This window comes from Microbacterium sp. UBA3486 (genome assembly GCF_002377845.1).
In the GTDB taxonomy this organism is placed as follows: Bacteria; Actinomycetota; Actinomycetes; order Actinomycetales; family Microbacteriaceae; genus Microbacterium; species Microbacterium maritypicum_A.
This window is the reverse complement of sequence record NZ_DFQP01000116.1, coordinates 1-46,776: the sequence shown is the minus strand read 5'-3', so window position 1 is coordinate 46,776 and position 46,776 is coordinate 1. Positions and strand designations below refer to the sequence as shown.

35 protein-coding genes are annotated in these 46,776 nt (G+C 68.2%); 14 read left to right on the top strand and 21 right to left on the bottom strand.

The window, feature by feature from the left end:
• The coding region (locus tag B2869_RS18315) for a bifunctional proline dehydrogenase/L-glutamate gamma-semialdehyde dehydrogenase (protein WP_292769698.1) at positions 1–2,598 on the bottom strand (2,598 nt) is incomplete at its 3' end.
• 147 nt (positions 2,599–2,745) lie between these two features.
• Between B2869_RS18315 and B2869_RS18310 the strand changes: the two genes are divergently transcribed.
• From B2869_RS18310 to B2869_RS18300, 3 genes are all read left to right on the top strand, one after another.
• Positions 2,746–3,654: a LysR family transcriptional regulator gene (locus B2869_RS18310; protein WP_292769695.1), complete on the top strand. Its 909-nt coding sequence runs from the start codon at positions 2,746–2,748 to the stop codon at positions 3,652–3,654.
• 140 nt (positions 3,655–3,794) lie between these two features.
• Complete coding sequence (locus B2869_RS18305; protein ID WP_021201734.1) at positions 3,795–4,382, top strand: nitroreductase family protein; 588 nt, start codon at positions 3,795–3,797, stop codon at positions 4,380–4,382.
• Positions 4,383–4,453: 71 nt separating this feature from the next.
• Entirely contained in the window at positions 4,454–6,730 is a 2,277-nt protein-coding gene (locus B2869_RS18300) for an ATP-binding cassette domain-containing protein (RefSeq protein ID WP_292769689.1), read from the top strand.
• 101 nt (positions 6,731–6,831) lie between these two features.
• On the opposite strand, the gene B2869_RS18295 is transcribed toward B2869_RS18300, so the two are convergent.
• Together B2869_RS18295 and coaBC are read right to left on the bottom strand one after the other, a co-directional pair.
• Complete coding sequence (locus B2869_RS18295; RefSeq protein WP_021201732.1) at positions 6,832–9,042, bottom strand: ATP-dependent Clp protease ATP-binding subunit; 2,211 nt, start codon at positions 9,040–9,042, stop codon at positions 6,832–6,834.
• 149 nt (positions 9,043–9,191) lie between these two features.
• A complete protein-coding gene (gene coaBC / locus B2869_RS18290) occupies positions 9,192–10,391 on the bottom strand; it encodes a bifunctional phosphopantothenoylcysteine decarboxylase/phosphopantothenate--cysteine ligase CoaBC (RefSeq protein WP_292769684.1) in 1,200 nt (399 codons plus the stop codon).
• A 67-nt stretch (positions 10,392–10,458) separates the two neighbouring features.
• Between coaBC and B2869_RS18285 the strand changes: the two genes are divergently transcribed.
• Positions 10,459–11,160, top strand: coding sequence for an NRDE family protein (locus B2869_RS18285; protein WP_029259321.1), 702 nt, complete (start codon positions 10,459–10,461; stop codon positions 11,158–11,160).
• Between the two features lie 39 nt (positions 11,161–11,199).
• On the opposite strand, the gene B2869_RS18280 is transcribed toward B2869_RS18285, so the two are convergent.
• Complete coding sequence (locus B2869_RS18280) at positions 11,200–12,174, bottom strand: GlxA family transcriptional regulator (RefSeq protein ID WP_292769679.1); 975 nt, start codon at positions 12,172–12,174, stop codon at positions 11,200–11,202.
• 84 nt (positions 12,175–12,258) lie between these two features.
• Here B2869_RS18280 and B2869_RS18275 point away from each other — a divergent pair, with 84 nt between their 5' ends.
• Positions 12,259–12,420 carry a hypothetical protein gene (locus B2869_RS18275; protein WP_168441017.1) on the top strand — a complete coding sequence of 54 codons (162 nt, stop codon included), beginning with the start codon at positions 12,259–12,261 and terminating at the stop codon, positions 12,418–12,420.
• Between the two features lie 43 nt (positions 12,421–12,463).
• The gene (locus tag B2869_RS18270) at positions 12,464–13,054 is read left to right on the top strand and encodes a hypothetical protein (protein ID WP_029259323.1); all 591 of its coding nucleotides are present in this window, start codon (positions 12,464–12,466) and stop codon (positions 13,052–13,054) included.
• Positions 13,055–13,102: 48 nt separating this feature from the next.
• Here the strand turns inward: B2869_RS18270 and B2869_RS18265 are convergent, their stop codons facing one another.
• On the bottom strand, positions 13,103–14,332 hold the full coding sequence (locus tag B2869_RS18265; protein WP_292769673.1) for a glycosyltransferase: 1,230 nt from the start codon (positions 14,330–14,332) through the stop codon (positions 13,103–13,105).
• A gap of 5 nt (positions 14,333–14,337) precedes the next feature.
• Positions 14,338–15,570: a glycosyltransferase gene (locus B2869_RS18260; protein WP_292769670.1), complete on the bottom strand. Its 1,233-nt coding sequence runs from the start codon at positions 15,568–15,570 to the stop codon at positions 14,338–14,340.
• 125 nt (positions 15,571–15,695) lie between these two features.
• On the opposite strand from B2869_RS18260, the gene B2869_RS18255 reads away from it, so the two are divergent.
• A complete protein-coding gene (locus tag B2869_RS18255) occupies positions 15,696–16,283 on the top strand; it encodes a hypothetical protein (RefSeq protein WP_029259326.1) in 588 nt (195 codons plus the stop codon).
• 67 nt (positions 16,284–16,350) lie between these two features.
• Here the strand turns inward: B2869_RS18255 and B2869_RS18250 are convergent, their stop codons facing one another.
• The 3 genes from B2869_RS18250 to B2869_RS18240 form a co-directional block, all read right to left on the bottom strand.
• Complete coding sequence (locus B2869_RS18250) at positions 16,351–16,761, bottom strand: MmcQ/YjbR family DNA-binding protein (protein ID WP_292769666.1); 411 nt, start codon at positions 16,759–16,761, stop codon at positions 16,351–16,353.
• A 110-nt stretch (positions 16,762–16,871) separates the two neighbouring features.
• On the bottom strand, positions 16,872–19,892 hold the full coding sequence (locus tag B2869_RS18245) for an alpha-mannosidase (RefSeq protein ID WP_292769663.1): 3,021 nt from the start codon (positions 19,890–19,892) through the stop codon (positions 16,872–16,874).
• The gene (locus tag B2869_RS18240; RefSeq protein WP_292769660.1) at positions 19,885–21,492 is read right to left on the bottom strand and encodes a family 20 glycosylhydrolase; all 1,608 of its coding nucleotides are present in this window, start codon (positions 21,490–21,492) and stop codon (positions 19,885–19,887) included. Before B2869_RS18240 ends, B2869_RS18245 begins: the two co-directional genes overlap by 8 nt.
• Positions 21,493–21,651: 159 nt before the next feature.
• Between B2869_RS18240 and B2869_RS18235 the strand changes: the two genes are divergently transcribed.
• Positions 21,652–22,683 (top strand): LacI family DNA-binding transcriptional regulator, encoded by a 1,032-nt coding sequence (locus B2869_RS18235; RefSeq protein ID WP_021201719.1) that lies wholly within the window; start codon positions 21,652–21,654, stop codon positions 22,681–22,683.
• Positions 22,684–22,690: 7 nt separating this feature from the next.
• Here B2869_RS18235 and B2869_RS18230 read toward each other — a convergent pair whose 3' ends face one another.
• Positions 22,691–24,001, bottom strand: a complete 1,311-nt coding sequence (locus B2869_RS18230) for a glycoside hydrolase 5 family protein (protein WP_292769656.1) — start codon at positions 23,999–24,001, stop codon at positions 22,691–22,693.
• Between the two features lie 231 nt (positions 24,002–24,232).
• On the opposite strand from B2869_RS18230, the gene B2869_RS18225 reads away from it, so the two are divergent.
• Genes B2869_RS18225 through B2869_RS18210 form a run of 4 tightly spaced genes read left to right on the top strand, consistent with a single transcriptional unit; the run spans position 24,233 to position 30,623 of the window.
• Positions 24,233–25,534: an ABC transporter substrate-binding protein gene (locus B2869_RS18225; protein ID WP_292769653.1), complete on the top strand. Its 1,302-nt coding sequence runs from the start codon at positions 24,233–24,235 to the stop codon at positions 25,532–25,534.
• A gap of 3 nt (positions 25,535–25,537) precedes the next feature.
• The gene (locus B2869_RS18220; protein ID WP_021201716.1) at positions 25,538–26,464 is read left to right on the top strand and encodes a carbohydrate ABC transporter permease; all 927 of its coding nucleotides are present in this window, start codon (positions 25,538–25,540) and stop codon (positions 26,462–26,464) included.
• A complete protein-coding gene (locus B2869_RS18215; protein ID WP_136024635.1) occupies positions 26,461–27,396 on the top strand; it encodes a carbohydrate ABC transporter permease in 936 nt (311 codons plus the stop codon). Before B2869_RS18220 ends, B2869_RS18215 begins: the two co-directional genes overlap by 4 nt.
• Positions 27,393–30,623 (top strand): GH92 family glycosyl hydrolase, encoded by a 3,231-nt coding sequence (locus B2869_RS18210; protein ID WP_292769648.1) that lies wholly within the window; start codon positions 27,393–27,395, stop codon positions 30,621–30,623. Before B2869_RS18215 ends, B2869_RS18210 begins: the two co-directional genes overlap by 4 nt.
• Positions 30,624–30,666: 43 nt before the next feature.
• Here the strand turns inward: B2869_RS18210 and B2869_RS18205 are convergent, their stop codons facing one another.
• On the bottom strand, positions 30,667–31,593 hold the full coding sequence (locus B2869_RS18205) for an endo-beta-N-acetylglucosaminidase H (protein ID WP_292769645.1): 927 nt from the start codon (positions 31,591–31,593) through the stop codon (positions 30,667–30,669).
• Here B2869_RS18205 and B2869_RS18200 point away from each other — a divergent pair.
• Entirely contained in the window at positions 31,581–31,916 is a 336-nt protein-coding gene (locus B2869_RS18200; RefSeq protein ID WP_292769642.1) for a hypothetical protein, read from the top strand. The genes B2869_RS18205 and B2869_RS18200 overlap by 13 nt on opposite strands.
• A 14-nt stretch (positions 31,917–31,930) precedes the next feature.
• Here the strand turns inward: B2869_RS18200 and B2869_RS18195 are convergent, their stop codons facing one another.
• From B2869_RS18195 to B2869_RS18180, 4 genes are all read right to left on the bottom strand, one after another.
• Positions 31,931–33,565 carry a fucose isomerase gene (locus B2869_RS18195; protein WP_292769640.1) on the bottom strand — a complete coding sequence of 545 codons (1,635 nt, stop codon included), beginning with the start codon at positions 33,563–33,565 and terminating at the stop codon, positions 31,931–31,933.
• Positions 33,562–36,129, bottom strand: a complete 2,568-nt coding sequence (locus tag B2869_RS18190) for a GH116 family glycosyl-hydrolase (RefSeq protein WP_292769638.1) — start codon at positions 36,127–36,129, stop codon at positions 33,562–33,564. The genes B2869_RS18195 and B2869_RS18190 overlap by 4 nt, the downstream gene beginning before the upstream one ends.
• Positions 36,126–37,619 (bottom strand): FGGY-family carbohydrate kinase, encoded by a 1,494-nt coding sequence (locus B2869_RS18185; RefSeq protein ID WP_292769635.1) that lies wholly within the window; start codon positions 37,617–37,619, stop codon positions 36,126–36,128. The genes B2869_RS18190 and B2869_RS18185 overlap by 4 nt, the downstream gene beginning before the upstream one ends.
• A 408-nt stretch (positions 37,620–38,027) precedes the next feature.
• Positions 38,028–39,011, bottom strand: coding sequence for a LacI family DNA-binding transcriptional regulator (locus tag B2869_RS18180; protein ID WP_292769632.1), 984 nt, complete (start codon positions 39,009–39,011; stop codon positions 38,028–38,030).
• A gap of 101 nt (positions 39,012–39,112) precedes the next feature.
• On the opposite strand from B2869_RS18180, the gene B2869_RS18175 reads away from it, so the two are divergent.
• The gene (locus B2869_RS18175) at positions 39,113–40,246 is read left to right on the top strand and encodes a glycoside hydrolase family 172 protein (RefSeq protein WP_292769629.1); all 1,134 of its coding nucleotides are present in this window, start codon (positions 39,113–39,115) and stop codon (positions 40,244–40,246) included.
• A 12-nt stretch (positions 40,247–40,258) separates the two neighbouring features.
• On the opposite strand, the gene B2869_RS18170 is transcribed toward B2869_RS18175, so the two are convergent.
• The 6 genes from B2869_RS18170 to B2869_RS18145 all read right to left on the bottom strand — a co-directional run bounded on the left by B2869_RS18170 (position 40,259) and on the right by B2869_RS18145 (position 46,540).
• Positions 40,259–40,699, bottom strand: a complete 441-nt coding sequence (locus B2869_RS18170) for a DoxX family protein (protein ID WP_292769626.1) — start codon at positions 40,697–40,699, stop codon at positions 40,259–40,261.
• A gap of 119 nt (positions 40,700–40,818) precedes the next feature.
• On the bottom strand, positions 40,819–41,919 hold the full coding sequence (locus B2869_RS18165) for a DUF4185 domain-containing protein (protein WP_292769623.1): 1,101 nt from the start codon (positions 41,917–41,919) through the stop codon (positions 40,819–40,821).
• Positions 41,920–41,976: 57 nt separating this feature from the next.
• The gene (locus B2869_RS18160) at positions 41,977–42,870 is read right to left on the bottom strand and encodes a carbohydrate ABC transporter permease (RefSeq protein WP_292769620.1); all 894 of its coding nucleotides are present in this window, start codon (positions 42,868–42,870) and stop codon (positions 41,977–41,979) included.
• Positions 42,870–43,796 (bottom strand): carbohydrate ABC transporter permease, encoded by a 927-nt coding sequence (locus B2869_RS18155; RefSeq protein ID WP_292769617.1) that lies wholly within the window; start codon positions 43,794–43,796, stop codon positions 42,870–42,872. The genes B2869_RS18160 and B2869_RS18155 overlap by 1 nt, the downstream gene beginning before the upstream one ends.
• 72 nt (positions 43,797–43,868) lie before the next feature.
• On the bottom strand, positions 43,869–45,236 hold the full coding sequence (locus B2869_RS18150; protein ID WP_292769615.1) for an ABC transporter substrate-binding protein: 1,368 nt from the start codon (positions 45,234–45,236) through the stop codon (positions 43,869–43,871).
• Positions 45,237–45,391: 155 nt separating this feature from the next.
• Entirely contained in the window at positions 45,392–46,540 is a 1,149-nt protein-coding gene (locus B2869_RS18145; protein ID WP_292769612.1) for a DUF4185 domain-containing protein, read from the bottom strand.
• Between the last annotated feature and the right edge of the window lie 236 nt (positions 46,541–46,776).

Sequence of the window (46,776 nt, the reverse complement as noted above, 5' to 3'; positions counted from 1 at the left end):
GCCGAGCACCGGCCCGAAGAACTCGGTGAGGTGGAAGTACGAGCCCTCGCGCACGCCGGTCTTCACACCGGGCGTCCACTGCTTTCCCTCGTCGTCGAGCTTGCGCGGCTCGACCAGCCAGCGCTCGCCCTTCTCGAGCTTCGTGAGCGCGGTGAGCAGCTTGCCGCTCGCCGGCTCGATGATCGGGCCCATCTGGGTGGCGGGGTCATCGGGCAGGCCGACGCGCATCGAGGTCACGGCATCCACCAGCTGACGCTCGAACCGCTTCGAGTCGGCGACGGATCCGACGAGGATCGCCAGCGACGCTGCGGAGCACTTCTGCCCCGCGTGGCCGAACGCGCTGCGAGCCACGTCGGCGGCCGCCAGGTCGAGGTCTGCCGAGGGCGTCACGATGATCGCGTTCTTGCCGCTGGTCTCGGCGAGCAGCGGCAGGTCGGCGCGGAACGAGCGGAACAGCTGCGCGGTCTCGTACGCCCCCGTGAGGATCACGCGATCCACCGCAGGACCGGCCACGAGGCGCGTACCGAGGTCGCGCGAAGCGAGGTCGACGAGCGCGAGCAGGTCGCGCGGCACACCGGCGGCCCACAGCGCCTCGACCATCACCGCGCCGCAGCGCTGCGTGAGCTTCGCGGGTTTGATGATGACGGCCGAACCCGAGGCCAGACCCGCGAGCACCCCACCCGCGGGGATGGCGACGGGGAAGTTCCACGGCGGCGTGACCACGGTGACCTTCGACGGCACGAAGTCGGCGCCAGAGACGGTCTCGAGGTCCTTCGCGCGCTCGGCGTAGTAGTGCGCGAAGTCGATGGCCTCGCTGATCTCGGGGTCGGCCTCGGCGATGGTCTTGCCCGCCTCGTGGGCCATGATCTCGATGAGCTGACCACGGCGCGCGGCGAGCTCGTCTCCCGCGCGATGCAGCACGGCAGCGCGATCAGCGGCAGGGAGCGCTGCCCACTTCTCGGCGGCGGCGGTCGCTGCGGAGAAGATGCCGTCGAGCTCGGCATCCGTCTCGACCTTGGCGATCGCGATGGTGTCGAGGCCGAGCGTCGAGCCCACCGAGCGGCTCAGGATCTCGCGGCCCCATGCGCGGTTCGCGGCGATGGCCGGATCGGTGTCGGCCTGGTTCTCGAAGCCGGTGGTGGTTCCGGAGGGCGCCTCGGCGTCGGAATCCAGAACCGTACGGTCCTGCACGCGGTGGGGACCGGGGACGAATCCCGCCTCATCGGTCGCGAGCGCGGCCAGCGAGCGCTCGAAGCGCTCCCGCTCGCGGGTGAGCAGCGTCGGGTTCGAGGCCAGCTCGAACACGGCCGACATGAAGTTCTCGGGGCTGGCGTTCTCTTCGAGGCGGCGCACCAGGTACGCGATCGCGACGTCGAACTCGGCCGGGTTCACGACCGGCGTGTACAGCAGCAGGCGGCCGACGTCCTTGCGGACGGCCTCGGCCTGCCCGGTCGCCATGCCCAGCAGCATCTCGTACTCGACGAGCGGATCGGCGCCGGACGGGTCGGCGACCCCACGCGCCTGGGCGAGCAGCCAGGTGTAGGCGATGTCGAACAGGTTGTGGCCGGCGATGCCGATGCGAACGGCGTCCAGTCGCTCCGGGGTCATGGCCCAGTCGAGCACCCGCTTGTAGTTGGTGTCGGAGTCCTGCTTGGTTCCGTAGGTGGCGAGCGGCCAGCCGTGGATCGCCGCGTCGACCTCTTCCATCGCCAGGTTCGCGCCCTTGACGACGCGCACCTTGATCGGCGCTCCGCCCTTGGCACGGCGGGCGGCGGCCCACTCCTGCAGGTGCTGCATGGCACCGAGGGCGTCGGGCAGGTAAGCCTGCAGCACGATGCCGGCTTCGAGGTTCTCGAGCCCCGGCTGGTCGAGGATGCTCGTGAAGGCCGCGATCGTCAGGTCGAGGTCGCGGTACTCCTCCATGTCGAGGTTGATGAACTTGGCCTTGCCCTTCGCCTCGGCCTTCGCCGCGAGCTCGTAGAGCGGGGTCAGCTTCTCGACGACATCGGCCACGGCCTCGTCGAACGACCACATCGACAGCTGGCTCACGACGCTGGAGACCTTGATCGACACGTAGTCGACGTCGTCGCGGGCGAGGAAGTCGCGGGTGCCCTGCAAGCGGTGTCCCGCTTCGCGCTCGCCGAGCACGGCCTCGCCGAGCAGGTTGAGGTTGAGCCGGTTGCCACTCTTGCGCAGCTTCGCGATCGCGGGGCCGAGCTTGGAGGGCGTGGCGTCGAGCACGAGGTGCCCGACCATGGCGCGCAGCACGCGACGCGAGATCGGCACGACCACGCCGGGGAGCTTCGGCGCCCAGAAGCCGCCCGTCTTGATCGCGGCGCGCAGGTAGCCGGGCAGCAGCGACGGGGTGATGTCGCTCAGCTCGGCGAGCTTACGGCCGGCGACGCGCAGGTCTTCCGGACGCATCACGCCGTCGACGAAGCCGACCGTGAACGCGAGTCCGTTCGGGTCCTTGAGCACCTCGGACAGGCGCTGGGCGGCGGGCTCGACGGGGTGGGTCTCGCTCTCGACGAGCCAGCGCTTCACCAGGGCGGCGACGTCTTCGGTGCGGGGGGTGGTGGTGTCGGCGGCGACAGGCATCGGTGGGACCTTCCAAGAGAGCGCACACCGGGATTTCGTGTGCGGGCTGGTTCATTGTCCTGCCGCTCGGTAGGCTCCGTCTATCAACCGATTTGCGTGGATTCTGTTCACTCAAGCTGAACAATATCCGCAGAGCAAGGGACCACTGTGCTGGACGTCAACAGACTGCGGATGCTCGTGGAGCTCTCGCGCCGCGGAACGCTGTCGGCAGTGGCCGACGCCCTCTCGTACAGCAAGGCCTCGGTGTCGCAGCAGCTGAGCGCCCTGGAGCGGGATGTGGGTGTGCCGCTGCTGCGACGCGTGGGGCGTGGAGTGCAGTTCACGCCCCAGGGGAACGTGCTCGTCGCGGAGGCCATCGGCATCCTCGATCAGCTCGAGCACGCCGAGGTCGCCGTGGCCGAATCGCTCACCGAGGTGACCGGGACCGTTGGCATCGCGGTGTTCCAGTCGACGGCGCACTCCCTGCTCCCGCGGGCTCTCGAGGCTCTCAAGGACCGACATCCGGCCCTGCGCGTCGAGGTCACCGAGTGCGATCCGGAGACCGGGCTGGTCGGGGTGTCCAGCCGCGACTTCGACCTGATCCTCGCCGAGCAGTACCCGGGGCACACTCGACCGATCCACGCCGACCTCGACCGGGTGATGCTCGCGCACGATGCGATCGCGCTCGCCCGACGGCCCGGAGCACCACGGCATGCGGATGCGCTCGCCGAGCTCTGGTCGACGCGCGAGGAGCCCTGGGTGCTCGAACCCGCCGGCACCGCCTCCCGCGCCTGGGCCGAGCAGCTCTGCCGCACCGCGGGGTTCGAGCCCGACGTGCGCTTCGAGATCGCCGACCTCACCGCGCACGTGCGGCTGATCCATGCCGGGCTCGCGGTCGGATTGCTGCCGGAGCTCGTCTGGGCGGGCGACACCCCGACCGTCGATCTGGCACCCCTCCCCCACGAACCGCGGCGCGAGATCTTCTCCTCGGCACGGCGGGGGTCGGCCGATGCCCCCTCGATCCGCGCGGTGCGCAGTGCGCTGGCCGACGCGGCGTCGCACAATCTCCCGGTCTGAATGCATGACCTCCCTCTCCGACCGAACGCCGTCCGGCGCCGACACGGAGGAATCCCCGGGAATATGCATGCACATGCATCTGTTGGCACCCGTGTACCCGGACGAAGGAGTCCGATCCCCTCCTTCCGAAAGGCACCTCTGTGAGCACTCCCGTCATCGACCGCACCGCACCGACCGAGCACCCCGTCCTCGACGTCCTCGCCGGCCGCTGGAGCCCCCGCGCCTTCGACGCGCAGAGCTCGATCGACGAGGCCAAGCTCGCCACCGCTCTCGAGGCCGCCCGCTGGACGCCGTCCGCCAACAACACGCAGCCCTGGCGCTTCATCGTCGCCCGTCGCGGCACCGCGCTGCACGCGCAGGTCGTCGACGCCCTGATGGGCTTCAACCAGGCCTGGGCGGGCAACGCGGCCGTTCTCGTCGTCGCGATCGCCGAGACGGCCACGGCCGACGGCACCCCGATCACGCATGCCCTCTACGACCTCGGCCAGGCGGTCGCGCACTTCTCGGTGCAGGCACATCACGACGGCCTGGTCGTGCACCAGATGAGCGGCTTCGATCCCGAGGTCGTCCGCGAGTTCGCCGACCTCGAGGAGCGCTTCGTGCCCTTCACGGTCTTCGCCGTCGGCGAGTTCGGCGACATCGAGGCTCTGCCCGAGGTGCTGCAGGAGCGCGAGGTCGCTCCGCGCGTACGTCGCCCGATCGCCGAGACGGTCATCCTCAGCGCCTGACCTCCGCGCTCTCGACACCTCTGCACCGACGGGGCCTCCGGATTGTCCGGGGGCCCCGTTAGCGTGTGCGGATGGACCTCCTCCGCATCACCGGCGCGCGGACGAACAATCTCCGCGACGTCTCCGTCGACGTTCCCAAGAAGCTGCTGACCGTCTTCACCGGCGTCTCGGGTTCGGGCAAGTCGTCCCTCGTGCTCGACACGATCGCCGCCGAGGCGCAGCGACTCGTCAACGACTCCTATTCGACCTTCATCCGTGCCCGGCTGCCGCAGATGCCCGCACCCGACGTGCAGGCCATGGACGGGCTGACCTTCACGGTCCTGATCGACCAGCGCCGGTTCACGGGCAACGCGCGCTCGACCGTGGCGACCGCGACCGACCTGGCATCGCTGGTGCGCCTGGTCTTCTCACGCGTCGGCGAGCCCTCCGCCGGCTACTCCCCCGCCTACTCGTTCAACGACCCGTCCGGCATGTGCCCGACCTGCGAAGGCCTCGGCACGGTGTACGACATCGACATCGACGCGCTTATCGACCCCGAGAAGAACATCGACGAGGGACCGGTCCGGTTCAGCCTGTTCCGCCCCGGGGTGTACCGGTGGAAGCGCTTCGCGTACTGCGGACTGTTCGACCGCCAGAAGCCGCTCAAGGACTACACGGCCGAGGAGATGGACCAGTTCCTCTACGCCGACAAGCTCAAGCTCGACGACCCCGATCCGCGGTTCCCGCAGAGCGCCCGGTTCGACGGGGTGATCACGCGCATGCGCGATGTGTTCCTGAAGCAGCGCCCGGTGAAGATGTCGGCCTCGGTGCGCGAGGAGCTCGACCGGCTCGTGACACATCACACATGCCCGGACTGCCACGGTGCGCGGGTGAACGCGGCAGCGCGGGAGAGCCTGATCGAGGGACGCTCGATCGTGGACTGGATGCGCATGCCCGTGTCCGACCTGCATGCCCTGCTCGACGAGTTCGACGATCCCCGCGTCGCCCCGGCCGTCGACGGTGTCCGCCACGTGCTCGATGCCCTGCTCTCGGTGGGCCTCGGCTACCTCACGCTCGACCGCGAATCGGCGACGCTGTCCGGCGGCGAGGCCCAGCGCGTCAAGATCGTGCGCCACCTCGGCAGCGCCCTCACCGACGTCACCTACGTGTTCGACGAGCCCAGCACCGGATTGCACCCCGCCGACATCCAGCGGCTGGTGGCCCTGCTGCAGCGGCTGCGCGACGCCGGCAACACCATCCTCGTGGTCGAGCATCATCCGCAGGTGATCGCGGTCGCCGATCACGTCGTCGACCTCGGGCCGGGGGCGGGCTCCGGCGGCGGCATCGTGCAGTTCGAGGGCACCCCCGCAGCGCTCCGCGCCGCCGACACCCTCACGGGGCGTGTGCTCGCCGAGCCGCTGACGATCCGTGCGACGACGCGGACTCCCTCGGGCCGCGTCGCCGTGCGGAATGCGCGCGCGCACAACCTCCGCGGGTTCGACGTCGACATCCCGCTCGGCGTGCTCACCGCCGTCACAGGGGTCGCGGGGTCGGGCAAGAGTTCCTTCGCGACCGCCGAGCTGCCGCGCCAGCACCCGGAGTTCACGGTCGTCGGGCAGGACCCGCTGCGGGGCGGAGCGCGGTCGACGACGCTGAGCATGCTGCGTATCGCCGACACGGTGCGCGAGGTGTTCGCAAGCTCCTCAGGGCTCGATGCCTCCTGGTTCAGCTTCAACTCCCGTGGGGCGTGCCCCACCTGCCGCGGCCGTGGACACATCACGACCGAGCTCGCATTCCTCGACGACGTCTCCCTCCCGTGCGATGCCTGCGGAGGGCTGCGTTTCAATGAGACCGCGCTCGGCGTGCAGGTCGACGGCTCCTCGATCGCCGACGTGCTGGCGTCGACGCCGGCCGAGGTCAGCGCGCTCTTCTCCGACCACCCGGACGTGGTCGACGCGCTGGACTGGGTGCAGCGCACCGGCCTGAGCTACATCCCGGTCGGACGCTCGCTCGACACCCTCTCCGGCGGCGAGAAGCAACGGCTGCTGCTGGCCCGGCACCTCAGCGAGCCGCAACGCGATCGCGCCGACCGCATCATCCTCGACGAGCCGACCTCAGGGCTGCATCCGACCGACGTCGACACCGTCAACGCCCTCTTCGACGACCTGCTCGACGAGGGGGCGACGCTGGTCGTGGTCGAGCACAATCTGCGCGTGGTCGCCCGCGCCGACCACGTCGTCGACATCGGTCCGGGTGCCGGTTCCGATGGCGGTCAGCTGATCTTCACCGGCACTCCGGCAGAGATCTCGGGCGACGAGGACTCCCTCACCGGTCGGGCGCTCGCGGCAGCGTCTCGCCCGCACCCCTGAAGCAGGGCGCATCAGACGGGCAGAGGGGCCCGTGGATCATCCACGAGCCCCTCTGCTGTGCGTCTCAGCTCAGCCCTTGAGCAGCTCAGTCCTCGAGCAGCTCAGTCCTCGAGCAGTTCGGCCTCGATCACGTCGTCTTCCTCCGGCTCGGGGTCGGGCGTCGTCGAGGTGAGCACGAGGCCCGCCCCGTCGGCGGCCACGTCGACCCGCACGGTGTCGCCGTCGTGCACGTTGCCCGAGAGCAGCGCGGTGGCGAGCTTGTTCTGCACCTCGCTCTGGATGAGGCGGCGCAGCGGTCGCGCACCGAACATGGGGTCGTACCCGCGCTCGGCGAGCCAGGCCCGCGCATCGGGGGTGACGGCGAGTGTGAGGCGACGGTCGCGCAGCCGGTCGTGCAGCTGGTCGACCGAGAGCTCCACGATCTGGGCGAGGTCGTCTTCGCTCAGGGCCGAGAACATCACGATGTCGTCGAGTCGGTTCAGGAATTCCGGACGGAATGCCTGCCGCACGAGGGCCATGACCTGATCGCGCTTCTCATCGGGTGCGAGCACCGGGTCGATGAGGATCGGCGATCCCAGGTTCGACGTGAGGATCAGGATCACATTCGAGAAGTCGACCGTGCGCCCCTGACCGTCGGTCAGGCGACCGTCGTCGAGCACCTGCAGCAGCACGTCGAACACCTCGGGGTGCGCCTTCTCGACCTCGTCGAGCAGGATCACGCTGTACGGGCGACGTCGCACGGCCTCGGTCAGCTGACCGCCCTGCTCGTATCCGATGTATCCGGGAGGGGCGCCGACGAGTCGCGAGACCGAGTGCTTCTCGCCGTACTCCGACATGTCGATGCGCACCATGGCGTGCTCGTCGTCGAAGAGGAACTCGGCCAGCGCCTTGGCCAGCTCGGTCTTTCCGACACCGGTGGGGCCGAGGAACAGGAACGATCCGGTCGGCCGGCCGGGGTCGCTGATACCCGCACGCGAACGGCGCACGGCATCCGATACGGCCTTCACGGCGTCCTTCTGACCGATCAGGCGCTTGCCGAGCTCCTGCTCCAAGTGCAGCAGCTTCTCGCTCTCGCCCTGCAGCAGACGCCCGACAGGGATACCCGTCCACGCGGCGATCACGGCGGCGATGTCCTCGTCGGTGACCTGTTCGTTGACCATGCGGGGTTCCGCCGGCGTCGCGGCCTCGGCCTGCTCGGCCTCGGCGATGTCGCGCTCCAGACGCTTGATGGTCTCGTACTCCAGCTTCGAGGCCTTCGTGTAGTCGGCGTTGCGCATGGCGAGGTCACGCTGGGTGATCGCGTCGTCGAGCTGCTTCTTCAGCTCACCGACCCGGTTCAGCCCCTGCCGCTCTCGCGCCCACCGGGCCTCGAGCTCGGCGAGCTGCTTCTCCATGCCGACGAGTTGCTCGCGCAGGGCACTCAGACGCTCCTTGGAGGCGGCGTCCTTCTCCCGCTTGAGCGCGAGCTCTTCGAGCTTCATGCGGTCGACCTGGCGCTTGAGCTGATCGATCTCGACCGGAGACGAGTCGATCTCCATCTTCAGCCGCGACATCGACTCGTCGATCAGGTCGATCGCCTTGTCCGGAAGCTGGCGCGCGGGAAGATAGCGGCTCGAGAGCGCGGCGGCGGCGACGAGGGCGCTGTCGGAGATCGTGACCCCGTGGTGGGCCTCGTAGCGACCCTTGAGTCCACGGAGGATCGCGATCGTGTCCTCGACCGAGGGCTCTCCGACGTAGACCTGCTGGAAGCGGCGCTCGAGTGCGGCGTCCTTCTCGATGAACTCGCGATACTCGTTGAGAGTGGTCGCGCCGATCAGGCGCAGTTCACCGCGGGCCAGCATGGGCTTGAGCATGTTGGAGGCCGCGACCGACCCCTCGCCACCGCCGGCACCCATCAGCACGTGCAGCTCGTCGATGAACGTGATGACCTGTCCGTCGGACTCGGTGATCTCCTTGAGCACCTGCTTCAGCCGCTCCTCGAACTGCCCGCGGTACATGGCGCCGGCCACGAGGGCGGAGATGTCGAGGGTGACCAGCTCCTTGTCCTTGAGGGACTCGGCGACATCGCCCGCGACGATGCGCTGGGCGAGTCCTTCGACGACGGCGGTCTTGCCGACGCCCGGCTCACCGATCAGCACGGGGTTGTTCTTCGTGCGGCGGGTGAGCACCTGACTGACGCGACGGATCTCGCTGTCTCGTCCGATCACGGGGTCGAGCTTGCCCTCGCGGGCGCGGTCGGTCAGGTTGATGCCGAACTGCTCGAGGGCGGACTGCTGCTCTTGGTTCTGGTTGCCGGTCTGCGGGGTGGTCATGCGCTCCTCCTTGGAGATGCTCCTTCTGGTCGTCTCCCGCCTGCCGGATCGGGAGGCGGGATCAAAGTTGAGTTGTGTTGACTCAAGTTTAGCACTCGCCGAGATTCTCCTCCAGTCCGTTCCCCCGCCCGCCGTCGCCGATCCTGCGCTCAGCGCTCGCGCCGGACGGCATCCCAGATCGCCGCCGCGACGGCGCGCTTGGACCCCGATGCCACCCCGGCGTCGACACCACCCGGCCCGAGGATGTGCACCGCGTTCTCGGCGGACTCGAACCCGCGCTCCCAGCCCACCTCGTTCACCACCAGCAGGTCGACGCCCTTGCGCTGCTGCTTGCCGCGCGCGCGGGCGAGCAGTTCGGCTTCGTCCTCCGGGGTCTCCGCGGCGAAACCGACGACGAGCTGCCCCGGTCGGCGTGACGAGGCGAGAGCCGCGACGATGTCCTCGTTCTCGACCAGCTCGATGGCCGGTATCCCGCCGCCCTCCTTGGTGAGCTTGCGTTCCGACACCTCGACCGGGCGGTAGTCCGCGACCGCCGCGGCCATGACGACCACGTCGGCGTCGGCGGATTCCCGCTTCATCGCCGCGGAGAGCTCCGCCGCCGCGCCGACCGGCACGATGCGGATCGACGGATGCCGCACCTCGGCGAGCACATCGCTCGAGATGTTGGCCGAGACCAGGATGACCTCGGCGCCGCGCGCGGCGGCTTCGGCCGCGAGAGCCGCGCCTTGCCGACCACTGGAGCGGTTGCCCAGGAAGCGCACGGGGTCGATCGGCTCCCGCGTGCCGCCGGCCGACACCACGACCCGCACCCCGGCGAGGTCACCGGGGGCCAGCAGCGCCTGCGCCGCGGCGAAGATGTCCTCCGGCTCCGACATGCGGCCGGGTCCACTGTCACCGCCGGCGAGCTCTCCGTCGGCCGGGCCGACGATGTGGACGCCGCGCTCACGCAGCGTGGCGATGTTCGCCTGTGTCGCGCGATTCCGCCACATCTCCGCGTGCATCGCCGGAGCGAGCAGCACCGGGGCCTCGGTGGCGAGCAGCGTGGTGCCCAGCAGGTCGTCGGCGAGGCCCGCGGTGATCTTCGCGAGGGAGTTCGCGGTCGCGGGTGCCACGATCACCAGCTCGGCGGCTTGGCCGAGAGCCACGTGCCGCACCTTCGCCACATCATCATGCACGCTCGTGGTGACCGGGTGCCGACTGATCGCCTCCCATGTGGGCAATCCCACGAAGCGCAACGCATCCTCGGTGGGCACCACGGTCACGTCGTGCCCACCCTTCGTGAGCAGGCGCACGAGGTGCACCGTCTTGTACGCGGCGATGCCGCCCGTGACTCCGACGACGATGTTCACGTCTCGATTCTGCCCCAGCATCCGCCGCCATGGGCCGACACCTCATCCCCGACCTAGACTGGGGTCCGTGTGCACGGTCGTGATCGATGTCGAGAATGCCGGATCCGCACGTCTTCTCGCGGTCCGCGATGAAGACCCGCTACGCGCATGGGACTCGCTCGGAGCCTGGTGGCCGGAGGACTACCCCGGCGTGGTCGGGATCCGCGATCGCCGCGCCGGTGGCGCCTGGCTCGCCGCGAACCCCGCCGAACGTCGACTCGCCGTGCTGCTGAACCGCGCCGACGTGGGCGACCTTCCCGATGCGCGCGCCGTCTCTCGTGGCGCTCTCGCGCTGGAATCGGTGGGGGGCCGCTCCCCCGTCGCCCCGCTGGCCATGCACGGCTTCAACCTGCTCGAGGTGCGCCCCGAGGGTGCACGGGTGCTGTCGTGGGACGGTGTCGAGCTGCGCGAGACGACCATCGATCCCGGCACGCACATGATCGCGCATGACGACCTCGACGACGCGACGACCCCGCGCATCGAGGCCTGGCTGCCGGAGTTCCGCGCCCTGGGACCGACGGCTGACAGCGACGACTGGACGACGGAGTGGACCGCGCTGCTCGCCTCCTCGACCGCGCTGCCCGCGGAGGATGACCGGGCGATCATCCGCGACAACCGTCCGCATGGCTACCCCACGCAGTCGCTGCTGTACTGCATCGCCACGGTGACCCCCGGCGGCGTCGAGGTGAACGACGTCACGCTCCCCTCGCCGGCCCACTGGACTGAGTAGCGGACCGAGTAGCGGACCGGCCGAGGAGCCGATACCCGCTCAGGCGGCGGGAACCGCCGACTCCTCGGTACAGGAGAACCGCGCGCGATAGGCCGTGGGGGTGAGGCCGAGCACCCGGGCGAAGTTCTGCCGCAGCACGGCCGCCGAGCCGAACCCGCATTCGTCGGCGATGTGCTCGAGCGGCAGGTCGGTGCGCTCCAGCATCCGCTGTGCATGGATGATGCGCTGACGCGCCAACCAGGCCGCGGGTGTCGCGCCGTACTCGGCCTTGAACCGACGGGCGAAGGTGCGCGGTGACATCAGGGCCTTGGCCGCCAGCTGATCGACGCCGAGGTCGTCACGCAGGTGCTCGACCGCCCAGTCGGCGACGGCCGCGAGCGAGTCGGTGGGAGCCACGGGGATCGGGCGATCGATGAACTGCGCCTGCCCGCCGTCGCGCTGCGGCGGCACGACCATGCGGCGGGCGATGCGGTTGGTGAGCTCCGCTCCCACCTCCTGCCGCAGCAGGTGCAGGCACGCGTCGATCCCGGCGGCCGTGCCCGCGCTCGTGATGATCTTGCCGTCCTGCACGAACAGCACGTCGGGGTCGATGTCGATCTGCGGGTACATGTCGGCCATGACGTGCGCGTACATCCAGTGCGTGGTGGCGCGCCGACCGTCGAGCACTCCTGCGGCGGCGAGGATGAACGACCCGCTGCACACGCTCATCACCCAGGCGTCGCGTGCCACCGCGTGACGGGCGAGGTCGAGCAGGAGCGGATCGATGTCGCCCCACCTCTCCCGAGGGAGCGGGCAGAACACGACGAGGTCGGCGTCGTAGGCGAAGGTCAGATCGTGCTCGACGTTGACCGAGAAGCCGATCTTCGAGGTCACGACACCGGCACGGGGGGCGACGATGCGGAAGTCGAAGTTCGGCACGCCGTCGTCGGCGCGGTCGAGGCCGAATGCCTCGCAGGCCACGCCGAACTCGAAGGGCGCGAACCCGTCCTGGATGACGCAGGCGACCGTCTTCATACTCACTCCTGTTGGCAGTTTTCCGACGTTCATAGTCTATTCTGCCACTCGTGGCTGTTCGACATCGAACGTAGCGTTTCTGCCATGGTACTCCTCATCGCACTCCTCCTCCTCGCTGCGTGGGCCACCGTCGCCACCATCATCGAACTGCGCCGGGACGGCTACCGACGCACCCCCACCGATTGGACGCGCGTCGCCGGCCGCGACGTCGGCCACCAGGCCGAGTCCGGGCACGTCTATCGCTGATCGCCTGCCGCCGATCCTCGCAGCGGCGGCTACGCTCGTCGTCATGAGCGAGCCTCAGCAGCCTCCCGTCCCGACCGCGCATCTGCCCGCCGCACCGCAGTATCCGGCCGCAGCGCAGTATCCGGCCACGCCGCAGCGCTCGACCCCGCCGCCTCCGTCTCCTGCACCCGCGCCCGACGGCTCACCTCCCTCCTCGACGGCTTCCTCGACGCCCTATCCACCGTCGTCTCCGACGGCGTATCCGGCGCCCACTCCCGGATGGCAGGCGTACGCACCGGCGCATCCCGCGTTCCCCGGCCAGGCGATACCCCCGGCGCAGGCCCGCACCGGCAACCCGCTCGCGGTCGCGGCGTTCGTGATCGCGGTGGCCACTCTCGCGGTCAACCTGTTCAGCTCCGTCGCCCGGCCGTTCGTCTACGGCGGTGATGGCGGATTCGCGTTCATGCTCGCGTTCGACAACGGCATCGGAATCCTCAGCTTCTTCGCCTACGTCGTCGCCCTCGTGCTGGGGTTGATCGCGGTGCGCCGGCCCACGAATCGGCTGCTCACGGGCATCGCCGTCGGCATCGCGGGGGCCGGTGCCATCGGGATCGCCGTCACCGGACTGACGATCGCCCTGTACCAGTACCTCTGAGACGGCGCCTACCTCTGAGCCAGGGCCTACCTCTGAGCCAGCGCCGGTTCAGCTGTCGGCGCGAACCCTCCGGTAGACCTCGACCATCGCCGCCGTGCGCGACGACTGCCGGAAGGCTTCGGCCACTTCGGGGAGCGGGGTGGGTGCGGTGCCCGCGGCGATATCGGATGCGGCCTGCCGCAGCGTCTCGGCGAGTGCTGCCGTGCGCTGGGCTTCGAGGTCTCGTCCGCTCGCCGACTCCTCGGCATCCGGAACGGCCCAGAGTCCGCCGCCGAGCTCCGCCGCGATGTCGGGGTCGCAGATCACCGACGGGGTTCCGAGCGTCGCCGCCTCGAACGGGGTCATGCCCTGGGTCTCGAAGCCGATCGACGTCTGCACGAGGGCATCGGCCGCGGCGATCCGCGCCAGCGTCTGCGGGTAGGTCAACCGGCCGGCGAATCGGATGCCCCCACGCCCGCGCACGATCTTCTCTGCCGCGGAACGCTGCGCTCCGCCGCCGATGATCTCGAGATCGGCATCGATGCCGGAGGCGATGAACGCTTCCAGGAACGGGAGCAGTCGCTTCTCGGGGCTCATCCGGCCGAGCCACACGAAGCGCGGGCGTCCCGGCGTGCGGTCTGCGGGCCCGGCGTTGAGCGTCTGCGCGCGGAGGTCGTCGTCGATGCCGTTCCAGATCACGTCCACGTGCGGGAAGACATCGTGCTGTTCGAGGCGGCGGGCGAAGTGCGTCGAGGGCGCGGTGACGGCGGATGCTCCGGCGGCGAGTCCTCGCAGGAACGCCCAGCCGTCGGTGCCGGGCACGGGGACTCCGATGCCGCGCATCGCGATCCGGCGCCAGATGTTCAGCGCCGCCAGCACCGGCCCGTGCAGCGGGGTGACGGCGGCGATGCCGACGTCGACGCGGTTGTGCATGGTGTGCACGACCGGGATGCCGTGGCGCTGCGCGTAACGGTGCCCGATGAACGCGCCCCAGAAGTCGGCCTGCACGTGCACCAGATCCACCGCGGGACGATGGGTCATGGCTTTGTCGAGGAAGCGGTCGCTCCCACGCCCCGGCCAGCTCATCGCGTACTCGCGATCCGTCGTGATCGGCATCGACGGCAGGTCGATGTACGCGCCGCTGTGCGAGCCGGATGAATGGCGCGACCCGTGCATCTTCGGGGCGACCACCGTGACGATGTGACCGGCACGCTCGAGGAACTCCCGCTGGAGCCGCATCGACACCTGCGCACCGCCGAGCGAGTCGAGGTGCTGGTCGCCGAAGAAGACGATGTGCATGCGTGCTACTCCGGCAGCGGCTCGTCGCGATACAGCGCCTCGAAGGTGTCGAGGGTGCGGTTGATGTCGTGGATGGTGACGCCGTCGAGCGATGCCTGCTGCATCCGCTGGTATTCCGCGGGCTCCGCCGTGAGCACGTCGGTGAGGCGCGCGGCGAGCGCATCGACGTTCCCCGGCTCGAACAGGTATCCGTTCTCACCGTGGTGCACGAGGTGCGGAAGGGCGACGGCGTCCGCGGCGACGATCGGCAGAGCCGAGGCCATGGCCTCCATCGTCGCGATGGACTGCAGCTCGGCGATCGAGGCGATCACGAACAGGCTCGCGCGCGACAGCAGGGCACGGAGCTCTTCATCGCTCGTCCGTCCGTGGAAGGTCACACGGTCGGCGAGTCCGAGCTGCGCGGTCAGATGCTCCAGCTGCTTGCGCTGATCGCCGCCGCCCACGATGTCGAACGTCGTCTCCAGTGCCGGGTCGAGTTTCGTCATCGCCTTGAGGATGACCTCGACCTGCTTCTCGGCGGTGAGCCTGCCGACGAAGATGATCCGGTTCTCGTCGCGCGGGGCGATCACCGGCGTGTACTGCGTGCGGTCGATGCCGCAGCTGACCGGGATCACACCCTTCACCTCGACGGTCTTCTCGAGGAAGTCGGCGGCGCGACGGGTGGGAGTGGTGATCGCGCGGGTCATGTCGAAGGTGCGCTTCGCATCGGCCCAGGCGAACTTGAGGACCAGGTCGTCGATGAACTTCGGCATGGTCGTGTGGTCGAGGATGTTCTCGGCCATGACGTGGTTCGTGGCGATGACCGGGATCCCGCGCTCGTGCGCGATGTACGCGAGACCGCGGCCGATCACGATGTGCGACTGGATGTGCACGACGTCGGGCTGCACATGGTCGAGGACCTTGCGGGCGTAGTGCTTCGAGCGCCACGGCCACACGAAGCGCAGCCAGTCGTGCGGCGCCCAGCGCAACGACGGCAGACGGTGCAGCGTCATCGGCTCGCCCTCGATCACCTCGGTGTGCGGCTGCGCACGGCGATAGGCCTGGTTGGGGGCGACGACATGCACGTCGTGGCCGCGCTGCACGAGGCCGGCGGCGAGACGCTCGGCGAACCGGGCGGCGCCGTTGATGTCGGGCGCGAACGTGTCGCAGCCGATCACGATCTTCAATGGTCGGGGCGCGGGTTCGGCGGCGGGGCCGCTCGACGGATCGATCGGATCGTCGGAGGAGGTCACAGACATGCTGCCTTACGATGTGGCGGCCAAGGGAAAGCCCTGGTCGGGCGCTGGCCACTCTACCCGAGGGCCCTGTTCGCGCGGCCGAGGCGTACCGGGCATCCCTCAGGTGCAGCCGCTACCGTGGAGCCATGCGACTGACTGCCGACGCCGATCCCCAGCTGTGGATTCCCGTGACGGACTCGCTCGGCTGGAAGGGCCGCCGCCACCGCAAGGCCGCGATCCGGATGCTGCTCGGTCAGGTCAATGCGGCCGTGGGGGCGACGGAGCGGCCGGGCTCGAAGTTCGGCGCGTGGGCGATGAGCCAGGCGGCGCCGATGCTCATGAAGCGGGCAGACGGACGCGTGCTGGTGTGGACATGGAAGGCCGAGCCGGAGCTTGTCGTGGCGATGGCGACCGCACAGGTCCTGACGCCGGATGTGCGCATCGCGCGGGCCTCGATGCCGATGGACTACGACGACACGGAGTCGTTCCCCACCCGGCTCGGCGTGGGCGAGAAGCTGCTGGTACCGATGCCGCCGTCGCCGGCGTCGCCGCCGTTCGCGACGTACACCTGGGACACCGGGACCCACCTGGTGACCCTGACAGCGGTGTGCAGCGACAAGGAGCGGTTCGGCACGCTGATCGGCGCGCTCGACGATCTGGCGCGCAGCCTCCGCATCGCGGACGACCTCACCGGCGGCGAATCGCCCGACGTGCTGCGCCTCGATCCGGCCTGAGCGCGCTCCCGGCTCTGCGTTCAGGCCGATCCCGTCACGTCTGAGGTGATGCTCCCGTTCTCGCGCATCACTCCAGCCCGCGCTCCGCGAGCCACTTCTTCGCGACGCGGGAGGGCGCCCGCGCCAGCCACGCATCCGTGACGATCTCCGTCAGCCGATCGCGATCGATGCCGTCGAGACGCAGGAGAAGTCCGGGGTATCCGTCGAAGTGGGGGATGGTGAAGAGCACGTCGGGTTCTGCGGCGAGCAGCGCATCCTTCTCCTCGAGGTCGGCGACGCGCACCGCGAGCACCGTTCCCGCCGGCCAGTCACGTCCGAGCTCCGCCAGCTGCCGCAGGTCGGTCGCGCTCGGGCCGCGGAGCCACGCGAACTGCCCGCTCTTCAGCCGCCACGCCGCCTCGCCGGTGTGGCCGCTCACCGATTCCTCGGCTTCCGGGAGGGCGAGGGCGATCGCCCGCACGTCGTCAATGTTCGCCATCACGCCATCGTCCTCCCGGGCACCGGTCGCCACAACCGGCAGGCACGCGAGATCAGGCACTTCCGCGGACATTCCGCCTGATCCCGCGCTTCCGCCTGATCACACTTCGCTCAGCGCACGATGCGCAGCGTCCGCACCTCGAACGGGCGCAGCCGCAGCTCGCCACCGATCCGCGCCTCGTCGATGTCGTCCTCGATCAGACTCACCTCGCGCAGCTCTCGGTGTGCGAACCCGACCGACAGCTCACCGACCGCGCGACGGCCGAGCGCCTCGTACACACGCACGATCACATCACCCGAGCCGTCGTCCGCCAGCTTGACGGCCGACACGACGATCCCCTCGCCCTGCACGGAGACGAGCGGTTCGACCTCCCGCTCACCGCGCACGATCGACGGGAGGGTGTTGATCCGGATGCCCTCGGCCGTGGCGATCGCGGCATCCGCACCGATCACGAAGCCGACCTCGATCTCGTGGACGCCGTGGTCGGTGTCGGGGTCGGGGAACCGCGGCGCCCGCAGCAACGAGAGCCGCACCGTCGTGGTCACGGCATCGTCCGAGACCTCGCGCGACGTGTCGTAGCCGTAGATGGAGTCGTTCACGAGGGCGGCGCCGAAGTCCTGCTCGCGTACGAGCACGAATCGGTGCATCGACGTCTCGAACTTCGCGGCCTCCCAGCTGGTGTTGGTGTGCGTCACGCGCGACTGGAACCCGAACTGGGTCTCGGCCTCGGTGTGCGCGGCCTGGATGTCGAGCGGGAAGGCGAGCTTGAGCAGCTTCTCGGTCTCGTGCCAGTCGACCTCGTTGCGCAGCAGCACGGTGCGCGAATCCGGAGCGAGGAGCATCGTCTGGGTGATCGTCGACTCCGAGAACGCACGGACGACCACGATCTGCGCGACGCCGTTCACGACCGAGGCCTCGATCGACGAGACCCCGGTGAGGTCGTCGACGCTGTTGCGGTAGTACCGGTCGATGTCCCACGCGTCCCACATGTTCGGGAAGTCCTGGTGCAGCTGGAACAGGTTCGCGGCCTTGCCCGGCGCGACGGCGTCACGCCCGGAGGCCTTGTCGACCGCCGAGACGATGAGTCCCTCGGCCGAGACGAGCACCGACACGAGCTCGTTCTCCAGGCGCCAGCCGCCGTCCTCTTCCGTGAGCGACACCGGTGCTGCCGTGGGCTCGGCGACGAACGCCGCCCCGAGCGCGCGGCCACCCTTCGTGGCATACCCGACGGACGTCGGCTCGAAGCGCAGTGCGCGATCACCGTCGCCGGCGAGCGAGCGGCGGGCGGCATCGGCGAGGTCGCGCGCGTCCGACAGCACATCCGACAGCACCGCGACGGCCTCGCGGTGCACCCACGCGATCGAGGTGCCGGGCAGGATGTCGTGGAACTCGTGCAGCAGCACGGCCTGCCACAACCGGTCGAACTCGGCCTGCGGGTAGTCGGCGCCGGTGCGCACGGCATCGGTCGCGGCCCACAGCTCGGCCTCGATCAGCGCGTGCTCGGCCCAACGGTGCAGCGCCTTCGTGGCGTGCTGGCTGGTGAGCGTGCCACGGTGCAGCTCGAGGTACAGTTCGCCGACCCACACGGCCGGATTCGGCAGCTCCGCCTTCGCCGCGTCGAAGAAGACGTCCGGGTGCTCCCACACCACCTGCGCACTGCCCTCGAGGTCGCGCAGGCGCTCGGCCTTGCCTGTCATCTCCCGGGTGGTGCCACCGCCGCCGTCGCCCCAGCCGACCGGAGCGATCGACCGCGAGCTGAGGCGGTTCTCCTTGAACTGGCGCGACGCCTTCGCGACCTCCATGCCGCTCAGCTGCGAGTTGTACGTGTCCATGGAGGGGAAGTGCGTGAACACCTGCGAGCCGTCGATGCCCTCCCAGAGGAACGAGTGGTGCGGGAAGACGTTCTGCTGGTTCCACGAGATCTTCTGCGTGAAGAACCACTCGAAACCGGCACGGCGCATCAGCTGCGGCAGGGCGGGCGAGTAGCCGAAGCTGTCCGGCAGCCAGACCCCCTTCGAGCGGATGCCGAACTCGCGCTCGAAGAACCGCTGCCCGTGCGAGAACTGCCGCACGAGCGATTCGCCGGTCGGCATCACGGTGTCGGACTCGACCCACATGCCGCCCAGCGGCAGGAATCGCCCGGAGGCGACAGCGGCCTTGACCCGCTCCCACACCTCGGGGCGGTGCTCCTTGATCCAGGCGTACTGCTGCGCGCTGGACATGCCGTACTGGAACTCGGGCTGCTCGTCGATGAGCGTCGTCATCGACGAGGTCGTGCGTGCGACCTTTCGGATCGTCTCGCGCACCGGCCACAGCCAGGCCGAGTCGATGTGCGCGTGCCCGACGGCCGAGATGCGGTGCGCACTCGCCTCGGCCGGAGCGGCCAGCACCTCGGCGAGGCGGGCGCGGGCGTCGGGAGCGGTCTGCACGATGTGCTGCAGATCGAGCACGTCGAGGGCATCGTCCATGGCCTGCAGGATGCGCATGCGGCGGGGCGACGTCGCCGGCAGCTCGGCCTGCAGCTCGAACAGCACCTCGAGGTCGAGGGACAGGTCGAAGACCTCCTGCTCGAACACGGCCAGGTCCATCCGCCGCGCGCGGTAGAGCGGCTCCTTCGAGGAGGTGAGGATGTCGCCCTCCTGCGTGGGCAGGAAGGGGTGGTAGTCGAGGAGCACCGGGTTGGACGCAGCCTCGAGGTACAGCTCGACGGGCTCATCTCCCGCGGCCGTCTCGGCGATCGGAACCCACTGGTTGCGCGGATTGATGCTCTTCACGGGAATCGGGTCGCCGTCCGCGCCACCCGGGCGATAGGCCAGGGCCTCGCACTGGAAACCGGTCATGTTCACGTCGAAGCCGAGGTCGATGAGAGCTTCGACACGCCGCCCCGCCCATTCGGACGGCACCCGACCGGTGAGCTTGAACCAGGTGGTCCCCCACGCGGGACCCCAGGGAGCGCCGACAGCACCGGGCGCGTAGTCGAGGGCGAGTCCCTCCGCGGGCGCGATCGGCTCGCCGGGCAGCTCATGGATCTCGACGTCCAGCGGCACGGAGGCCGAGTGGATCGCCGGGCGGATGCGCTCTTCGAGTACGCGCTTGACGCGGCCGACGGTGAGCGAGGTGTCGTCATGCATGGGTGGATCTCCGGGCTCGAAGGTGGGTGGTGGCGGTCGTGGGGGTGGTGGCGGTCGTGGGGGTGATGGCGGTCGTGTGGGTGGTGGATGTGGTCGTGGTGACGGCAGTCGGGACACCGATCGCCGCATCGATCGCGCAGAAGTCGTCGTGCGAGAGCGAGCTCCCTCCGTTCCAGGCGCGCTCGGCCATGGCGCGAAGCGGTCGACGGATGCCATCTGCGACCTCGACCGGCGTCTGCGCTGCGGCATCGTCCGACCAGACCGAGAACGACGCTCCGAGGAGCCGCTGCGGATAGGGCGGCCGGATCTCCTGCCGCGCCCCGCCAGGAAGAGACGGAAACAGCCCGGGATGCCAGTCGGCTTCCCAGATGCGCTCGCTCGTCGGGTAGAGGTAGCCCGCCTTCTCTCCGAGGACGTAGTAGAACAGCGCATCGTGGAAGTTCACCAGCGGATTGCCGGCTTCGATGCCCACACCGAGGGACGGCATCTGCGCATGCCAGTTCGTCCACCAGGTCAGCACGATGTCGTGATCGAGGACGACTTCTCCACTACGCAGCATCCCGTCGTTCCAGACCCGGGGGGCGAACCCCTTCGCACGGAGATGCACGGCGATCTCGTTCACGAAACCCGTCAGCAGGTCGAAACCCGTGCCGGATGGCCCATGCCGCTCTCGTGCCGCTTCTGCGAGCGCGGGGTACTCGTCGATGCGGGCGAAGTCGACGAACTCGTCTCCGCCGAGGTGCCAGTTCGTGCTGTGCGGGAACACGGCGGCGACGTCGTCGATCAGCGCCGACGCGAAGTCGATGGACTCGGTACGGGTGATGTCGAGCGCGTGGTCGGTGCACGGTCCGCCAGCTGCCGGCAGCCGATGCTCCGGGTGCACGGAGAGAGCGTGGCGGAGGTGCCCTGGCATGTCGAGCGAGGGCACGAGGTCGATGTGCAGGTCAGCGGCCGCGTCCGCCACGGCCGCTGCCTCCGCGCGGGTGACGTGCGCGGGGGAGACGATCTCGGGGAAGGCTGTCGACCCGATGCGGAAACCCTCGTTGTCGGAGACGTGCCACTGGAACGTCGTGATCCCGACGTCGGCGAGCGCGTGCAGCAGTGCGATGATCCACGAGGCAGGAAAGTAGCGGCGGGCGGCGTCGAGGTGGAAGCCCCGTTCCGCCACCACAGGAACCGATGACACCCGCCCCTTCGGCACCCGCCCCTGCGCGCGCAGGTTGTGCAGCAGCTGTCGCGTCGCCCGGAACGCTCCGGCGGCTCCGGCCGCCCGCACGTCGATGTCGGCGTCGACGTCGATCTCGAACGACTCGCTGTCGCCGGCCGTGTCGCCGTCGCCGTCGGCGTCCCCGCGCCGCAGCCGAATCACCGCGGCCTCGCCGCTCGGGATGCCGAGGGCTGCGAGCTCGCCCGACAGCCGTTCCGCCTCCCGCGCGTACTCGGGCTCCTCGGCGATGACCCGTACGGATGACGGGCGCCAGGCCCCGACCCTGAGCGCGAGGGTCGTCGGCTGCGGGATCGCGAGCCATCGCGCGATCTCCTCACCTCTTGCCGACTGCAGACGAGTGCCCACCTCGGCGAGCGACGTGTCGTCATGCATGGGTGGATCTCCGGGCTCGACGGTGAGGGCTGATTCGGGTCTGCTGGTGATGCGCTGCGACTGATGCTATCTGGTGTACTAAAGCGATCTAGTCGAAGAGTCTAAGGCACGTCGGCGCTTCTTTCCCGAGGCTAAACCGATCAAGTAGGGTGAGGGACTATGAGCCCGGCGAAACGCGTGACGATCGCCGATATCGCGCGCATGGCGGGGGTCTCCCCCGGTGCGGTGTCGTTCGCGCTGAACGGCCGCCCCGGCGTGAGCGACGAGACCAGGCATCGCATCCTCACGATCGTCGAGGAGAACGGCTGGCAGCCGAGCTCCGCGGCGCGGGCACTCGTCGGGGCCCGCGCGAACACGGTCGGATTCGCCCTCGCCCGCCCCGCCCGCTCCCTCGGCTCCGAGGCCTTCTTCACCGACCTGATCGCGGGCATCGAGTCGCGACTGTCGGAGAGCAAGGTGAGCCTGCAGCTGCGACTGGTCGCCGACATCGCGGAGGAGATGGAGGTGCACCGCCAGTGGCGCTCCTCCAACCAGGTCGACGGCTTCATCTTCATCGACCCCCGCGACGACGACCCGCGCATCGGACGCATCGAGGCCCTCGACGCGCGCGCCGTCATGATCGGGTCCGAGCCCTCCCCCGAAGGCTCGGTGCCGAGCGTCTGGATCGGCGACGACACGGTCGCCGAGACCCTCTTCTCCTACCTCGCCGCCCTCGGCCACGCCCGCATCGCCTATGTGGCCGGCCCGGCCGAACTCGAGCACACCCGACTGCGCGCCGAGGTGCTCGAGCGCATGACCGTCGACGGCCTCGAGGGCGAGGTCATCACGACCGACTTCTCGCCCGCCCGCGCCTCCGCCGTGACGCGGGCGCTGCTGTCGGGCCGGCAGCGTCCGACGGCGATCGTCTACGACAATGACGTGATGGCCGTCGCCGGCCTGCGCGTCGCGCAGGAGATGGGACGCGCGGTTCCGCGCGACGTCTCGCTCGCCTCGTTCGACGACTCGGTGATCGCCGGTCTGATCAACCCCTCGATCACGGCGATGACGCGCGACACCTTCGAGCTCGGCGAACGCGCCGCCACTCTCCTGCTGCAGCAGATCGAGGCGGGAGCCAACCTGCCCAGCGTCGAGGGTCCGACACCCGTGCTCACCGCGCGCGAGAGCACGGCCCCGCCCTCCCGCCTCGGGTGAGCCGTCCTCAGCTCGGAACGACGGTGTTGACCGATCCGTAGGGGTCGACGACATCGGCCGATGCATCGGGACGGATGAGTCGGCGGATCCCCCGCGCATCGAGCGCAGTGGGATCGAGCGCGTCACGGGACGTGATCAGTGCGGGATCGAGGCCGGCGGCACACGCGTCGACCCAGGCCTGGAACACCGCTCCGCCGGGGCTCAGCGCCGCCCGGCTCACGGGAACCTCGCGCTCGTCGACGTCCACGACGATCGCGGTGTCTCTCGCGGGCGCCGCGACCCGTTGCCGCAGCTCGGGGATGATCTCGGCGAGCCGGCGGCCGATGGGCTTCGCCGCACCGTCCTGACCGATCAGACCGAGGGTGTACTCCAACTCGGGGAAGTCGCCGAGGTCACGGCTCACGTCATGCGAGCACCACCACGTGATGCCCCACAGATTCTCGGTGCGCACGGCGGAGCGCACCGTCGACTCCAGGAAATCCGGCATCTCGTCATCGGCGAGGCAGTTCGAGGGGGCCCCGACCTCCTGCAGCCATACGACGCGGTCGCGGTCGGTCGCGAAGGCGCGGGAGAGCTCGATCAGGTACTCGGCATGGCGGTCGGAAGCGACGGAACGGCCACCGTAGCGCTGCGCGGTGCCGTTGAAGATCCAGGAGTGGATCGTGGTCATCGCCCCCAGCCGCGAGGCATGCGCCGGGGTGAAGCCGTGACCGTCCATGTACCAGACGGCGTCGTACTCGCTGTGGACGTGCGGGAGCCCGGGGGCCGCGGTCTCCGCCGCCTGCAGCAGGGCCGAGATCCACCCGCCGGCCTCGTCCTGCGTGACCGGCCAGGGAGAGGGATGCGTGTGCGCGGAGAACTGGTTCGTCTCGTTGCCGAGCGTCAGCCCGAGGAAGTTCGGAGCGTCGCGCAGACCCCGGGCGAGCCGGTCGACGAGCGCGACCTGACCTTCGAGCGCCCGCGGATCGGTGAACATGTTCTTGTCGTGCCACGTGTACAACCACGACGGCACGAAGTCGAAGCTCGACAGGTGCCCCTGGACCACGTCGATACTGGCGTCCATGCCGAACTCGCCGGCGATGTCGACGACGGCGCGCACATCGTCGATCGCCTTCTCGCGGATGAGAGTGCGGTTCGGCTGCAACACGGTCCACAGCGGGAAGACGCGGACATGGTCGAGGCCGAGCTCGGCGAGGGCCGAGAAGTCGCGGCGCACGTCGTCGGGGGTGAAGTCGAGCCAGGAGTGCATCCAGTTCTTCGACGGCGTGTAGTTCGCCCCGAACCTCAGAGGAGCATCGAGGGCGCCGCGCTGCGTCATGTGTCAGGCCTTTCGGACATGCCCTTCGGCGAGGGCGGATTTCGCACCACTATAACGCTTGAGCAACAGGTGATCCACCCTGCGATGCCGGTCACCGGTATTCCGTGGACGGACCGTCTTGACAGGGAGGGGATCGGATGGTTTCATCTGCTAAAGCGTTGTAGTCCCCGGTGTGCGCAGGCCGCTGATCCGGACGTCACGCGGATTCGCCCGCCTCGAGGAAGAAGCACGATGAAAGTTCCCACACGCATTGTCGCTCTGGCAGCATTCAGCATCGGCGTTCTGGCGCTGACGAGTTGCACGGGAGGCGGGGGCTCTTCCGGCGCCTCGGGCCCCATCGACACCTCGGGCGAGCTCAGCGGCACGATCCAGTTCCAGACATGGTCGCTCAAGAACGAGAAGTTCACTCCCTATTTCGAAGACCTGATCGATGCCTTCGAGAAGGAGCACCCCGACGTCACCGTCGAGTGGCTCGACCAGCCGGGCGACGGCTACCAGGACAAGATCCTGAGCCAGGCGAACGCCGACACTCTTCCGGACGTGCTGAACCTCCCGCCCGACATCGCCTACCCGTTGGTGGCGGCGGGCAAGCTGGTCGACCTGGAGACCGCCGACCCCGACCTGAAGTCGGGCTACAACACCGGCGCCTGGGAGGCCTACAGCCAGTACCCCGGCATGGAAGGCACCTACGGGCTGCCGTGGTACCTCTCCAGCGACGCGTCCTGGTGGAACCTCGCCCAGCTCGCTCCCTTCGGCGTCACCCAGGAGAACCTCCCGACCACCGTCGACGAACTCCTCACGCTCGCGAAGGACGTGGCGACGGAGTCCGGCGGAAAGGTGCAGCTCCTCTCCTCCATCCCGGCGCTGGACACCTTCACTGCCGCCGGCATGGAGGTCATCAACGACAAGGGCGAGTTCGACTTCAACACCGACGAGGCCGCCGCGATCATCGACAAGTACGCCGACGCGTACGCGGCGGGCGCGATGCCCGCCGAGGCGTTGACCGGCGACTACGGCGGGAACGCGGAGGCGTACATACAGGAGAAGGTCGCCTTCACGACCGGCGGCACCGGTTTCACGACCGATCTGCAGAAGGACGCACCGGCACTGCTCGAGAGCACGGTGGCCACGCCGCGGCTCGGCATCGCGCCCCTGTACGTGCAGGGCCTCAACGTCTCGGCCGACTCCGACAACAAGGAAGCCGCACTCGCATTCGCGGAGTTCGCGACGAACCAGGAGAACCAGGTGGCCTTCTCGTCGCTCGCCGTCGGCACCGCCCCGGGCACCGCCGAAGGCGGCGACGAGGTCGTCGACAACATCGCCTCCACCGTCACCGACGAGAAGCAGCTCTCGGCGATCGATACCGTCTTCGGCGCGATGAAGGACGCCAAGGCGCTGCCGTTCCAGTGGACCTCCGACATGGCCACCTACATGACCCAGCAGATCGCCCTCGCCGTCAACGGCGAGGCGGACTCCAAGGCCCAGCTCGACAAGATCGTCGAGTACGCCAACGCCAACCGCGTGGACAAGTAAGCCATGCGTGCGAACACCGGCATCCGGGCCGGCAGGAAGACGATGAGAACCCATCGGTGGTTCACACCCTGGCTGCTCCTCGGGCCTGCCGTCGCCTGGGTGCTGGTGTTCGCGCTCTGGCCCTTCCTGAACACGGTCTTCCTCAGCTTCACCGATGCCCGGCCGCTGCGGAACCCCGAGTTCGTGGGCGGGGCGAACTACGAGCGCATGTTCGGCGACGAGATGTTCTGGAACGCCCTGACGACGTGCCTCATCTACGTGGTCGTGTGCGTGCCGCTGCTCACGATCCTCCCCCTGCTGCTGGCGCTCCTCGTGCAGAAGAAGCTCCCCGGCATCTCGTTCTTCCGCACCACGTTCTACTTCCCCGTGATCGCCTCGGTGGTCGTGGTCGCCCTCATCTGGACCTGGCTGTTCGACAGCCGTGGCATCATCAACCAGACGCTCGAGTTCCTCGGGCTGATCGACAAGCCGATGGCGTTCCTCGTCGACCGCTGGCTGCTGCTCGGCTGCGCCATCCTGCTCACGGTCTGGAAGGGCCTGGGCTACTACATGGTCGTGTACCTCGCGGCGCTCGGGAACGTCGGCAAGGAGCTGCACGAGGCCGCGATGCTCGACGGCGCCGGCTCGTTCCGCCGGTTCCTGTCCGTCACCATCCCCTCCGTGCGCGGCGCGATGCTGCTCATCTCGGTGCTCATCGCCGTGTCGGCGATGAGGGTCTTCGCCGAGCTCGACGTGCTGTCCAAGAGCACGGGCGGTCCCGGCGGATACGACATGTCGCTCGTGATGCTCATCCGTCAGGTGGGATCCGGTCTCAACGGGAACATCGGGTACGCCTCCGCCATCAGCGTGGCGCTGTTCCTGCTCACCCTCATCCCGCTCGTCGCGATCGCCGTCATGAATCGCGAGAAGAAGGCGAAGGTCTCCGCATGAGCACGCTCACGCCACCCCGTTCAGCGGAAGACGTCCGCGCCTCCGAGGAGCCGGCTGCACCGACCCGCGAGCGCATGTTCCGCCGCCGCGGCTCCGGCGACTTCAGCAAGCCGACCCTCGGCGGGCTGATCGGCCGATACGCGCTCCTCCTCTTCGTCCTCGTGATCGTCATCGGGCCGTTCCTCTGGCAGCTGTCGACCTCGTTCAAGGGCGCCCAGGAGAACATCTACTCCTTCCCGCCCGAGCTCATCCCGCGCGAGCCGACCCTGCAGAACTACACCAGGGTCGCCGACATCGTCCCGGTGTACCTGTACGCCTGGCACTCGCTGCTCGTCTCGGTCGGCACGGTCATCAGCAACGTGGTCCTGGCCACCTTCGCGGGCTACGCGCTGGGCTGCATGCGGTTCCGCGGCAAGTGGATCGTCATGGGGATCCTGCTCTCGACGCTGCTCTTCCCCGGCGAGGTCACGGTGACGAGCAACTTCCTCACGATCCGCGCCCTGGGCCTGGCCGACACCCTCTGGGGCGTCTTCCTCCCCGGTGCGATCAGCGCGATGAACGTGCTGTTGATCGCCACCGCCTGCCGCATGATCCCGAAGGACGTGCTGGACGCCGCGACCGTCGACGGTGCGACGACCTGGCAGCGCATCCGGCACATCGTGTGGCCGAACATCCGCGGCATGGTCTCCGTGGTCGCGATCTTCGCCTTCATCGGCGCCTGGGACGACTACCTCTGGCCGCTGATCGTGCTGTCCGACCCGTCGAAGTACACGCTGACGGTCGGGATGGCCTACCTGAACAGCAGCTTCTCGGTCGACCCGCGCCTGATCGCGGCCGGCACCATGATCGCTCTCGTGCCGATCGTCATCATGTTCTCGTTCACGCAGCGGTTCTTCTTCAAGGGCGTGCAGGAGGGCGCGATCAAGGGGTGAGCGCCGTGCATCTCGCGCCGGCGGACGGGCCGGCAGATCCCCCGTCGTCCCGTCCCCGCTCGGGTGTGCTGTCGAGCCCGGTGCACGCCTTCGTGTTCGACCCCTCCGCCGGCGAGCAGCGGATCGACGTCCCGGGGTTCGACGATCTCGAGATCACCCCGGACACCGTGCTGCACTGGGCGTTCTACGCCGACGGTCCCGATGCGACCCTGGCCCCGCACGCGGCCCTCGCCGTCACCGTCGACGTGCGCCTCGCCGACGGCACCCGACTGAGCGATGTCGCCGCCGTGCGCGACCGCTACGATTTCCCTGTCACGGCGCACGCACAGTTCGACGCCCGGTGGAGCCTGCCCGAGCAGTGGAACGCCGACACCGTTTCGCTCGCCCCTTCGGCACGCCACCGCGGTGTGGTCGAGCTCGTGCTCGGCACCGCTTCGCTTTTCCACGCCGCAGACCTCCCCGCCCGATGCACGGGCTACGTGCAGGTCGAGGTCGAGCAGAAGGCGCCGACGCCGGCCGACGTCGCGCCGGTGGAACGCGTCGACACCCGACGCGGCTCGCACTCCGGCCCACGGTTCTCGCGCGGCAACACCATCCCGGCGGTCGCCCTCCCCCACGGATTCACGTTCGTCACGCCGGCGACCGATGCGGAGGACTCCCGATGGCCCTACCGCCCCTTCGTGCACGACGACCCGCAGGGGCGTCGTCTCGAAGCCCTGCAGTTCTCCCATCAGCCGAGCCCCTGGATCGGCGATCGTTCCGTGCTGCAGCTGATGCCGTTCCTCGGCACGCCCACCTCGCACCGCGCCGGCCGCCGCCGCTGGATCACTCGCGGTTCCGAGCGCGCGCGACCGCACGAGTACGCGGCGGAGCTCGGCGACGGCCTGCACGTCGAGATGACCGCGACCGCGCACGGGGCCGTCTTCCGCGTGCACAGCGCAGACCCCGATGCCCCGGTCGGCTTCGTCATCGACCAGCCCACCGACGACGGGCACCTCGCCTGGACGGACGCCGGAGGATTCGAGGGGTGGATCCCGGAGGGATCCGAGGAGTGGGGGAATGCGCCCCGGTGCTACTTCGCGGGAGCGGTGCGGCATCCCGGCGATGACGCGCATGGGGTCGGTCCGGCGCTCGCGCAGGGCCCGCTCGATGACGACGGACGCGGTGCGGTCGCCGGCTCCGTCGGTGGACGTGGGTCGCTCGAAGTGCGGATCGGCCTCTCCTTCCTCTCCGTGGCGCAGGCCCGGCATGCTCTGCAGACCGAGGCACCGCCCTCGGTCGCCTACGAGGAACTGCGCGACGCCGGCGCCGCCTCGTGGAATCGGCTGCTGTCGCGCGTGACGATCCCGCCGCTGCCCGACGCCGACCTTCCCTATCGCACGCTCGCCGACGAGGAGCATCGCTCCCGGATCGCCGGGGCGTTGCACCGCATGCACCTGTACCCCAACAGCGCGGCCGAGAACGTGGGCACCCCGGAGACGCCCGCCTGGCGGTTCGCCGATGTGTTCGCCGCACGACACCCCTCCGGCCAGGAGGCACCGGCCGTCGACGGGAAGCTCGTCGTGAACAACGGGTACTGGGACACCTATCGCACGGAGTGGCCGGCGCTCGCCCTGCTCGATCCGGGGCTCGCCGGCACGCTGCTCGACGGCCAGCTCGAGCAGTATCGCCGCGGAGGGTGGATGGCGAGATGGAGCGCGCCGGGGTACGTCGACAGCATGGTCGGCACCTCGAGCGACCAGATCTTCGCCGACGCGGCCCGCTGGGGCGTGGAGTTCGACCGGGTCGGCGCATTCGAGAGCGGGTGGCGGAACGCCTGCGAGCCGGGGCCGGACGCACGCCGCGGGCGCAAGGGCATCGCGAGGGGCCGATTCACGGGGTACATCTCCTCGGACGTACCGGAGGGCATGAGCTGGAGCATCGAGAACGCGGTGAGCGATGCCGCACTCGGCCGCTTCGCCGCGCAGCGGGCTTCCGACGTCGGATCCGGATCGGAATCAGCACGCTATCGATCCTTCGCCCGGTACTTCGCGAATCGATCCCGGTCGTATCGCACACTGTTCGACGAGGGCACGGGGTTCTTCCGGGGAAGGGACGACAGCGGTGCGCGCACCCCCGGATTCGATCCGCGATCCTGGGGCGGAGACAACGTCGAGACGAATGCCTGGGGTATGTCGGTCGGGGCTGTGCACGACGGAGCAGGCATCGCCGAGCTCTACGGGGGTCCAGCGGGCTTCGGCCGCCACCTCGACGCCCTCTTCGCGGAGCCGGAGACCGCGGACGAACGGTTCGGCGGCGCGTACGGCACCGTCATCCACGAGCAACGCGAGGCGAGGGCGCTGCGTTCCGGGATGTGCGCGATCTCGAACCAGCCCGCTCACCACATCCCCTTCATGTACGCGTTCAGCGATCGCCCGTGGCGGTCGGCGCCCCTCGTGAACGAGCTCGCCGGACGGCTGTTCACCGGCGGGCACATCGGCCAGGGTTTCCCCGGCGACGAGGACAACGGCGAGATGAGCGCGTGGTGGCTGTGGGCGGCGCTCGGGCTGTACCCGCTCGAGCTCGCCTCCGGACATCTGCGGATCGGATCACCGCTCTTCGACGACATCCGCGTGGATCGCGGCGACGGCTCGACCCTGCGCATCCGGTCCCGACGCTCCTCCCCCTCGGCCCACGTGCTGCAGGAGGCGCGACTCGACGGGGCTCCCATGGCGTCGGCCACGCTGCCGATCGACGCTCTCGCCGGCGACGCCGTGCTCGACCTGGTCTTCGGCGACGACCCCGTGTGCGCGCTCGAGACCGGCGAGCCGACTCCGCGCGACACCCCCGAACCCTGGCGCGCGGACCTGACATCGACCGGGGGCGAGGTCATCTCCTCCGTGGCGCTCGCGCACCCCGAGCGCGTCTTCGACGACGGGGATCCGGCGGGGGATCCCGGCGTCACCCTCCGCGCCGGGGAATGGGTCGGGTGGCGGTTCCCCGAGCCGCGCGGCGTCAGCGACCTCAGTGTGACGACGACGGCCGCCTCGAACTCGTCTGCACTGTGCTGGGAGATCCTGGGAGCGGACGAGAACTGGACCCCCATGACGACGACGCATCAGGAGGCTCTGCTTCGCGATCGCACGACGCCGTTCACGCTCACCGACCGGGTCGTGACCCCGGCGCTCCGCGTGCGTGCGGAGGCCGAGGTCACGATCCGTCAGCTCGAGGTGTTCGATCTGGACTGAGCACTCGAGACGGCACGTGGCCGGCTCGCGGCACGTGGCCGGATCACGGCGCAGCCGTGTACTGCGTCGCCTCTCCCTTGAGCTGCTGCGTGATCCCGGAAAGCAGCGCGGACTGGTCCGTCGCGGTGAGGTTGTACGCGACGTACACGCCGTACCCGTCGGCCACCGTGCGCTCGGCGAAGTCCGTGGCCGTCGACGAGCTCACGTTCGCGAGGTCGATCGCCGCAGCCCCGAGGCGGGTCTTGTCCCCGAAGCCCGGGATAGTCGGCGCGTCGTACGTGGGGTAGTACGGGTTCCAGGCGTAGTCGATCACGCCCGCGACGTCGAACTGACTGAAGTCGGTCACGGTGTACGTCTCGCCGATCGCGTACAGGCTGATGATCTTGTCGGGGCCCAGGCGATCGCGGAGAGCCGTCGCCAGCCATCCGAACGACTGCGCGTTGGGCTGCGGCGTGCCGTCGACTCCGTACTGCGCGTACTCGTCATCGAAGTCGATGCCGTCGAGCCCGTAGGTCGTCACCGCGTCGGCGAGTTGGGCGGCGAAGGCATCGGCTTCTTCGTACGAGGTGAAGTTCGCGAATCCCGCCCCCTGATGGTTGCCGAGCACGGAGAGCAGCACCTTGGTGCCGCGCGCCTGCACAGGGCGGATCTGGTTCTCGGCATCGTCGAGCGTCGCGGTGACGCGGTCGTTGAAGTGCAGGTAGGCCTTCTCGCCGTCGTAGTTGATGTTGGCGGCGAAGATGATCGCCATGTCGACGGCGGGCTTGCCCGAATCCGCCAGCGTGTAGTCGGCCACGTTCGCTAAATCGTTCGAGTTCACCTCGACGTACGCCACTACCTTCGGATCGGTCGCGGGGCTCTCGGCGACAGCCGGCGAGGCGGCGACGGCTCCGACCGTGGCGAGCGCCACCCCGGCGAGCGCCGCGAGCCCCTTTCGGAACCGGTGAATCTTGACGTGTGACTGAGTCATGGCAGATCGTCTCCTTCTTCATCGATATCGAGATCCGGCCGCATCGGTGCGACCTGCGGCCGACTATATCGCTTAAGTGGACGGAGGTGAAGAAGTCGATCGGCAGGTGGTTCCTCTCCTCCCGCACCGGGACCGCAGACGGCGACCTCCCCACAACGACTGGGTACGTCACCCACGGACACCGGAATACCGTGACAACCTGGCCGCTCCTCTCGGCGCGCATCGACGGCGTCGACGGTCGACTCGGACGCATCGAATCGACGGTCGACGACCTCGGCACGGAGCTGACGAATCTCGCGACGCGTTTCTGGCGATCGCAGTAGCTCTCACGAGCCGATCAGACCGTCACATCTCCCACCAGGTTCACCTTGATGCCCATACCGGCGAACATCGCGGCCTTCGCGATCAAGGCCTTGTCGGCCGTCTCGGCATCCGGGGCGTAGACCAGCTGGGCATGGTTGGCCTTGTGGCGGGCCATGAACTGGTCACGCGAGATGCCGTGCAGCACCACGTGCGCGATCGGCCATTCCGGGTTGGTGGCGTCCTTGCGCCGCTGCGTCTCCTCGGCAGGAAGCTCGACGACCGAGGCGCGGAAGATGTCGGCCTGCAGGATCCCCTCGGCGATGAACACCCGCGACAACACGATCTCACCCGGCTTCGAGACGCCGTTGATGGTCGCACCGCCGGCCGGGAAGAACACGTGGCCCTGGCGCCAGCCCTCGGCGTTCTGCCACCCGCCCAGGTGCGAGGCGGGCACCGAGCCGGAGATCTCGTAGACCCAGACGAACTGCCCGTCGTAGTCCTCACCCCAGCGCACGTCGTGCAGGGTGTTGTCGGGCACGAGCCCCATCGCGCGCCACACCCGGTCGGTCACGAGCGCGTCGACCGCGACCCCCTCGTCGGCCTCGTTGAAGTGCGGGAACGCGCGCCCCTCGTGCAGCACTCGTGAGCCGTCGCGCGAGGTGACGGGCGGCCGCTCGGTCGAGTTCAGGATGCCCTCGGCCAGGTCCGACGCCGGCACCAGGTCCTTGAGCCCCTGCTGGTACTGGATGCCGACCGCATCGAGTCCGAAGTCGTCGGCGATGCGGAGCGCGGCGATGTACATCTTCAGCTGCCACTGCACCTGTTCGCGCGTGAGCTCGGTGACGGCGTCCTCGCCGTAGCGGAACGTCATGCCCGCATCGATCAGCCAGTCGTAGGCGGCATCCGCCTCGTCCTCGGTGACGTTCAGCATCTCGGCGTACAGCGCCGACTGCGACAGCCGCTCCTTGTAGATGCCGGTCCCGTTGAGCAGCTCGTCGTCGAAGATCGCGTTGTACATGCCCATGCATCCTTCGTCGAAGACGCCGATGATCGCCTTCTCGGCGCGCAGCTCGGCCGCGAGCGCCTCACCCAGCTGCTTCTCGGGGCTCTCCGGCAGTGCGGGCAGTGCGCGCACGTGCGAGGCATCGTGGGCGATGGCACCGGTCTCGGTCCATTCCCTGATGCCGTCGGTGAACCACTGATCGGTGAAGTCGACCGACCACGTCGTCGCATAGGGCTTGTCCATCTTGGTCAGACCCGCGTTCAGCCCGAGCAGCCCGACGAGTCCGGGCCAGTCCCCCGCGAAGTTCGCGACGGTGAGGATCGGCCCCTCATGCGACCGCAGACCGGCGAGCACGTGGTGGGAGTACTGCCAGTTGGCGATGGCGACGACGAGGGGAGCATCGACGGGAATGCTCTTGAACACCTCGAGTCCCATCCGCTGGCTCGAGATGAAGCCATGGCCGGTCTCGGGGTCGACGCCGAACGGGCGGATGACTTCCCAGCCGAGCGCGTTCAGCACACCGGTCACGCCGCTCTCCAGCTCGACCTGCGTCGGCCAGCCGGCGACGTTCGCCGACTCGCGCAGGTCTCCGGACGTGATGATGTATGCCGTCTTCGGCGCGGTGGCCGGACGGGTCGCCGGCGTCGGCAGGGTGTAGGTGGTCATGATGCCTCCGGGGTTGGGGTCGGGGTGAGCGGGGAACGATGTGTCTCCCCCGCTCGAAGTCGGATGTCGCGGCCGACGGTCTGGCCGCGCAGCCGCAGGTCGGCGACATCGAGGGTGCCGCCGTCGAGATGGATGACCACGGCATGAGCGTCGATCTCGACACGCCCCCAGCCGGCTCCCGTGGTGAACAGGCTGCGGAAGTCACCGCCGGTCGCCGGCGCGAAGGACAGCTCGCCGCTCGGGGCATCCCACTGCACCCCGCTCGCACCGAGCAGAAGTGCCCACGACGCGAGTGATCGTGCGTAGTGGTTGCCGCATTCGATCTCGTTCCACGGACTTCGGTGACGCCCGTCGTACCGCCCACGCAGTGAACGCTCGACGAGGATCGCGCCATCGACGCGGCCGGCATAGAGAAGCGACGCCGCGACCTGGTGCTCGACTCCCGTCCACACCTCGTCGGAGTAGACGAAGGGGATCGCCGGGCGTCCACCGTGCGGCCACGATGCCAGCAGGAGTCCACCTTCGTCGTTCAGCGCGTACACGCGCTGCGTGCTCTCGTGCGCAGACAGGTCGTCGCGGTGGTTGTGCGCCACGATCGCGGCGAGCGCCGAGTCGACTCGTTCCGGGGGAAGGATGTGCCCGAGGCCGTTCACGAATGCGTGGAACTGCCCGAGGAGCTGATCCGACAGCACGCCGTCGCCGTATTGGTACCTGTGCGCATCGGCATCACCGATCACCTGGCGGTAGTACTCGCCGTTCCACAGCGTCTCATCCATCGCAGCGGCGACATGATCCGCTCGTGCCGACCATGCCTCCGCACGCCGGTCCTCACCCAGATGGGCGGCCATGCGTGCGCCCGCCCGGAGCGCGGCGAGGTACACACCGTTCGCGAGGGGCTCTGACCCGTGGAACTCGATGTCGTAGGTGTTGTGCATCTCGCCGTCGAGGAGTCCATCGCCGTCGCGATCCCATACCCTGATCGCGTAGTCCAGCGTGCGGGCCGCTGCGGGCCACAATTCGCGCAGGAAGTCGTCGTCTCCGCTGAAACGCCATTCACGGTGCAGGCGGAGCAGAGTGCCGAGCTGTCCATCGACGGCCGGGCCCATGAACCAGGAGGGGCCTCCGAAGACGCGGTTGCCGCGGAATTTCTGCGCCCCGGACCCGTCCGTCTCGAGCAGGTACTCCACCCGTCGAGCACTTCGTTCGAGCGAGGGGAAGAGCCACGCGAGGGTCTGCGCGTACGACCACACGTGAGTACAGGTCCCTTCGCACGAGCCTCCGTGATCGAACGAACCCTCCCATGCCGCGAACACCGGGCCCTCCCCCAACTCAGGGTTCGGCGATTCCACCACGAAGCCGGTCGTGGAGCGGGCGGCCGCGATGTTCGCTCCGATCGCGTCGATCAACACGGGATCGAGGCTCCCGCCGTACAGGGCCTCGACGAACGCGTCCGTCGTCTCCTCGAGCTCTGTGAGGTGCTCGTGGACGTGGGCAGCGGCACCCCAGGCGTCGGGCCACAGCGTCGCATAGTGGTTCCGCACGATCTCGTCGAGGTGAGGGTCGGCGAACACGATGTGCCCGTTCCACCCTCGACGGCGGTTCGGGAAGCTCCAGGACAGAACGAACTCGAAGTCGCGAGTCTCGCCGGGATCGAGGGTGTGCACGATACCGAGCGACCCGGTGCGCAGACGGGGAAGCTTCGCCAGCATCTCCGCTTCGGTGAGGGGTGCGGCATCCGGATCGGCGTCGAGTTCCGCGAAGAGCCCTCGCGGCCGGTCCTCCAGCGTGAGTCGCGGCTCGGCCGCGAGCAGTCCGTCGTCTGTCAGATCGTTCCAGAACAACCGTGCTCCGTCGGGCCAGTAGCTGGTGACCCACTGCGGCTTGGCGGTCGTGTCGGCATCCGTCGTGGTGAGGCTGAGAGTTCCGTAGCCGGGGTCGTCTGCCGGCAGGTCCACCCCGAAGTCGAGTCCGCGCACCTCGCCGTCGTCGCGCCAGCGCACCGTCTGCGTCGCACGCATCCCCCAAGGCGCATCCGGCCCGGGAGCACCGCGCCCCGCCGTGTGCGAGACGCTGCCCACGACCGTGACCGCCACCGGGACCTCTCCCGGGTTGGTCACGCGGTAGCGCAGGAGCGCTGCCGGGATGCCGGACTCGTCCGCGTCGAGAGGCACGAGGGGCGTGAAGGCGTGCAGCGAGACGTCGACGGGCAGGACGGCGTCCCTGAAGTCGACATCGACCACCGGATACTCGCCGTGCAGGGTCGCGGCATCGAGTCGCGGAAGACCCGCGAGCTGGTCGAACGCGTAGCCCGCATCCGCATCGTGACGCCCACTGAGCCGCGCTTCGAGCACTCGCGTGACCGCGTCCCCGCCCTCGGGAGCCGCATGAATCGCGAAGAAGGAGTGCGGGTTGCGGCGCCCCTTGTCCGGAAGGTTCTCGAGCTCCCAGTCGCGGAGCTCTCCCCTGGCGCCGATCGACACGTTGCCCGTCCCGATGCCTCCCAGCGGGAACGCCGTCGCCTGAGAGGTGTGCGGGATGCCGCGAGCGCGCCGTTCGGGGGTCATGCGGATGCTCCGCGCTGCGTATCCGCGAGCTCGTGCACGACGTCCTTCGTCTCCTCGTACAGACGCACGTATCTGTCGAACAGCTCGTCGTAGCCTCGGCGCAGCGCCTCATCCGGTCGGATCGTCTCCGCAACGGGGTTCCAGTCGGTGATGACCGGTGTCTCGTCGGATGCGGCGGTCGCGGTCGCCGCGAGAAAGGCCGCACCGTAGCTCGCGCCGATCGTCGTCTGCGGCACCTCCTGCACGAGCCCGGTCACATCGGAGACCACCTGCAACCAGAGCCGCCCCTGAGTTCCCCCGCCCACGGCGACGATCCGACGGATGTCGGCACCCGCCGCACGCATGGTCTCCACGTTGTGTCGCACCCCGAGCGCCGTGGCCTCGAGTGCTGCCCGATACAGATCGGCGCGCGTGTGGCCGAGAGTCAGTCCGGCGATCACTCCACGAGCGTCGGGGTCCTGGATCGGGGTACGCTCCCCGGCGAAGTACGGCAGCATGAGCAGGCCCCTCGCACCGGGCGGGGAGAGCTCCGCCTCTGCCAAGAGCACGGGGTAGTCGGCTCCTGTCAGATCCTTCAGCCAGGCGGTGAGCGCTCCAGACGTGGAGAGCCCGCCGGCGAGGTTTCGCGTGCCGGGGAAGGCTCCCGCGGTGGTCCACATCGACGGGGTGCGCAACGTCTCCTCCGCCGTCGCGACCAGGAACATGGTCGTTCCGTACATGAGCATCAGGTCCCCGACTTCGTGTGCGCCCACGCTGACCGCCTCAGTCCAGGCGTCGATGCTGCCCGCGATCACAGGTGTCCCCTCCGGGATCCCCGTGGCCGACGCCGCGCCTGCGGTCACTTCTCCCGCCAGGTCGCCTGCCCACAGCAGTGCCGGTTGTTCGATGCCGCTCGCGTACTGCTCCCACCACTCCCCGAGCCAACTCTCCGCCTCGATGTCATAGAGCGGCGAGACCTGGCTGGCGGATTGGTGGTCGAGCACGTAGGCGCCGGTGAGCTTCCTTGCGAGCCAGGACGCCGGCATGAACAGGCGTCGCGCCCTCCGCCGAGCCTCCGGCTCCTCGTCTTCGACCCAGACGATCTTGGGTCCACCAGCCTGGGACGTGAGCGCTGAGCCGCCGATGCGAGTGATCTCGTCGATGCCGAGTTCGGCCGTCATCCGGTCGATCTGGGCTGTCGCGCGGGTGTCGACGCCGTAGAGGATGGCGGGGCGCACCGGACGGTCTTCCTCGTCGGCGAGGAGGATGCAGGGACCCATCCCGCTTACCCCGACTCCGACCACCTCGACATCAGACGCCGCATCGAGCAGTTCCCTTGCGATCGAGACGAATTCGTCCCACCACACGTCGCCGTCCATCTCGACCCACCCGGCGTGGGGACGACGAACCTCGTGCGCACGGCTCGCCGACGCGATGATCGTGCCATCGATGCCCACCAGCACGCCTTTGCTGCTGGAAGTGCCGATGTCCACCCCGAGGGTGCAGCGCATGGTGTCCTCCTTGAAACCGGGCACAGAATCTGAAACCTGTGCATACTTTACGCGAAATCGATTTCAAGCCGCAAGAAGATCCGACCTTTACTGCACGATCCGTGGAGAAAGCCCACTCTCCGCCCTTCACGGGTTTGAGACTCCACCACGCGGGAATACCGTCACAACCTGGGGATTCCCTCGCAGGCTGCGAGCCATGCAGATGAACGAACCTCAGGCCTGGACGCCGGGAGCTGGGACATCGATTCGTGGCGGTGCACACGAAGATCGACGCCCGATTCGGCGCGATGGAAACCAGGTTCGAGCACTGGAGGCGATCTTCGACGCGCGACTCGGCTCTGTCGGTCGACGAATCGAAGAGCTCGGCGAAGAAGTCGCCAACCTGGCGACTCGTTTCTGGGGCGCTCGCTAGCTCCGTTGACTGGCGGGTTGGATCTCGTTGCGCAGCACCACGGTGCGTGAGGGCTGCTGGTCGCCCTTGATGCGTTCGAGGAGCATCCGCGCGGCGGTCACCCCCATATGACGTGCCGGCAGCCGGACGACCGTGACGGCCGTCGGCGACAGTGTCGTGAAAGGCAGTGACCCGATCACCGCGACGCCGACCTGCGGCGGGGTGAGCCCATGCTCGGTGAGCACCTGGATGGCGCCGACACCGATGAGGTTGTTCCCAGCGACCACGGCATCGGGCGGCTCGGGAAGCGCAAGGAGCTCCTCCATCGCCGCGCGTCCACCGTCCACGCGGAATGTCGCGAATCGGGTCAGTTCGTCGAGGTCGAGTTCGGGCTGCGCCGCCGCGAGCGCCGAACGCCACCCCGCAGCTCGCTCCGCCGCGGTGTCGATGTGCTCAGGACCCCCGATGTAGGCGATGCGGCGGTATCCCGCATTGATCAGATCCCGAGTCGCCGAGGTGCCTGCCGCGCGATTCGCCATCACGACGCCGTCGATGTCGTAGGCGGTGCTGCGGTCGACCGCGACCACCGGGCGTCCGGTCGCGAGGATGTCGTCGAGGTCGGACTGCTCGTCAGCGGTCGCGATGATGATCCCCGACATGTGTTCGGAGATCGCGATGCGGAGGTAGGTCGCCTCCTTCTCCAGCTGCGCGTCGGAGTTGCAGAGCACGACCGAATAGCCGGCCTCGGAGGCGACGTCCTCGACGCCTCGAGCCATCTCCGTGAAGTAGGGGTTCTCGATGTCGGGAATGACGAGCGCGATGACCTCGGAGCTCTGACGCCGAAGCGTGCGGGCCGTGCGGTTGGGCGTGAAGCTCAGCTTCGCCGCGGCGTCGCGCACGGCGGCGACCTTCTCCTCGGACACACGCGTTCCGTTGAACACACGCGAGACGGTCGCGGGAGAGACGCCCGCGAGTTCCGCGACGTCATAGATCGTGGCCATGCATCCTCACTGCCTGTCCGGACGACCGAACGTGAAAGCAACAGTATCGCGGACGCCTCCATTCTCTGGCGTTCCGGTGTGAAATCGATTACATTGACGCCATGACTTCCTCTCCCTCTGATCTGGCATCCCTCGCAGCGTTGCGTCCGGTGCAGACCCGATCGATCTCCCCCGAGAACTTCGATGGATCCGCTGGGGGCGGTGGCCGGGCGACCGAGGGCACGGGCGCGACGAACGCTCGTGACCTCGGCCCCGGTTGGAAGATCTCGCCCAGCATGGACATCAAAGCCGGCGAGACGCTCGAGCTCGCGAGCATCGCCGGCGCGGGCAAGATCACCCACATCTGGATCACGACCCATACCGACAACTGGCGCACCCTCGTGCTTCGCGCATACTGGGACGGCGCCGACGAGCCCGCCGTCGAGGTGCCGTACGGCGACTTCTTCTGCAACGCCTGGGGAGTCTTCGCGCAGGTGAACTCGCAGACGATCGCCGCGAACCCGCACGGCGGATTCAACTCCTATTGGCCGATGCCGTTCAAGGACGGCGCCAGATTGACCCTCGAGAACATCTCTGTCGTCGACGTGCGGGTCTACTACCAGGTGACGTACGAGGTCGGAGGCGACCACTCGAACGATGCGTACTTCCACGCACAGTGGCGTCGGTCCAACCCTCTGGCCGATCTCACCCCGCACGTGATCCTGGAAGGCATCGAGGGGCAGGGGCAGTACGTCGGTACGTACATCGCCTGGGGTGTGAACTCCAACGGATGGTGGGGCGAAGGTGAGATCAAGTTCTATCTCGACGACGACACCGACTATCCGACGATCTGCGGCACAGGGACCGAGGACTACTTCGGCGGCGCGTGGAACTTCGACATCCCCGGTCAGGGCTACACCGAGTTCTCGACCCCGTACCTCGGGATGCCTCAGGTGATCCGACCAGACGGCCTGTATGTCTCGCAACAACGCTTCGGGATGTACCGCTGGCACCTTCTCGACCCGATCCACTTCGCGACCGGCATCCCGAAGGTCGACATTCAGGCACTCGGGTGGCGCAGCGGGTGGCGGTACCTGCCGCTGCGCGACGACATCGCCTCCACGGCACTGTTCTACCTCGACCGCCCGACCGCGCGGCGCCCGAAGACGCCGACGGCCGACGACCTGGAGGTGCACCTCGGCGCTGCCCCGGTGCCGGACATCGGCGCCACTCCGCCCCGTGAGCCCCAGGACTGAGCGCGGCGGCTCTCAGGCGAGCCAGGCAGGAGCACGCCCGCGCAGCACGGCACCGTCGATGGAGAAACGGCCGGCTCCCGTGAGCGCCAACGCCAGTGCGGCGACGCCGAGAACCGCGACGAACTCGTAGCCCCCGTCCCCGACCCAGAGCCCGGCGGGGAGGTGCACGAGAAGGAGCGCCACCGCCATGTCGATCGCGAGCAGGATGCCCACAGGGCGTGTGAGGAATCCGAGCATCAACAGGATGCCACCGACGAGTTCGAGGAACGCGACCAGGGGAGCGGCGATCTCGGCGAACGGCACCCCCATGCCGGCGAAGCTTCCGATGGTTCCGGGGAGCGTGAACTCGAAGATCTTCTGCGCGCCGTGCGCGGCGAAGATCGCGCCGACCACGACGCGGAGGACCAGCAGGCCCGTCGAGGCGGCTGCAGAGGGGGCTTTGGTGTTCGTCATGAGGAGTTCTTCCTTCGTGGCAGGACACCCGCGCGCCAGGCGCGGACCAGGGTCGTTCCCTGCTCCTAAAACTAGGAAGCGTTGCTTTCGGTCTGCTGGACGCGCACCCTACCGGCGCCCTACACCAGCCCTTGCACGCGGAACTGCTCCGCGTGATACACGCTGTTGTCGCTCGTGTTCCACTGGCTCACGCTGAGGTGCAGGTCGGACAGCGTCGATCCAGGGATGATGTAGCCGCCGTAGAGCTGCGCGACGTGCGAGGCGTCTTCCGTGTTCCACTCCGTGCCGTGCAGCAGAGTGGTCTTCGCCGCGGTGTAGAGGTTGTCGGTCGGCGTGTTCAAGACCATCGCGTCGATCCGATACGCGCCGGAGTTGAACCAGGTGAGCACCCACTTACCGCCCAGCGGACGCAGGCACATCTCGCCGAACTTGCCGCCCAGCACCTCGGTGACGGGCTTGCCCCACCCCCATGAACCGTTCGCGAAGCCCCACGGCTGGTACGCCGACAGTGTCGTCATGTCGTTCGACGGCACCCGGTAGAGCACGATGCCCTTGTCGCGCTGGAAGCCCGTGCCGTAGATGTACACGTAGCCGTCGTTGCCCTCGCCCCAGGTGATGCACTGGAACCTGCCGCCTGCCATATCGGAGGGGAACTGCAGCCCGGTGTGCTGCCAGGTCGCGCCGTTGTCGTCAGACTTCCAGAGCTCCGTCCAGCGAACGGCTCCGAACTGCGGGCCGTTCACGATGGCGTGCAGATACATGCGCGATCCGATCGTGATCACATCGGAGGGGATGACCGTGGTGAAGTACCCGTCGTGCGGGTAGTACCAGAGCTGCGGCGCGACCCCCTGCGTGTTCACACCGGCACCGGCGCTCCCGTTGAACGTGACGCCGGCCGCGAGGTTCGTCGTCGAGGAGTAGAGGGCCACGGGCGAGCGCCAGTTCGCGCCGCCGACGCCATCGGCCCACGTGTCGCCGAACATGAAGAGCATCCGACCATCCGGTGTGCGAGCAGGGATCCCGAGATCCGTGGCCCCGATGCCGTACTGCGCCGGGCTCTGTGTACCGGCGAGAACCTTGATCCTCGTCACGGACAGTCCGGCGGCGGACGCAGGAGCGGGCCGGGCGGTCGCAGCGAGGAACGCCGCACCCACCACCGCCGCTCCCTGCAGAACACCTCTACGGCTGATCCGTGGCTCCTGCGTGTGCTCGGTCTCCATCGATCTCTCCTCTCGCTGCCGCCGGGTGGCGGGCGCCGGTGATGCTGCAGAGTGGTGCTACTTCAGGCCTGCCATCTTGATGTTGCCGATGATCTGACGCTGGAAGATGAGGAACAGGATGATCACCGGTGCTGCGGCGAGCACGGACCCGGCCATCAAGAGGCCAAGCTCAGTGCTGCGCTCGGAACGGAACGTCGCCAGATACTGCTGCAGCACGAACCGCTCCGGCGAGGTGATGGTCAAGATCGGCCAGACATACGAATTCCAGTACGCAAGGAATGCGGTGATCCCCATCACGACGAACGGCGGTTTCGACAGTGGCAGGAAGATGCGCACGAAGATGCCGAACCGCCCGCACCCGTCGAGCATCGCGGCCTCTTCCAAGCTCTTGGGGATGTTCAGATAGAACTGCCGGATGAAGAACACCATCCCGGCGCTCGCGAGCCCAGGGATCACCAGCACGGCCAGCGTGTCGAGCATGGAGAGGCGCGTGACCACGATGAAGCTCGTGAGCAGGATCGTCATACCCGGGATGAACATCGTCGTGATCACGATCGCCCAGATCGTCTTCTTGAACCGGAAGTCCAGTCGTGCGAATGCATAGGCGGCGAGCGAGTTCACCGCGAGGCTGCCGACGGTGAACAGCACAGCACCGAAGAAGGTCCACGCGAGTGTGCGCAGGAAGGTCGGGTCAGCCAGGATCTGCGCATAGTTCTGCCAGAGCCAGACTTCAGGGAAGAACTGGAACGGCGTCTCCACGACCTCGGTCTTCGACTTGAATCCGGCGATCACCATCCAGGCGAGCGGAAACAGCGAGGCGACGACGAACATCGCGCCCAGGATCACCTTGCCGATGACGACGAGCCAGCCCCCGACGCTGCGCGGTGTTCTGCCCGAGTGCGGCTCGCTACCGGCGAGGACGATTCGTGCGGTCTCCTGCATGACGGCCATCAGTCCACCAGCCTCTCGGAGTTGACGAACTTGAAGACGAGGGCAGAGATCGTGCCCAGCACCACGAACAGCAGCAGCGCGGCGGCGATCGAATAGCCGACGTTCACGTCGTTGCGGAAATGGTTGAAGATGAACAGGTTCGGCAGGGTCGTGGAGTCCAGCGGACCGCCCTGAGTCATGACGAGGGGAAGTTCGAACTGCTGGATCGCGGCGACGAAACCGGTGATGAGCAGGTACAGCACGACGTTCTTCATCTGCGGGATCGTGATGTACGCCGTCTTCTGACCCCAGTTGGCGCCCTCCATCGCCGCCGCCTCGTAGTACTCCGCCGGGATGTCGACCATCGCAGCGACCATGATCAGCGAGGTCAGGCCCATCCCGAGCCAGATCGCGGGGACGGCGATGGCGAGGAGCGCCCACTTGGGGTCGCCTATCCAGGCGATCGGCTCGATGCCGAAGACGCCGAGGAAAGCGTTCAGGAGCCCGCCGGAGTAGTTGTAGATCAGCACGAAGATGATCGACGCGATCACCGCGGAGATGATCGTCGGGATGTAGATGCTGACCTTCAGGAGGCTGGCCGCCCGTCTCGAGACGGTCACGACGAGGCTCGCGAACAGGAACGCCAGCACGAGCATGATCGGCACGGTGAGGAGCACGAAGGCGAAGCCACGGCCGATCGTCGCCAGGAACAGGGGGTCCTTCAGCACGTTGGCGTAGTTTCGTATGCCGACGAATTCCGGATCCTTGTAGAAGCTCCAATCCTGGAAGGAAAGGTAGCCGGCGTAGATCGCCGGCCAGATCACGAAGATCCCCAGCAGCACTACCAGCGGCAGCAGGAACCAGTACGCGGTCCTGTTGTCGCGATAGCGGTAACGATTCTGCCGCTGCCGGATCGCCCGGCGTTCCTGCACAGCCTGATCGGCCATATCCACCTCGTCGTGATCTCGTGTCCACCGCCGTTCGGGGGCCGCATCCCGACCCCCGAACAGTGAGCGACGTCAGTTCTTCGGTGCCTTGTCGGACAGTCCGTCGCGGTCGATGACGGTCTGGATCGCTGCGTTCGCGGTCTTGATCGCGTCATCCGCTGAGGCGGAGCCCTTCATCACCGACTCCATCGCGGTACCGACGGCGAGGTTGACGTCCCAGGGGTAAGTGGATCCGGCGATGGCGTCCGGTGCGATGTCGTCGACGATGATGCTCGACCACGGAGCATCGGCGGCTTCTTCACTCGCCGCGACGGCGTCCTGCACCGACTGACGCACCGGGACCTTGGTGAACTGGGTGTCGACGAAGAACGGGACGAGGTTCTGCGGCTCGCCGCCGATCGCCCAGGCGAGGAATTCGCCGGCGGCTTCGGGAGCCTTGCTCTTCGCGTCGACCACCCAGGTGAAGTTGCCCATCGTGGTAGCGGTGCGGCCGTCCGCCTCCGACGAGCTCGGGAAGGCCCCGACGCCGGTCTTGGCCAGCAGATCGGAATAGTCGGACCCGATCTCGGACATCATCCAGGAACCGGAGACCTTGAAGGCCACCTTCTGCTGACCGAAATCTTCACCGGCGACGTACGCCGCGAGCGGCTGCTTGGGCATGTACCCCTTGTCCCACAGCTCCTTGTACTGCTCCATCAGGGCGCGGTATCCGTCGTTGTCGATGTCCGGGGCGGTCCAGTCGTCGGTGAGCGCCAGGTGTCCGGCGAAGTTGTACTGCTGCCCCACGGTCGACCACGCCATCGTGACCGCATCCTGCGCCGGCGAGATGCAGTACTGCCCGTCGGAGAGCGTCGGCTGGATCTTCGCGCAGGCGGCGAGGAGATCGTTCCACGTCGCAGGCGCACTGCCTGAGTCGACTCCGGCGGCGTCCAACATGTCCTTGTTCCAGAACAGCACGGTCTGAGGCTCGAGCAGTAGCGGATAGGCATAGTGCGTGCCGTCGATCTCGGAGATCGATTTCGCGTTGTCGAGGATCTCGTCGAGTGCATCCTTCGGGACGATGGAATCGAGTTCGTGCACCGATCCGGCGTTCACGAGGTCGTAGAGGTTGGCGGAACTCGTATAGACGTCAGGAGCCTTGCCTGCGGCCTGGGCTGCCTTCATCTTCTGGTCCCAGGCATCGGCGGGGACCTCGGTATCGACCACCTTGATCTTGTCCTGCGAGGCGTTGAACTTCTTCACGATGTCGGCGTACCACTCGTTCTCCACCGGAGTGAACGTCCGGTGCCAGAACTGCACCGTGGTGACGCCGTCCTCTCCGCCGCTTTCACCGGCGGATTCTCCCGGCGTACCTGATCCACAGGCGGCAAGCAGGGAGCCGACGGCGAGCGCGCCGAGAGCGGCGAGCGTGACCCTGCGCGTACGAGTGGTGATTCTCATGGGTTCCTCCTCAGGAACGGACTCCTCATCGAGTCGCTGCTGTGATTCCGGCCGACGCCGGCGGGCCCCGGTCATGCGCGTGGATCCTCAGTGATCGGGTATGCGCCAGAGTATGCGAAATCGATTTCATGTGCAAGAGATCCCCTCCATGCCTCTCACTCGTCCTGCTCCAGATCGGCGGAGAACCAGAACACGTTGTACGGGCCCCAGAGGGAGAGCGTGAAGTAGATCCGACGACCGTCATCGCTCACGTAACGCGGATTCACATACGGCGAATACAGCCCCGGATAATCCGTGCGCGGAACCAGCTCGATGGGATCACCCCACGGACCCCATGGCGCGACTCCTTCGCGGACGTATGCGGAACCGGCATCCGAGTAGGTCATGATCCAACGGTCCAGATACGTCGACCACATGACCGAGAGCTCGCCGATCGTGCCATCCACGACCGTCTGCGCGTCAGCCGGATCGCTGCCCCACCGCGGCCGATCCCCGTCGAGACCGACGAAGTACGAGTACGCCGCCTGGTCTTCGACGGCGTCCTCGGCGGCAGGCACGCGCATCAGCTGTACACTGCCGAATCGTCCGGACGGAATCGCCCAGAAGTAGATCCAGTCCTCGCCCCCCTCCCTCACCTCGGCCGTCGCGAACTGCACGAAGTTCGAGTCTCCCGACCACTCCACGCCGTCGACCGGGCTCCATGTCGCGCCGTCATCCCGCGAGACGACAAGGGCGGAGTAGTTCGAATCCCAGGCTCCTGGATTGCCCCAGGAGCGCACCGACATGTACGAGACGTAGATCGCGTCTCCGACGGCGAAGCCGTAGGTCGGGATCTTCGTGACCTCGCCACCGGCGCCGTTCGCGTCATGAGCACCTTCGATGAGGGGCGCGGCGAGGCCGATCTCGTCCTCCACCCACCCCTCGAACTCGATGCCGTCCGACGGGTCGTCGTCGGTCGTCCACGCAGCCACGTTCGAGCGCCAGAACCCACCCTGACCGCCGATCGACCCGGGCTCGCGTTCGCCGAACGTGTCGCCGAAGAAGAAGAAGGTCTTATCGCCGACGTTGACCATCGAGCCGAGGTCGGTCCCCGCGACCGAGACCGAATCCGTGTCGTTCATGGCGCCCGGCCCCGTGAGCTGCGCGATCTCGGTGAGGTTCGACACCCCGTCGAGCAGGAACGGCTTGCCTGGATCGGGATCGATATTCACGGCTCCTCCTCCCCCGCACCCGACGAGAGCGAGCCCCAGGATGACGGATACGGCGACAGCGATGCGCCGAGGTGGCATGGCAGCACGCGACATGATCCTCCTTGATCAGCGGATGATGCCTTGACCCTAGCGAAATCGATTTCAACCGGCTAGTGCCATCGACGCGTCTGGCGCCCGCGTCAGCCGCAGGCGCCCGGGCGAGCCGACCGTGTCACCGGTGCGCGGCCACCACCTCGGCGACGGCGGTGCACTCGGCGGCACTCGGCTCGGCGATCGCCATGCGGCAGTGCGTGTCGACCACGTCGAGCACGCGGTACGCCTCTTTCATG

Excerpts from the sequence above, each read along its gene's own strand:
- B2869_RS18235 (WP_021201719.1), top strand. The coding sequence starts at position 21,652 with ATGAGCCCGGCGAAACGCGTGACGATCGCCGATATCGCGCGCATGGCG.
- B2869_RS18190 (WP_292769638.1), bottom strand. The coding sequence starts at position 36,129 with ATGACCCCCGAACGGCGCGCTCGCGGCATCCCGCACACCTCTCAGGCG.
- B2869_RS18260 (WP_292769670.1), bottom strand. The coding sequence starts at position 15,570 with ATGTCTGTGACCTCCTCCGACGATCCGATCGATCCGTCGAGCGGCCCC.
- B2869_RS18155 (WP_292769617.1), bottom strand. The coding sequence starts at position 43,796 with ATGGCCGATCAGGCTGTGCAGGAACGCCGGGCGATCCGGCAGCGGCAG.
- B2869_RS18185 (WP_292769635.1), bottom strand. The coding sequence starts at position 37,619 with ATGCGCTGCACCCTCGGGGTGGACATCGGCACTTCCAGCAGCAAAGGC.
- B2869_RS18225 (WP_292769653.1), top strand. The coding sequence starts at position 24,233 with ATGAAAGTTCCCACACGCATTGTCGCTCTGGCAGCATTCAGCATCGGC.
- B2869_RS18170 (WP_292769626.1), bottom strand. The coding sequence starts at position 40,699 with ATGACGAACACCAAAGCCCCCTCTGCAGCCGCCTCGACGGGCCTGCTG.
- B2869_RS18205 (WP_292769645.1), bottom strand. The coding sequence starts at position 31,593 with ATGACTCAGTCACACGTCAAGATTCACCGGTTCCGAAAGGGGCTCGCG.
- B2869_RS18240 (WP_292769660.1), bottom strand. The coding sequence starts at position 21,492 with ATGCATGACGACACGTCGCTCGCCGAGGTGGGCACTCGTCTGCAGTCG.
- B2869_RS18175 (WP_292769629.1), top strand. The coding sequence starts at position 39,113 with ATGACTTCCTCTCCCTCTGATCTGGCATCCCTCGCAGCGTTGCGTCCG.
- B2869_RS18150 (WP_292769615.1), bottom strand. The coding sequence starts at position 45,236 with ATGAGAATCACCACTCGTACGCGCAGGGTCACGCTCGCCGCTCTCGGC.
- B2869_RS18250 (WP_292769666.1), bottom strand. The coding sequence starts at position 16,761 with ATGGCGAACATTGACGACGTGCGGGCGATCGCCCTCGCCCTCCCGGAA.
- B2869_RS18270 (WP_029259323.1), top strand. The coding sequence starts at position 12,464 with ATGAGCGAGCCTCAGCAGCCTCCCGTCCCGACCGCGCATCTGCCCGCC.
- B2869_RS18230 (WP_292769656.1), bottom strand. The coding sequence starts at position 24,001 with ATGACGCAGCGCGGCGCCCTCGATGCTCCTCTGAGGTTCGGGGCGAAC.
- B2869_RS18295 (WP_021201732.1), bottom strand. The coding sequence starts at position 9,042 with ATGACCACCCCGCAGACCGGCAACCAGAACCAAGAGCAGCAGTCCGCC.
- B2869_RS18215 (WP_136024635.1), top strand. The coding sequence starts at position 26,461 with ATGAGCACGCTCACGCCACCCCGTTCAGCGGAAGACGTCCGCGCCTCC.
- B2869_RS18265 (WP_292769673.1), bottom strand. The coding sequence starts at position 14,332 with ATGCACATCGTCTTCTTCGGCGACCAGCACCTCGACTCGCTCGGCGGT.
- B2869_RS18280 (WP_292769679.1), bottom strand. The coding sequence starts at position 12,174 with ATGAAGACGGTCGCCTGCGTCATCCAGGACGGGTTCGCGCCCTTCGAG.
- B2869_RS18145 (WP_292769612.1), bottom strand. The coding sequence starts at position 46,540 with ATGTCGCGTGCTGCCATGCCACCTCGGCGCATCGCTGTCGCCGTATCC.
- B2869_RS18165 (WP_292769623.1), bottom strand. The coding sequence starts at position 41,919 with ATGGAGACCGAGCACACGCAGGAGCCACGGATCAGCCGTAGAGGTGTT.
- B2869_RS18300 (WP_292769689.1), top strand. The coding sequence starts at position 4,454 with ATGGACCTCCTCCGCATCACCGGCGCGCGGACGAACAATCTCCGCGAC.
- B2869_RS18195 (WP_292769640.1), bottom strand. The coding sequence starts at position 33,565 with ATGACCACCTACACCCTGCCGACGCCGGCGACCCGTCCGGCCACCGCG.
- B2869_RS18245 (WP_292769663.1), bottom strand. The coding sequence starts at position 19,892 with ATGCATGACGACACCTCGCTCACCGTCGGCCGCGTCAAGCGCGTACTC.
- B2869_RS18255 (WP_029259326.1), top strand. The coding sequence starts at position 15,696 with ATGCGACTGACTGCCGACGCCGATCCCCAGCTGTGGATTCCCGTGACG.
- B2869_RS18275 (WP_168441017.1), top strand. The coding sequence starts at position 12,259 with ATGGTACTCCTCATCGCACTCCTCCTCCTCGCTGCGTGGGCCACCGTC.
- B2869_RS18180 (WP_292769632.1), bottom strand. The coding sequence starts at position 39,011 with ATGGCCACGATCTATGACGTCGCGGAACTCGCGGGCGTCTCTCCCGCG.
- B2869_RS18220 (WP_021201716.1), top strand. The coding sequence starts at position 25,538 with ATGCGTGCGAACACCGGCATCCGGGCCGGCAGGAAGACGATGAGAACC.
- B2869_RS18160 (WP_292769620.1), bottom strand. The coding sequence starts at position 42,870 with ATGGCCGTCATGCAGGAGACCGCACGAATCGTCCTCGCCGGTAGCGAG.